54 protein-coding genes (2 of these 54 only partly in view) are annotated in these 55,059 nt (G+C 70.9%); 25 read left to right on the top strand and 29 right to left on the bottom strand.

Annotated elements, in window-relative coordinates; translation table 11 throughout:
- The 5 genes from AC2D8W_RS13525 to AC2D8W_RS13545 all read left to right on the top strand — a co-directional run.
- Positions 1-683 carry the 3' portion of a nidogen-like domain-containing protein gene (locus tag AC2D8W_RS13525; RefSeq protein ID WP_484671962.1) on the top strand. Its footprint begins 1,246 nt before the window's first position, so the window shows 683 of its 1,929 coding nt (coding positions 1,247-1,929); its start codon lies beyond the left edge, outside the window; it ends in the stop codon at positions 681-683.
- The gene (locus tag AC2D8W_RS13530; protein WP_484671963.1) at positions 659-3,421 is read left to right on the top strand and encodes a two-partner secretion domain-containing protein; all 2,763 of its coding nucleotides are present in this window, start codon (positions 659-661) and stop codon (positions 3,419-3,421) included. Before AC2D8W_RS13525 ends, AC2D8W_RS13530 begins: the two co-directional genes overlap by 25 nt.
- 86 nt (positions 3,422-3,507) lie before the next feature.
- Positions 3,508-4,215 carry a hypothetical protein gene (locus tag AC2D8W_RS13535; RefSeq protein WP_484671964.1) on the top strand — a complete coding sequence of 236 codons (708 nt, stop codon included), beginning with the start codon at positions 3,508-3,510 and terminating at the stop codon, positions 4,213-4,215.
- Positions 4,212-5,027 (top strand): enoyl-CoA hydratase, encoded by an 816-nt coding sequence (locus AC2D8W_RS13540; protein WP_484671965.1) that lies wholly within the window; start codon positions 4,212-4,214, stop codon positions 5,025-5,027. Before AC2D8W_RS13535 ends, AC2D8W_RS13540 begins: the two co-directional genes overlap by 4 nt.
- A gap of 1 nt (position 5,028) precedes the next feature.
- Complete coding sequence (locus AC2D8W_RS13545) at positions 5,029-5,367, top strand: hypothetical protein (RefSeq protein WP_484671966.1); 339 nt, start codon at positions 5,029-5,031, stop codon at positions 5,365-5,367.
- Positions 5,368-5,374: 7 nt separating this feature from the next.
- On the opposite strand, the gene AC2D8W_RS13550 is transcribed toward AC2D8W_RS13545, so the two are convergent.
- Both AC2D8W_RS13550 and AC2D8W_RS13555 read right to left on the bottom strand, forming a co-directional pair.
- Positions 5,375-7,033, bottom strand: coding sequence for a matrixin family metalloprotease (locus AC2D8W_RS13550; protein ID WP_484671967.1), 1,659 nt, complete (start codon positions 7,031-7,033; stop codon positions 5,375-5,377).
- 142 nt (positions 7,034-7,175) lie between these two features.
- Positions 7,176-7,556 (bottom strand): hypothetical protein, encoded by a 381-nt coding sequence (locus AC2D8W_RS13555; RefSeq protein ID WP_484671968.1) that lies wholly within the window; start codon positions 7,554-7,556, stop codon positions 7,176-7,178.
- A 196-nt stretch (positions 7,557-7,752) separates the two neighbouring features.
- Between AC2D8W_RS13555 and AC2D8W_RS13560 the strand changes: the two genes are divergently transcribed.
- From AC2D8W_RS13560 to AC2D8W_RS13580, 5 genes are read left to right on the top strand one after another with little or no spacing between them, the layout of a single operon-like run.
- Positions 7,753-8,784 carry a sensor histidine kinase gene (locus AC2D8W_RS13560; protein WP_484671969.1) on the top strand — a complete coding sequence of 344 codons (1,032 nt, stop codon included), beginning with the start codon at positions 7,753-7,755 and terminating at the stop codon, positions 8,782-8,784.
- Between the two features lie 55 nt (positions 8,785-8,839).
- A complete protein-coding gene (locus tag AC2D8W_RS13565) occupies positions 8,840-9,871 on the top strand; it encodes a 2OG-Fe(II) oxygenase (RefSeq protein WP_484671970.1) in 1,032 nt (343 codons plus the stop codon).
- Entirely contained in the window at positions 9,868-10,944 is a 1,077-nt protein-coding gene (locus AC2D8W_RS13570; RefSeq protein ID WP_484671971.1) for a 2OG-Fe(II) oxygenase, read from the top strand. The genes AC2D8W_RS13565 and AC2D8W_RS13570 overlap by 4 nt, the downstream gene beginning before the upstream one ends.
- A 58-nt stretch (positions 10,945-11,002) precedes the next feature.
- The gene (locus tag AC2D8W_RS13575; RefSeq protein WP_484671972.1) at positions 11,003-11,443 is read left to right on the top strand and encodes a DUF3617 domain-containing protein; all 441 of its coding nucleotides are present in this window, start codon (positions 11,003-11,005) and stop codon (positions 11,441-11,443) included.
- 56 nt (positions 11,444-11,499) lie between these two features.
- Positions 11,500-12,285, top strand: coding sequence for a tryptophan 2,3-dioxygenase (locus AC2D8W_RS13580; protein ID WP_484671973.1), 786 nt, complete (start codon positions 11,500-11,502; stop codon positions 12,283-12,285).
- Positions 12,286-12,294: 9 nt separating this feature from the next.
- Here AC2D8W_RS13580 and ssb read toward each other — a convergent pair whose 3' ends face one another.
- From ssb to flbT, 10 genes are all read right to left on the bottom strand, one after another.
- The gene (gene ssb, locus AC2D8W_RS13585) at positions 12,295-12,780 is read right to left on the bottom strand and encodes a single-stranded DNA-binding protein (protein WP_293481535.1); all 486 of its coding nucleotides are present in this window, start codon (positions 12,778-12,780) and stop codon (positions 12,295-12,297) included.
- A gap of 134 nt (positions 12,781-12,914) precedes the next feature.
- On the bottom strand, positions 12,915-13,295 hold the full coding sequence (locus tag AC2D8W_RS13590; RefSeq protein ID WP_293481536.1) for a hypothetical protein: 381 nt from the start codon (positions 13,293-13,295) through the stop codon (positions 12,915-12,917).
- Positions 13,296-13,313: 18 nt separating this feature from the next.
- Positions 13,314-14,024, bottom strand: a complete 711-nt coding sequence (locus AC2D8W_RS13595; RefSeq protein ID WP_484671974.1) for a hypothetical protein — start codon at positions 14,022-14,024, stop codon at positions 13,314-13,316.
- A 44-nt stretch (positions 14,025-14,068) separates the two neighbouring features.
- Positions 14,069-16,831, bottom strand: coding sequence for a hypothetical protein (locus AC2D8W_RS13600; protein WP_484671975.1), 2,763 nt, complete (start codon positions 16,829-16,831; stop codon positions 14,069-14,071).
- Positions 16,832-17,005: 174 nt separating this feature from the next.
- Positions 17,006-17,839, bottom strand: coding sequence for a flagellin (locus AC2D8W_RS13605; RefSeq protein WP_293481539.1), 834 nt, complete (start codon positions 17,837-17,839; stop codon positions 17,006-17,008).
- A gap of 171 nt (positions 17,840-18,010) precedes the next feature.
- Positions 18,011-18,316, bottom strand: a complete 306-nt coding sequence (locus AC2D8W_RS13610; protein ID WP_293481540.1) for a flagellar protein FlaG — start codon at positions 18,314-18,316, stop codon at positions 18,011-18,013.
- A gap of 122 nt (positions 18,317-18,438) precedes the next feature.
- Positions 18,439-19,257 carry a flagellin gene (locus tag AC2D8W_RS13615; protein WP_293481541.1) on the bottom strand — a complete coding sequence of 273 codons (819 nt, stop codon included), beginning with the start codon at positions 19,255-19,257 and terminating at the stop codon, positions 18,439-18,441.
- Between the two features lie 282 nt (positions 19,258-19,539).
- Complete coding sequence (locus AC2D8W_RS13620; protein WP_484671976.1) at positions 19,540-20,358, bottom strand: flagellin; 819 nt, start codon at positions 20,356-20,358, stop codon at positions 19,540-19,542.
- Between the two features lie 282 nt (positions 20,359-20,640).
- Positions 20,641-21,006, bottom strand: a complete 366-nt coding sequence (gene flaF / locus AC2D8W_RS13625; RefSeq protein WP_293481543.1) for a flagellar biosynthesis regulator FlaF — start codon at positions 21,004-21,006, stop codon at positions 20,641-20,643.
- Complete coding sequence (gene flbT, locus AC2D8W_RS13630; RefSeq protein WP_293481544.1) at positions 20,966-21,391, bottom strand: flagellar biosynthesis repressor FlbT; 426 nt, start codon at positions 21,389-21,391, stop codon at positions 20,966-20,968. The genes flaF and flbT overlap by 41 nt, the downstream gene beginning before the upstream one ends.
- A gap of 212 nt (positions 21,392-21,603) precedes the next feature.
- Between flbT and AC2D8W_RS13635 the strand changes: the two genes are divergently transcribed.
- Both AC2D8W_RS13635 and AC2D8W_RS13640 read left to right on the top strand, forming a co-directional pair.
- A complete protein-coding gene (locus AC2D8W_RS13635; RefSeq protein ID WP_484671977.1) occupies positions 21,604-23,388 on the top strand; it encodes a tetratricopeptide repeat protein in 1,785 nt (594 codons plus the stop codon).
- Between the two features lie 56 nt (positions 23,389-23,444).
- Positions 23,445-23,975, top strand: coding sequence for a hypothetical protein (locus tag AC2D8W_RS13640; RefSeq protein WP_484671978.1), 531 nt, complete (start codon positions 23,445-23,447; stop codon positions 23,973-23,975).
- A 27-nt stretch (positions 23,976-24,002) separates the two neighbouring features.
- On the opposite strand, the gene AC2D8W_RS13645 is transcribed toward AC2D8W_RS13640, so the two are convergent.
- A complete protein-coding gene (locus tag AC2D8W_RS13645) occupies positions 24,003-24,425 on the bottom strand; it encodes a GNAT family N-acetyltransferase (protein ID WP_484671979.1) in 423 nt (140 codons plus the stop codon).
- On the bottom strand, positions 24,422-25,120 hold the full coding sequence (locus tag AC2D8W_RS13650; protein ID WP_484671980.1) for a cytidylyltransferase domain-containing protein: 699 nt from the start codon (positions 25,118-25,120) through the stop codon (positions 24,422-24,424). The genes AC2D8W_RS13645 and AC2D8W_RS13650 overlap by 4 nt, the downstream gene beginning before the upstream one ends.
- Before the next feature lie 173 nt (positions 25,121-25,293).
- On the opposite strand from AC2D8W_RS13650, the gene AC2D8W_RS13655 reads away from it, so the two are divergent.
- Complete coding sequence (locus AC2D8W_RS13655) at positions 25,294-26,163, top strand: AAA family ATPase (RefSeq protein ID WP_484671981.1); 870 nt, start codon at positions 25,294-25,296, stop codon at positions 26,161-26,163.
- A 104-nt stretch (positions 26,164-26,267) separates the two neighbouring features.
- Positions 26,268-27,137: a hypothetical protein gene (locus tag AC2D8W_RS13660; protein WP_484671982.1), complete on the top strand. Its 870-nt coding sequence runs from the start codon at positions 26,268-26,270 to the stop codon at positions 27,135-27,137.
- A gap of 32 nt (positions 27,138-27,169) precedes the next feature.
- On the opposite strand, the gene AC2D8W_RS13665 is transcribed toward AC2D8W_RS13660, so the two are convergent.
- The gene (locus AC2D8W_RS13665) at positions 27,170-27,544 is read right to left on the bottom strand and encodes a hypothetical protein (RefSeq protein WP_293481551.1); all 375 of its coding nucleotides are present in this window, start codon (positions 27,542-27,544) and stop codon (positions 27,170-27,172) included.
- Positions 27,545-27,576: 32 nt separating this feature from the next.
- Positions 27,577-28,389, bottom strand: coding sequence for a universal stress protein (locus AC2D8W_RS13670; RefSeq protein WP_293481552.1), 813 nt, complete (start codon positions 28,387-28,389; stop codon positions 27,577-27,579).
- A 109-nt stretch (positions 28,390-28,498) separates the two neighbouring features.
- Here AC2D8W_RS13670 and AC2D8W_RS13675 point away from each other — a divergent pair, with 109 nt between their 5' ends.
- Together AC2D8W_RS13675 and AC2D8W_RS13680 are read left to right on the top strand one after the other, a co-directional pair.
- Positions 28,499-29,143: an HD family hydrolase gene (locus AC2D8W_RS13675; protein WP_293481553.1), complete on the top strand. Its 645-nt coding sequence runs from the start codon at positions 28,499-28,501 to the stop codon at positions 29,141-29,143.
- Entirely contained in the window at positions 29,140-30,090 is a 951-nt protein-coding gene (locus AC2D8W_RS13680; RefSeq protein ID WP_484671983.1) for an NUDIX hydrolase, read from the top strand. Before AC2D8W_RS13675 ends, AC2D8W_RS13680 begins: the two co-directional genes overlap by 4 nt.
- Here the strand turns inward: AC2D8W_RS13680 and AC2D8W_RS13685 are convergent.
- The 4 genes from AC2D8W_RS13685 to AC2D8W_RS13700 all read right to left on the bottom strand — a co-directional run bounded on the left by AC2D8W_RS13685 (position 30,065) and on the right by AC2D8W_RS13700 (position 32,912).
- A complete protein-coding gene (locus tag AC2D8W_RS13685) occupies positions 30,065-31,027 on the bottom strand; it encodes a sterol desaturase family protein (protein WP_484671984.1) in 963 nt (320 codons plus the stop codon). The genes AC2D8W_RS13680 and AC2D8W_RS13685 overlap by 26 nt on opposite strands.
- The gene (locus AC2D8W_RS13690; protein ID WP_484671985.1) at positions 31,024-31,425 is read right to left on the bottom strand and encodes a hypothetical protein; all 402 of its coding nucleotides are present in this window, start codon (positions 31,423-31,425) and stop codon (positions 31,024-31,026) included. The genes AC2D8W_RS13685 and AC2D8W_RS13690 overlap by 4 nt, the downstream gene beginning before the upstream one ends.
- 114 nt (positions 31,426-31,539) lie before the next feature.
- Complete coding sequence (locus tag AC2D8W_RS13695; RefSeq protein WP_484671986.1) at positions 31,540-32,076, bottom strand: porin family protein; 537 nt, start codon at positions 32,074-32,076, stop codon at positions 31,540-31,542.
- 290 nt (positions 32,077-32,366) lie between these two features.
- Positions 32,367-32,912, bottom strand: coding sequence for a porin family protein (locus tag AC2D8W_RS13700; protein WP_293481558.1), 546 nt, complete (start codon positions 32,910-32,912; stop codon positions 32,367-32,369).
- 198 nt (positions 32,913-33,110) lie between these two features.
- Here AC2D8W_RS13700 and AC2D8W_RS13705 point away from each other — a divergent pair, with 198 nt between their 5' ends.
- The 3 genes from AC2D8W_RS13705 to AC2D8W_RS13715 all read left to right on the top strand — a co-directional run bounded on the left by AC2D8W_RS13705 (position 33,111) and on the right by AC2D8W_RS13715 (position 37,046).
- The gene (locus AC2D8W_RS13705) at positions 33,111-34,226 is read left to right on the top strand and encodes a beta-ketoacyl-ACP synthase III (RefSeq protein ID WP_484671987.1); all 1,116 of its coding nucleotides are present in this window, start codon (positions 33,111-33,113) and stop codon (positions 34,224-34,226) included.
- Between the two features lie 105 nt (positions 34,227-34,331).
- Positions 34,332-36,389: an ATP-binding protein gene (locus AC2D8W_RS13710; RefSeq protein ID WP_484671988.1), complete on the top strand. Its 2,058-nt coding sequence runs from the start codon at positions 34,332-34,334 to the stop codon at positions 36,387-36,389.
- Positions 36,390-36,464: 75 nt separating this feature from the next.
- On the top strand, positions 36,465-37,046 hold the full coding sequence (locus AC2D8W_RS13715; RefSeq protein ID WP_484671989.1) for an exopolysaccharide biosynthesis protein: 582 nt from the start codon (positions 36,465-36,467) through the stop codon (positions 37,044-37,046).
- Positions 37,047-37,054: 8 nt separating this feature from the next.
- On the opposite strand, the gene ppdK is transcribed toward AC2D8W_RS13715, so the two are convergent.
- The 5 genes from ppdK to AC2D8W_RS13740 all read right to left on the bottom strand — a co-directional run bounded on the left by ppdK (position 37,055) and on the right by AC2D8W_RS13740 (position 43,927).
- Positions 37,055-39,748 carry a pyruvate, phosphate dikinase gene (ppdK, locus tag AC2D8W_RS13720; RefSeq protein ID WP_293485153.1) on the bottom strand — a complete coding sequence of 898 codons (2,694 nt, stop codon included), beginning with the start codon at positions 39,746-39,748 and terminating at the stop codon, positions 37,055-37,057.
- Positions 39,749-39,766: 18 nt separating this feature from the next.
- Entirely contained in the window at positions 39,767-41,776 is a 2,010-nt protein-coding gene (gene glyS, locus AC2D8W_RS13725; RefSeq protein WP_484671990.1) for a glycine--tRNA ligase subunit beta, read from the bottom strand.
- Positions 41,777-41,871: 95 nt separating this feature from the next.
- A complete protein-coding gene (locus tag AC2D8W_RS13730) occupies positions 41,872-42,756 on the bottom strand; it encodes a glycine--tRNA ligase subunit alpha (protein ID WP_484671991.1) in 885 nt (294 codons plus the stop codon).
- Between the two features lie 97 nt (positions 42,757-42,853).
- Positions 42,854-43,210, bottom strand: coding sequence for a hypothetical protein (locus AC2D8W_RS13735; protein ID WP_484671992.1), 357 nt, complete (start codon positions 43,208-43,210; stop codon positions 42,854-42,856).
- A gap of 111 nt (positions 43,211-43,321) precedes the next feature.
- Positions 43,322-43,927: a fasciclin domain-containing protein gene (locus tag AC2D8W_RS13740; protein ID WP_484671993.1), complete on the bottom strand. Its 606-nt coding sequence runs from the start codon at positions 43,925-43,927 to the stop codon at positions 43,322-43,324.
- A gap of 388 nt (positions 43,928-44,315) precedes the next feature.
- Here AC2D8W_RS13740 and AC2D8W_RS13745 point away from each other — a divergent pair, with 388 nt between their 5' ends.
- The 4 genes from AC2D8W_RS13745 to AC2D8W_RS13760 all read left to right on the top strand — a co-directional run bounded on the left by AC2D8W_RS13745 (position 44,316) and on the right by AC2D8W_RS13760 (position 47,115).
- Complete coding sequence (locus AC2D8W_RS13745; RefSeq protein ID WP_293485143.1) at positions 44,316-44,654, top strand: P-II family nitrogen regulator; 339 nt, start codon at positions 44,316-44,318, stop codon at positions 44,652-44,654.
- A 20-nt stretch (positions 44,655-44,674) separates the two neighbouring features.
- Entirely contained in the window at positions 44,675-46,231 is a 1,557-nt protein-coding gene (locus AC2D8W_RS13750) for an ammonium transporter (RefSeq protein ID WP_484671994.1), read from the top strand.
- A 173-nt stretch (positions 46,232-46,404) separates the two neighbouring features.
- Positions 46,405-46,593: a type II toxin-antitoxin system HicA family toxin gene (locus AC2D8W_RS13755; protein ID WP_293485139.1), complete on the top strand. Its 189-nt coding sequence runs from the start codon at positions 46,405-46,407 to the stop codon at positions 46,591-46,593.
- Between the two features lie 30 nt (positions 46,594-46,623).
- The gene (locus AC2D8W_RS13760; RefSeq protein WP_484671995.1) at positions 46,624-47,115 is read left to right on the top strand and encodes a type II toxin-antitoxin system HicB family antitoxin; all 492 of its coding nucleotides are present in this window, start codon (positions 46,624-46,626) and stop codon (positions 47,113-47,115) included.
- Positions 47,116-47,142: 27 nt separating this feature from the next.
- Here the strand turns inward: AC2D8W_RS13760 and AC2D8W_RS13765 are convergent, their stop codons facing one another.
- The 4 genes from AC2D8W_RS13765 to AC2D8W_RS13780 all read right to left on the bottom strand — a co-directional run bounded on the left by AC2D8W_RS13765 (position 47,143) and on the right by AC2D8W_RS13780 (position 52,934).
- A complete protein-coding gene (locus AC2D8W_RS13765) occupies positions 47,143-48,015 on the bottom strand; it encodes a 4-(cytidine 5'-diphospho)-2-C-methyl-D-erythritol kinase (RefSeq protein ID WP_484671996.1) in 873 nt (290 codons plus the stop codon).
- A 4-nt stretch (positions 48,016-48,019) separates the two neighbouring features.
- Positions 48,020-49,705 (bottom strand): tetratricopeptide repeat protein, encoded by a 1,686-nt coding sequence (locus AC2D8W_RS13770; RefSeq protein ID WP_293485133.1) that lies wholly within the window; start codon positions 49,703-49,705, stop codon positions 48,020-48,022.
- A gap of 80 nt (positions 49,706-49,785) precedes the next feature.
- On the bottom strand, positions 49,786-51,444 hold the full coding sequence (locus AC2D8W_RS13775; protein WP_484671997.1) for an electron transfer flavoprotein-ubiquinone oxidoreductase: 1,659 nt from the start codon (positions 51,442-51,444) through the stop codon (positions 49,786-49,788).
- Between the two features lie 95 nt (positions 51,445-51,539).
- Positions 51,540-52,934, bottom strand: a complete 1,395-nt coding sequence (locus AC2D8W_RS13780; RefSeq protein ID WP_484671998.1) for a M48 family metalloprotease — start codon at positions 52,932-52,934, stop codon at positions 51,540-51,542.
- Positions 52,935-53,024: 90 nt separating this feature from the next.
- On the opposite strand from AC2D8W_RS13780, the gene AC2D8W_RS13785 reads away from it, so the two are divergent.
- Positions 53,025-53,852, top strand: coding sequence for a uracil-DNA glycosylase (locus AC2D8W_RS13785; protein WP_484671999.1), 828 nt, complete (start codon positions 53,025-53,027; stop codon positions 53,850-53,852).
- Between the two features lie 252 nt (positions 53,853-54,104).
- Positions 54,105-55,059: the 5' portion of a lytic transglycosylase domain-containing protein gene (locus AC2D8W_RS13790; RefSeq protein ID WP_293485125.1), read on the top strand. 608 nt of this gene lie beyond the right edge of the window; only the first 955 of its 1,563 coding nucleotides appear in the window; the start codon lies at positions 54,105-54,107; its stop codon lies beyond the right edge, outside the window.

Raw genomic sequence — 55,059 nt, forward strand, 5'->3', positions numbered from 1 at the left:
ACACCGCCGACGTCCAGGATCTCGACGGCGGCCAGGCTCTGTCCGGAACGATCGAGTTCGCGGCGGGCCAGGATCGCGCGATCATCACGGTGAACACGCTGGGCGACGTCCGGCCCGAGCCCGACGAGACCTTCACGGTCCGCCTGGTCTCGGCGACCACGGGCGCGACCACCCTGCCCCTCAACGCGAGCGCCTCCGGCGTCATCCTGGACGACGACTCCCGCCAGAGCCTCCTGATCGCCACCCCGTCGGCGCTCGTGTTGCCCGAAGGCGACGCCGGAAGCGCGACGAGCTTCAGCATCACCGTCATGCGGGTGGGCGACGTGGCCGCCGCCGCCAGCGCGCCCTACGCGATCAGCTTCCCGACCTCGGGCGGCCTGGCCCCGAGCGAGATGCAGTCCGCCCTCACCGGCACGATCAGCTTCGCGGCCGGCGCCTCCCAGGCGACGCTGACGGTCGTGGTGACCGGCGATGTCGCGCCGGAGGGCAATGAGAGCTTCGTCGTCACCGTCGGCGGCGGCGCGCTCAACACCCTGAGCATCACGGGCGTCGTTCTCAACGACGACAAGGTGACGACCGCGGGCGCCGGTCCGTTGGAGGCCGCCGGGGCGCCGTTCGAACTGTCGACCTTCATGTCGCAACTGATGGGAGGCGGCCTGTGGTCCGACGCAGGCGCGGTCTAGCGCCGACGCCGCGCGCACGCCGGGTCGGATGGCTGGCCAGCTGCGCCGCCGTCCTCGTCTCGGCGTCGCCGGCGCACGCGCAACTCGTCCTCGACGCCGCCGCCACCCTGGTCTCGCAAGGCGGACAGAGCCCGGCCATCGTGCAGACGGCGCGCACGGCCGACATCACGCTGGGCGCCCCGCGCACGGTCCTCAACTGGTCGACGTTCAATCTCGCCTCGGACCAGGCGGTCGTCTACCGGTTCGGCGACCGCAGCTGGATCGTGCTGAACCGCGTCACCGGCCAGGCGGTGCTCGACGGCCAGATCGAGGCCTTCGTCGGCAGTGCGCGCGGCGCCGGCAACGTCTGGTTCTACGCGCCCGGCGGGGTCGTCATCGGCTCCAACGCGCGGGTGAACGTCGGAGGCCTGCTCGCCACGTCGGGCCAGGTCGCGACGGCGGGCTTCCTCGACCCCTCCAACTTCAACTTCGGGTTCACCGGCGGCGGCGCCGGGCGCGTCGACGTCCGGGCCGGGGCCGAAGTGAAGAGCGGCGGCGGCCCTGTCGCCCTGATCGCCGGCGCGGTGACCACGGCCAGCGGCGCCGCCGTCACCGGAACCGGCCGCTCGAGCGTCCTCTATGCTGCGGCCGGCGACTACACCGTTCGGTTCGCGCCGCAGCCCGGCGACCTCGACCTCGTCGACTTCGTGGTGCCGGCCGGCGGCGGCACGGCCTCCGCGACACCCCTGACGCTCGCCGGCCAGACGGCCGCGGGCAGCGTCTATCTGGCCGTCGTCAACCGCGCCGATGTGGCGAGTGCGGTGGTCAGCGCCCCGGGCCTGATCGCGGCCCAGTCGGCGAGCGCCGACCGTGGCGACGTGATCCTCGCCGCCGGCGCGGGGATCTCCAACCGCCAGCCCGGCGCCACGCGCGTCAACACCACGACCGAGACCACCGCCACGTTCGGCGTGGTGACGGCCACCCGCGACCTCCTGGGCGGGTTCGCTGCGCCGACGGCCGTGACCGCGACGCAACTCGCCGCAGGGCGCGACCTGGGCCTGGCGGCGGGCAGCGTCGACACCGGCGGGCTCGACGCCGGGCGGCTCCTGGCGGTCGACGCCTCGCGGGGCCTCACCGTGCGCGCCAGCGCCTCCGCCGGGGCCGCAGCCACGCTGCGCACGACCGGCGCGCTCAGCGTCGCGGGCGCCGTGAACGCGGTGGGCCGCCTCCAGATCGACGCCGGCTCGATCCAGGCCGCCCGGTTGAACTCCGGTCGCAGCGTGGTCGTGAACGCGTCCGGCGCGCCGGCGAACGGCGGCCCGGCGGTGAACGTGAACGCGGCCCTGGCGGCGGACGACATCCTCATCACCACGACCGGCGCCGCCGGCTCCATCGTGCTGGGCGAGGCCAGGCTCACCGGCGCGGGGACCGACGAGGGTCCGGCCGGCCGCAGCCTGATCCTGCGGACGGAGGGCGCCTCGGCCGACATCACCTTCGGCGCCGTGTCCGGCTCCCCGCTGGCCGGCGCTTCCAACGTGGCTTTCGCCGGCGGTCGCGACGTGACCGTCAGCGTCCCCGGCCTGCTGACGCTTGCACCCAGCTCGGCAGGCCGGACCTTCACCGTCCGCGCCTCGGACCTCGAGCTCACCGGAACGCTGACCGCGGCGAACCTGCGCATCGAGTCCCTGCAGGGCGCGATGACCCTGGGCGGAGCGGCGGGCGGCGCGGCCGGCGCGCCGGCCGCCGACATGCCGGGCCTTCGCCTGACCGACGCCGAATTCCAGCAGATCGCCGTCACCGGCGAGGCCAGCTTCTACGCCGGCTCGACGGCGTCGGATGCGCGCGGGGACCTGGTGGTCCAGGATCTGAACGTGACCCCGGGCCGTACGCCCCGCCTGCTCTTCGCCGCGGGCGGGCAGAACGACGTGGTCATCCCGGGCACGCTCGCGCCCGGCGTCACGGGCGGCGTCGTCAACATCGGCGAGGCCGCGGTCGATTCGCCGTGGCGGCCCGGCCGGATCCTGGTGACCGGCGCCGTTGGATTCTCTCGCGGCTCTCCCGACGCGGGCTACAGCGACGTGCGCGCCTTCGACGAGGTGAACTTCAACGCACGCAACGACGTGCTGATCGGCGCGCCGCGCTTCATCAGCCTCGTGGCCTCGGCCCCGCCGTCGTCGATCGACATCGTCCGCAACCTGCCGGTGGGCGTGGCGCCGACGCCCGAGGAGGAGAACCTGGTCTTCGTCACCGCGGCCGAGCTCTCGCTGCGCGCGGCCGACCGGATCGTGCAGCAGAACACGGGGACCATGCAGCGTCCCAACGGGATCCTGGTCACGACCCTGCTTCCCGGGTCGCTGAGCGCCGCCCGCGCCAGCGTCGTCGACCTCTCGGGCGCGTTCCGGGACGTGAACGGCGTGGTCCGCGGCGGCTCACTGAGCGTCGAAGGCGGCGGCTCGGGCATCATCCGCTTCAACGGCTGCGACGCCAGCCAGGGCGGTTGCGGGCCGCTCGCCGTGGCCGCCTTCACCAATCGCATCATCGACAGCTCGGGCCTGGGCGCGCTGAGGACCGGCTCTGGTCGCTCGACGGACGGGGTGGATCCGGCGACCGCAGGACTCGGCGGCGTGCCGCCCGAGCCGCCCGTGCTGGTGTTCACCGATCCCAACGCCGAGGCCGACGCCATCGCGACCGATCCGGTCACCCTGGGCGCCGGCAGCGCCGAGGTGTGGCGCCAGAAGCGTCAGCGGCCGGGCCGGTAGCGGCAGATTCCCGCCCCAGGCTGCCGCCGCGGGAGCCAAACCCGTGCTAGGCTGGGGCGATTTCAACGCTCGCGGGGAGGCGGGGCGTGCTGGGTATCGACATCTCGGCCTTGAGTCAGGCGGAGCTGCGGCAGCTTCTGGAGGTGGCGCGCGCTCGCGGGCAGCAGGCGCTCGTCGCACGGCTCACCGCCGAGATCGAGGCGTGGCCGGGCCGCATCGGCCGCCATGAATCGCCCTCGTCCTTCGCGCTCGGTCAGCCTGCCGTCGAGGCCAGGCGGTCCGCCAGGGTCCGCCCTCGGCGGCGACTGGCGGTCGCGGTCACGGCGGGGGTCGCCGGCGCTGCGACGGCCGCCCTGGTCCTCGGCCTGAGCGTCGATCCGGGTCAGCTGGTCACGCCCGTCCGCGACACGGCGCCGCCGCCGGCGCGGGTGGCCGTGGCGCTCGCGACATCCCCCCTCGCGGCGGATGATCCGCTCTCGGACCCGGCGCCGAAGCCGGCCGCCCGTGGCGCGGCGCCGCCACGCCGGCACAACCCCTGCTACGACGAGCCCACCGCTGCGGACCGGCTGGTCTGCGGCTATCCCAGTCTCGCGCAGCGGGAACAGGCTCTGAAGGCCGCGCTCCAGGCCGCGCTCACGGCGGGCGCCGACGCGCGCGCGCTGGAAGCCGAGCAGGCGGCGTGGAAGGGTGAGCGGGACGGCGTCTCCGACCGCGAGGCGCTCGCCGACCTGTACGACCGCCGCATCCGCCAGCTGGCCGACGCCGCCAGCCCACCGCCGCCGGAGTCCCCATGACCGACACGCCGATCCTGTACGAGGTGAGCGACCACATCGCGACGATCACCCTGAACCGCCCGGACCGGCTGAACGCCTGGACGGGTCCCATGGGGGCGGAGCTGCGGGCCGCCATGGCGAAGGCCGACGCCGATCCCGACGTGCGCGTGATCATCCTCACCGGCGCGGGCCGCGGCTTCTGCGCCGGGGCGGACATGGGCTATCTCGCCACCGTGACCGAGACCGGCGAGACCGGTGGCGGGCGGGGACCGGAGCCCTACGATCCGGCCTCCCGCAGCGACTTCCATCACCCCATGGCGTACTTCCCGAGCGTGAAGACGCCGATCATCGCGGCCGTCAACGGCCCGGCCGCCGGGATGGGCTTCGTGATCTCGCTCTACGCCGACCTGCGGTTCGCCGCCGACAGCGCCGCCTTCGTGACGGCCTTCGCGCGCCGGGGCCTGATCGCCGAGCACGGGATCAGCTGGACCCTTCCCCGCCTCGTGGGGCAGTCCCGGGCGATGGACCTGCTGCTCTCGTCCCGCAAGGTGGGCGCCGAGGAGGCGCTCCGCATCGGCCTCGTCGACCGCGTGTTCCCGACCAACGAGCTCATGGCCGAAACCCGCGCCTATGCGCGCATGCTGGCCGACGAGGTCTCGCCCCGCTCGCTGGGCGTGATCAAGCGGCAGCTGTGGGAGTCGGCCTTCCAGGACCTCGGCGAGGCGCTCGAGCTCGCGGACCGCGAGATGGCCCTCAGCCTGAAGAGCGACGACTTCAAGGAAGGCGTGGCGCACTTCGTCGAACAGCGCGCGCCGCGCTTCACGGGCGCCTGAGATGGCCGTCGCGGCGGTCGCCGCAATGCTGCTGGCGCTCGCCGCCGCGCCCGGGCGCGAGACGCCAGCGGGGACCACGGCGTTCAAGTGCCAGGACGGCAGCGACGTCACGGCCCGCTTCGCGGCCCGCGGCGAGCGGTTCGTGGCCATCGTCGACGCGGGCGACGGTCCGCACGTCCTGACCAGCCTCCCGGGCCTCGACAGCGGGCCGGTGAAGCTCACCTGGAGCGACGGCGTCCGGACCCTCACCTGGAGCCCGGGGGTGCAGATCATGTTCCTGGACCGGGCCGGCCACCGCATGTGCGGCCGGGCGCACGGCCACGGCGGTCACGGCCGCTGACGCCGGCTCAGGCCCCGAAGATCGATCCCGGCGGCAGGCTCGACATCGCGACCCCCACCAGGATCACCTGGCCGGAGCTCATCTGGATCACCGTGTCGCCCCCGACCTGCATGACCGTGAACTGCGTTCCGGCGTCCAGGAGGACCCGGTCCCCTTCGGCGACGCTGAAGTCGAGGACCCTGTCGATCCCGGCGTCCGCAGAGGAGTGGAACAGGTCGGCGCCGCTGCCGCCGGTCATGGTGTCGTCGCCCCGGTCGCCCGAGACGAAGTCCGCGCCCGCGCCCCCGGCCAGGGTGTCGTTCCCCTGCCCGCCGCGCACCGTGTCCGCCCCGTTCTCGCCGTGGCAGGTGTCGTCGCCCAGGTTGCCGTAGGTGAAGTCGTCGCCGTCGCCGCCGAACAGCAGGTCGTTGTCACGACCGCCGACGCAGAAGTCCGTGGCCCCGCCGGTGGAGACGGTGTCCGAGCCCATGTTGCCGTTGATGTCGTCGAAGTCGGCGCCCCCGACGAGGCTGTCGTCGCCCTCGTCGCCGCGGAGGTAGTTGCCCGCCGCGCCGGCGTTGCCGCCGGTGATCGTGTCGCCGCCCGCGCCGCCGGCCACGGAGTCCGAGCCGGCGCCGCCCGAGATGCTGTTGGCGGCCGTATTGCCGATCACGGTGTCCGAACCCGCGCCGGCCAGCACGTTCTCGATGGTGGTGTTGGGCGACGTCGCGAGGTTGTTGGACCAGGTGTAGGTGTCGGGCTTGTTCAGGAAGTCGGCGATGAAGCTCGCCGAGAAGCTCGGGAACGCCGCCGTGTAGAAGGCGATCTGCGCCGCCACGGGAAAGAGGGCGATGGAGGAATAGGTCCCCGGCGTCAGGTTGATGCTGGACGCGCGGGCGTGGGCGGCCAGGTCCAGGGTGTCCACGCCGCCGTTGTCCACCAGCGTCGCCATGAACGCGGTGTCCTGCGAGAAGGCGTAGGTGTCGCCGCCCGTCGCCACGTTGCTGGCCGCGCCGTAGAGGCCCTGGATGGCGATGACGTCCAGCAGCATGGGCGTCGAGGGCTGCACGAAGTCTCCGCTGGCGAACAGCGTGCCGCCGCGGACCTCGAAGGTCCTCAGGACCGAGTCCTCGAAGTTCGTGTACGACATCACCGTGTAGCGGGTCGTGTCGAACTCGACCGGCAGGCGCGGCCCGTCCTCGAAGGGGTGCTTCAGGCCGAGCGCGTGGCCGATCTCGTGCAGCAGGGTTGCGTAGAGGAACGTGCCCGGGTCGGCGGCGTCGCCCTTGTATTCATCGTCGAGCCAGATGTCCCCCTCGAACGCGGCGCTGCTGAACCCGGGCGTCGGCGGGCCGTAGGCGTAGGCCGCGGCATTGGCGCTGGCGTAGTCCGCGGCGTTGGTGAAGGCGATCCGGATGTCGCCCTGGGTGAAGCCGTTGTCGGGCACCTGGTTGATCGAAAGGTTGATCAGCCGGTCCCAGGCCTGGATCGCCATGACGAACGCGGACGCCTGGCTCGCTGAGAGCACGCCGTAGGCGGCGTTGAAGGGTTCGTCGCCGGGAGGATAGGACGTCGCGGACCAGACGGCCCCCGCCCCCGGGATCGAGAAGGTGATGGACGACGTCATCCAGCGCGAGCCGTCGCCCTCGTGAAGTCCCGCGAAGATCTCCGCCGTCGTGATCGGCATCGCCGCCCCCGAATAGCACCTCAGTCGGAGCTATTACGTGGTGGCGATGGTGAATTCTTCGTCTTCCCGCCCCTCGGATCGTGCAGGGGCGGCGGCCCGATGCTCGGAGGGCCGCCGCCCCACACCCGCGGGCGCCGGCGCTCTAGTAGCGCCAGCCCCAGCTGCGGCGGTTGTCGTACCGGTCGTACTGGTCGGGGCGGCCGTCACGGTCGCGGTCGCGGTTCCACTCGGCGCGATCCGGGATCCCGTCACGGTCGGAGTCGCGGCGGCCATAGCCGTAGCCGTAGCCGTTGTGGCGATAGCCGTGGCGGCGGTTGTCGTAGCGGTCGTACTGGTCGAGGCGGCCGTCGCGATCGCGATCGCGGTTCCATTCCCGCCGATCCGGAATGCCGTCACGGTCGGCGTCATGGTAGCGACCGCTGTAGTAGCCGTCGTAGCCATAGCCGTAGGGCTGGGCCGAGGCGGCGCCGGCCGCGAGCGTCGCGGCGGCGAGCGCGGCGCCGAGGATCAGGGTCTTCTTCATGGGGGCCTCCTTTGGCTTGTCCCCACCGTAGGCGCGCCTGGCTGAACGGGGTCCGGGACGCCGGTTCAGCGCCCGTTCACCACCCTGAACTGGGCCGTAGACGTGCCCAGCGCCATCGGCGCCCGGAACTCGCGGCCACGCCGGTGGTTCGTAGGGCCACCGAGTGAGCAATTGGCGGCAGAGGCGTCTCCGGCCCATGGAACACGACGATCCCGCGATCGACGGCGAAGCGGCTCGGCTGGTGATCGCGCACGCGCGCGACTACGCGATCATGACGCTCGACCTCGACGGCATCGTACGCTCCTGGAGCCCCGGCGCGGTCCAGGTCACCGGCATCACCCAGGACGCCGCCATCGGGACACACTTCGGGCGTCTGTTCCTCGAGTCGGACCGGGCCATCGGCGATGACCGCCGCGAACTGGAGCATGCCTGGGAACACGGGCGCGTGGAGGACAGCCGCTGGCACGTCCGGGGCGACGGCGCCCGGTTCTGGGCCAACGGCGTGACCATGGCCATCCGCGGCAGCGCGCCGCCGATGCTGATCAAGATCATCCGCGACGAGACCCAGAGCCGGCTCGCCGAAGAGCAGCGCGTGCTGCTGCTGAACGAGCTGAACCACCGGATCAACAACACGCTCGCCACGGTCCAGTCGCTGGTGGAACAGACCCTGCGCGCGGCCGACCTGGACCGCCAGCTTCGGGACGATCTCTCCGCCCGCCTCGAAGCGCTGAGCCAGGCGCACCGGGCGCTCATGGAGCACAACTGGGCCGGCGCCGATCTCACGGACCTCGTCGAGCGCGCGCTGGCGCCCTTCACCACTGGCGAGGACGCCCGGTTCTCGGTCGAGGGCCCACCGTTGCGCCTGAGCGTGCACCAGGCCGTGTCGCTCTCTCTGGTGCTGCACGAGCTCGCCACCAACGCCGTCAAGCACGGGTCGCTGTCGCGGCGCGGGGGACGTGTCTCGGTGCACTGGAACCAGGCGCTCGACGAGCAGGGCGGCCGGCGCATGAGCTTCCTGTGGGCCGAGAGCGGCGGGCCGGCCGTCCAGCCGCCCAGCCGTCGCGGCTTCGGCTCCCGCCTGCTCGAGCGCAGCTTCCCGCAGGGCAGCGGCGGGGAGGTCAAGGTCGAGTACGCCGAGGAAGGCGTCCGGTGCGCCGTCTCGCTGCGCCTCTCGAGCGAGGCCGAGATGCCGATGCTGGACCTGGCGGCCGCAGCGCAGGGCGCCTGACCTCGGACTGCACCGCGGCGGTGACAACGCGCGCCGCCACGCTATGGTCCGCGCCATGCTTGCGATCGGCCAGGCGGCTCCCTTCTTCATCGCGCCCACGGTCTCGTCGCCCGAGTTCGTGTTCGACACGGCCGGCGGCCGCTATGTGCTGATGCTGTTCCTGCCGACGGACGAACGGCTCCAGCCCGCGCTGAAGGCGCTCGCGACGCACCAGCATCTGTTCGACGACGCCAAGGCGGCGGCCTTCGTGGTGATGCAGGAGCCGGACCGGGTCCAGGGCGTGCGGGACCTGCGCGGCCTGCGCTGGATCTCGGACCGGACCGGCGCGATCACCCGGCACTATGGCCCCGCCCCCCACTGGCTGCTCCTGGACCCCACGCTTCGGACGTTAGCGACCTGGCCGATCGAGGCCGCCGACGAGGTGTTCGCCAGGGTCGCGGCGTTGCCGCCGGTCGAGGCGCACGCGGGGGTCCCGCTGCATGCCCCGGTGCTCATCGTGCCGCGGGTGTTCGAACCCGAGCTGTGCGAGGCCCTGATCGCGCGGCATCGGGAAAGCGGCGGCGAGGCCACAGGGGTGATGCGCGACGCGGGCGACCGCACGGTCGCGGTCATGGACGAACTCAAGCGGCGCCGCGACATCTGGATCGACGATCCCGATCTGAGGGCGGGCATCCAGGCGCGCCTGGAACGCCGCCTCTATCCGATGATCGCCATGGGGCTGGGCTTCAAGGTGACGCACATCGAGCGGTTCCTGGTCAGCTGCTACGACGCGGCCGACGGCGGCGTCTTCCACGCACACCGGGACAACACCACCCAGGGCACGGCGCACCGCAAGTTCGCCTGTTCCCTCAACCTGAACGACGATTTCGAGGGCGGCGACCTGCGGCTGCCCGAGTTCGGTCCGCAGACCTACCGCGCCCCGCCGGGCGGCGCGGTGGTCTTCTCGTGCGGCCTCATGCACGAGGCGACGGCGGTCCGCCGCGGCCGCCGCTACGCCTTCCTGCCCTTCTTCTTCGACGACGCCGGCGCACAGGTCCTGGCGGCCTACCAGGCGCGGGTCGCCGCCGCGGAGACCGTGTCCGCATGAGCGCCGCCTGGGCCCTTCCGCCGCTGTCCGAAGGCGAGTTCGCGCCGGACTTCGTCGCGCCCACGCGACAGAACCCGCGCTTCCATTTTCGGACCGTGGCCGGCCGCTACGTGGTGCTCGGCTTCCTGCCCCGCGATCCCGCCCGCCGGGCGCAGGCGGTGGCGGCCTGGGAGGCCGAACAGGCAAGGTTCGACGACCTGTTCCTGGCCGCATTCCTCGTGACGCCCGCGCCCCTGACGGACGACGCGCCGCAAGACCGCGTTCCCGGCCTGCGATGGTTCTACGACGCCGATGGGCAGGTCCACGAGCGCTATCAGGTCGCGCCCGAGGACGGTGGCTGGTTCCTCCTCGACCCGGCGCTGCGCATCCTGGCCTGGGCGCCGCTGGGCGAGCCGGGAGCCGTCTTCGGCCGGCTGGCCGCCCTGCCCCCGCTCGCGGCCCACGCCGGCGTGCCGCTCGTCGCGCCGGTGCTGATCGTCCCGCGCGTCTTCGAGCCCGATCTGTGCCGCCGGCTGATCGCCTACTACGAGGCGCGCGGCGGCCTGCCGTCGGGGGTCATGCGCGACATCGACGGCAAGACCGTGGGCGTGCTCGACCGCATGAAGAACCGGCGCGACGTGATGGTCGAGGATGCCGACCTCCGCCAGGAGTTGCTCCAGACCCTGAAGCGGAACCTCGTGCCCGCCATCCGCCGAGGCCTGCAGTTCACCGCCACGCGCCTCGAGCGCTACCTCGTCGCCTGCTACGACGCCGAAGAGGGCGGCTACTTCCGCCCGCACCGAGACAACGAGACGCTGGGCACCGCCCACCGCCGCTTCGCCTGCTCTATCAACCTCAACGCCGAGGCGTTCGACGGCGGCGACGTGCGCTTCCCCGAGTTCGGGCCCCGCACCTACCGGCCGCCGACGGGCGGGGCGGTCGTCTTCTGCTGCAGCCTGCTCCACGAGGCGACGCCCGTGACGCGCGGACGCCGCTACGCCTTCCTGCCCTTCCTCTACGACGAGGCGGGCCACGCGATCCGCGAGCGCAACTACAAGCTCATCGACAACAGCTCGGCGGCCGCCGCGAGCTAAGGCTCCGTTCACCGGCGCAAGCCACCTTGCCGCCGGAAACGGCTGATAGAGTCTTCCGATGCGCCTCCTGCCCGCCCTCTTCGTCCTCGCGATCGCCGCCCCCGCGGAGGCCGCGACGACCATCCTGCCCGGCTACTGGGAGTCGACCAATCGCCTGCTCTCGCCGATCCGGCAGACGAAGACCGAGAAGCGCTGCATCACGCCCGCCGACGTCGAGAAGTTCATGTCGGGCCCGTCGAACCGCCACTACGCCTGCACCTACCCCACCAAGGTGTTCGCGGGCGGCAAGATCCGCCTGAAGGGCGCCTGCGTCTCGAAGAAGGGTCGCAAGGTCGCGGTGCAGGGCGAGGGAACCTACACGCCGACGAGCTTCAACCTGACCGCCGAGATCGCCACCGAGTTCCTGGGGCTCGACATCTCCGGCAAGGCCTCCACCGAGGCCCGCCGCATCGGCGACGCCTGCCCGGCCCCGCCGTCCTCTACGCCCGCCGGCGAGTGAGCGCGGCGGACGCCGCCCGGCTTGACAGCCCGGCGCCGCGGGCGGTCCCTGCCCCGATGACCGTCACCTATTCGAGCTACCTCGGGCTGGACCGCCTCCTCTCGGCGCAGCATCCCGCCAGCGACCGCCACGACGAGCTGCTGTTCATCGTCATCCACCAGACGAAGGAACTCTGGCTCAAGGAGATCATCCACGAGGTGCGGCTGGCCAAGGCCCTGGTCCGCTCCGGCGAGGTGGAGCCGGCGTACAAGGCGCTCGCGCGCGTCTCCCGCATCCAGACGATCATGACGCTGTCCTGGGACGTCCTGGCGACCATGACGCCGGCCGACTACCTGAGCTTCCGCGACGGCCTGGGGGCGAGCTCGGGCTTTCAGTCCTGGCAGTTCCGCACCCTGGAATACCTCCTCGGCCTGAAGGACGCGGCCTTCATGGTGTTCCAGGACGAGGGCTCGGCGGCCCGGGACGAGCTCGAGGCGGCCCTGGCCGCGCCCAGCCTCTACGACGATGCGCTGGCCCGCGTGGCCGCCAGCGGGCTGCAGATCCCGCCGGAGGTCCTCCAGCGCGACGTCACGCAGCCCTACGCGCCGCACCCGGCGGTGGAGGACGCCTGGCTCGAGGTCTACCGCAACACCGCGCGCCACTGGGAGCTCTACCAGCTGGCCGAGAAGCTGGTCGACCTGGACGACGCGCTGCTCACCTGGCGGCACAAGCACGTGCTGACCGTCGAGCGGATCATCGGCGGCCGCCGCGGGACCGGAGGCACCGAGGGCGCGAGCTACCTCGCCCGCACCCTCCAGCGGCGGTGTTTCCCGGAGCTGTGGAGCGTCAGGAGCCGGCTCTAGACGCCTGGCCTAGAACGGAATCTCGTCGTCGAGGCTCGCGGAGAAGTCCTCGCTCGGGCGCGAGCCGCCGCCGTTGCGGGGGCCGGAGGAGAAGCCGCCGCTGGCGCCATAGCCGCCGCCGTCGTCGGCCCCCGCGCTCTCGCCGCGCCCGCCCAGCATGGTGAGCTCGCCGCGGAACTTCTGCAGCACGATCTCGGTGGAATAGCGCTCGGCGCCCGAGTTGTCCTGGTACTTGCGGGTCTGCAGCGCGCCCTCGATGTAGACCGTCGAGCCCTTGCGCAGGTAGTTCTCGCAGACCTTCACGATGTTCTCGTTGAAGATCACCACCCGATGCCACTCGGTCTTCTCCTTGCGCTCGCCGCTGGTGCGGTCGCGCCAGGTCTCGGAGGTGGCGACGCGGAGGTTGGCGACCCGGTCGCCGGAGTTAAGGCTGCGGATCTCGGGGTCGGCCCCGAGGTTGCCCACCAGAATGACCTTGTTGACGCTGCCCGCCATCGATCTGTCCTTGCTTTCCGTGTGCGCGGGCTCGTCGGCCCTGGCGGCACGCTAGCGCGCCGGATCGGCGACAGCAACCAAAAGGTTCCGCTTTTGTTCAGGTTCGGCCCGGACCGTCCACAGCTGAATCGCCGCTACTCCTGCGGCATCGCTCCGGGAACCGCCAGCCGCCCGTCGCCCGTCCGGACCAGCGCCACGTAGCGGGGGCCCTCCAGCGAGGTAGAGGTCATGACCCCTTCCTTCACCAGGAAGAGGAAGTTGGCTTGGTAGGCGCCGTAGATCTCCTGCTGGTTGCCGCCCATGCGGAGGAACTGGATGCGCATGGCCTCCAGGTTCGCCGCGCAGCGCTCCAGGCTGGGGGCGTCCACCAGCTTGTTGTACTTCAGCGACCCGTCCTTCTGCGGAACCACGTGGTAGCAGATGCCGGCGTCCCCCGGCGGCTTCGTCCGCTTGGCGCAGCCCGACACGGCGAGAGCCGCGGCGAGCAGGAGGATCGGGAGGGGATTTACAGACATAAGATCAGCCTACCAGGGTCAACGCACGACCGGAATGCTGCAGTCGGCATTCTGCGGCGCCAGCGTGTGGAACGTGCGGTTGTCGTCCGAGATCTCGACCCGCCCGGCGACGAGCCGCAGCGTCTGCGGACCGAAGCGGCCGTAGGTCGCCGCGCCCGGCCGCTCGCAGCGGCCCGCGAACAGAGCCTGGACGCAGGCGTCGAGGTCGGTGTCGCCCGCGACCTTGCGCCAGCGGCCGCCGCCATGGCGCCAGCAGGCGGTGGCGGAGGCCGCCGCCGAGGCGGCGTCGTCGGTGTCCTCGACCGGCTCGATGGGCGCCGCATCGGGCGCGATCTCGTCCTGCGGCGTGGGCGGCAACGGGGTCAGCACCTGGCCGGCCTGTTCGGCCGCGGCCAGCGCGCCGGTCTCGTCCAGGCCGACGTCGAGCGCATCGGTGGCGACGCCGTTGCGCTCGGCGCAGGCGCTCAGGCTCAGCTCGCCGACGAACTGGCCCTGGACGAAGCAGCGCAGCGGCTTGCCCGGATCGATCCGGCCGGCCTCCTCGCCGCCGCTGGAATCGATGACGAGGCCCCCTTCGGACGCCGGCGGCGGCGCCTCGGGACGGTCGCCGCGCACCAGCACCCACGCGATGGCGCCGCCTGCGAGCAGCGCGGCCACGCCGCCCAGGAGGACGAGCGGCGGGCCACGGCGGCGTGGCGCCGGCTCGGCGGGCTGCGGAGGCGTGTCCATGCGGTCTGGCTAGACCCGCAGAAGGACGCTTTCAAGGCGCCGCCTCAGCCGCCCAGGCGTGCGAGCGCGGCCTGGTAGTTGGCGATCTGGTTCGTGAGGTAGGCCGGGACCGGGCCCGAGGCGGCCGCGGCCGCCAGCGGATTGGGCGGCGACGCCGCGGCCTTCAGGTCGATGTAGACCTGACGCAGCTTGCCCATCGCAGCGCCGATCTCGGCCAGCGCGTGCTTGCGCTCGGTGTCGTTCTCCAGCGAGAGCGCGGAGTCGAAGCCCAGGCCGTAGATCACCGACTTGCCGTCCGCCGGCACGGTCTTGCCGTCGACCACCCGGGTCTTGCGCACCACGCCCTCGGGGATCCCGAGCAGTTCCAGCGCATCCTTGTCGGCCTTGCCCGCGGTGAACTCCAGCGTCACGCGATCGGTGCTGGGCTCTATCCGCAGGGTCCGCAGACCGTTGCTCGTGGCGATGCTCACCTTCGCCTGGAAGCCGCTGGCGCGCCGGATCTTCTGGGCCAGGGTGTCGAGCGTGTCCTTGTCTTCGATCGTCACCGTCCCGCGGATGCCGAGGCCGGTCTGGACGGTGAACTGGTCGCCGGCGCGCAGGCCGGAATGGGCGGTGATGCGGGCCGAGTCCGTCAGGTCCAGCTCGCCCTTCGGCAGGCCGATCCGATCCAGCACGCTGGCCCCGGTCGTGTCGACGGCGATGGCCGTGGGCGCGGCCCGGCCGTCCTTGCCCGTGAAGCGGCGGGCCCAGTCGATCGCGCCGGCGTTCACGTCCAGGCGGGCCAGGAAGCCGTCCTTCGTCCCCACCGGCGCGAGCCCGTTCGGGAGGTCCGTCCCGGCCGAGCCCCCGATCCACACCTGGCCGCCCGCGACGGCCAGCGAGGTCGCGCGGTCGTCCCCTGCCCCGCCGTAGTACGCCACCGCCCCCCCGCCGCCGAGGTTGGACGAGAGGCGCGCCGCGAAGGCGTCCTGGCCGCCGGCGTGCGCGCGGGTCACCGCAAGGCCGGACAGGCCCGGATTGCCGGTGGAACCGGCCACCACCACGTCGGAACCGTCGAGCGCCAGGCCGGTGATCTGGCCGCCCTGCAGGTCGCCGAGGTCCTGTGTGGAGGTGAGCACCGGCGCCGCGCCCGAGACGTCGTAGCGCCGCAGCACCGCGCGTCCGTCCTCGACGCTGGCGGTGATGACGCTGGTCCCGTCCACGACGAGCCCTGCCGGCCGGTCCACGCCGGTGGTCCCGAACGTGGTGGTGAAGAGCGTCTGCACCTTGCCGGCCGCGTCGGCCTTGAACGCCTGGAGGTAGGCGTCCGCCTCGCCGATCGTCGCCGCGCCTGGCAGGGTCGAGGTGGTCCGGCCCGAGACATAGACCGTGCCGTCCGCCCCGAACGCCACCTCGCTCGCCTCGTCGGCCTGCCGCGCCCCGCGGCGCTGCGTCCACAGTTCCTGGCCTTCGGCGTCGTAGAGGGTGACGAAGCTGTCGGTCACGCCGTCGAACGCGCCCGTGGAATTCAGCGGCCCGTCCGCGGCGCCGTTCAGCACGCCCTTGACCGAGCCCGCCACGGCGATCTTGCCGTCGGCGGCGATGGCGAGGCCGAGGCCCGTCGCCTCGTCCGCGGCGCCCAGCGTGCGGGCGAAGATCAGCTGGCCGGCGGCGTCATACTTCAGGAGCGCCACGTCCTGCTCGCCGCGCAGCGCCTGGCCCGCCGTCTTCTCGACGACGTCGGCCAGCATGTAGACCGAGCCGTCGGCCGCCACGCGGGTCTCCCGGACGGTCTTCACCTCCGGCCCGAGGGTCTGCCCGAAGATCCGGCCATCCACGAAGTTCGCCTCGCCCGGGCGCTGCAGCGGCGCCGGCACCGAGACCGTGTCGGTCTGGAATTTCAGGAACTGCGCGGCCTCGGTGGAATCCTTGGTGTCGGCCTTGCCGTCGGGGTCCGGGTTGCCCGCGTTCTGCGCCACGTAGACCGCGCCGGCGGTCGCGGAGGCCGAGAAGCTGATCGTCTCGCCCAGCGTGGCCTTGATCTTCAGGGCGTACTGATCGGGGATCGTGCCCACGGTCACGGTCTTGCCGCCGATGGTGGTGGTCTTGGGACCGCCCGGAATCCGCTGCGAGGCGAATCGGCTCTCGATTCCGGCCGCCTCGAGCTGCTGGTTGACGTAGGCGGCCACATTGCCGACCGAGCGGGTCGTCGCGCCCATGCCCGCCAGGTCGATCGGCACGTTGAAGGTCTGGCCCGAGCGCTTCACCGTCACGGTGAACTGCACGGCGCCCTGGAAGGCGTCGGCGGCGGTGTCGCTGGATCCGGACGCCAGCGGACGCGTGACGTACTCCGTCTTGGCCTTGGGCACGCCCAGCGCCGAAGCCGCCGAGGTGGAGACCTCGCCCTGGATCACCCGGACCTGGTCGAGCTGCAGGGTGTCGACGTAGCCGAGGATCTCCTTCAGGCCGCGGTCGAAGGCCTGGTTGATCCGCGTGCGGTCCGCCACCGCCAGGTTCTTCGCCGTCGACTGTTCGGCGACGCCCATCAGGGCGCCCAGGCCCTGGTACAGCGCGAACAGCTTGCGGTAGTCGGCGCTCGCGCCGGGCACGTCGAGGCGCGTCGCCCCTTCGCTGACGAAGCGGCGTCCGGAAAGCGCGGCCTTCACGGCCTCGTTGGTGATGGCGGAGGCGGCCGGCTGGTTCCAGGGGGCCGTCGGGATCGTCTTCTTCTTGGCGGCCGTCGCGCCCGCGCCGGCGCCCGCGGCGGTCTGACCGGCGCGTGACTGAAACAGGTTCAGCAGCAGGTTCGGGTCGAGCGGCGTCACCATCAGGAAATCACCTTGCCGGACCAGCCCTTACCGGCCGTTAACCGGCGCCGCCGGCGGCGGAATAATCGCGCGCAGGGCGACTCGGAAGGCAAGCGCACAACAGCCTGTAAAACATGGAAAAACCCCGGACGTCCCAGCGCCCGGGGTTCTTCGACGCCCCAACGAAACGGGACCTTAGCCGCCGCGGAACAGCTGCAGCACGATCTGCGGCGCGGAGTTGGCGATGGAGAGCGCCTGGGCGCCCAGCTGCTGCTGCACCTGCAGCGCCTGCAGGCGCGCGCTTTCCTTGGCGAGGTCGGCGTCGACGAGATTGCCCACCCCGGCTTCGAGCACGTCGGTGAGCTTGGAGACGAAGTCCAGGTGGGCGTCCACCTGCTTGGCCTGGGAGCCCAGGTTGCCCAGCGCCTGGTTCACGTTGCTGATCGAGGCGTTCAGGCGCGCCAGCACCGTGGTGGCGATCGTCACCGTCGTGATGTTCGCGTTGGCCGTGATCGTGATGTTGCTGCCGCCGAGCGCCAGGGTGCGCGTGGAGAGCGTGAGCCGCGAGGTCGCATCGGCGTTGGCCAGGAACTGGATGTTCCCGCCGGTGCCGCTGAAGAGATTCGCCCCGTCGAACTCCGAGTTCGTTACCACCTGGGTGATCTGGCGCAGGATCGCGCGGAAGTCCGAGTTGAGCGCCGTGCGCGAGTTAGTGTCGAGCGAGGTGTCCATCGCCGCGACGACCTTCTCCTTCAGCTGCACGAGCAGGTCCGAGACGGTGTCGCCGGCCGCCAGCGAGACCTCGGCGATCGAGTTCGCGCGCTCCAGGCTGATCCGCACCGCGCCCAGCGCCCCGATGTCCGCCCGCTGACCCTGGGCGATGGCCCAGATCGCGGCGTTGTCCTTGGCGTTGCCGATCTTCAGGCCGGTGTTCACCCGGTCCTGGACGCTGGCCAGCTGGTCGTTGGTCTTGTTGAGGTTCTGCAGGGCCGTCAGCGCAGCCTTGTTCGTGTTGACGCTGATTACCATCGCGCTCTCCTGGCGGGGCTCCCCGGCGCCGACTCGCGTCTTCGCCTCGCCTCGAAGCTAGGAAGGCGTGGTGTTCATATGGTTAACACGCATAAAGCATGGCGCCGCCGCCGGAGGGCTCCGGGGCGGTGGGGACAAGCGTCCTCGTGCGCGCGCGGGCGCGCCCGTCGATCAGGCCTCGGTGCTGATCACCGATCCGGCGGCGTACTGAGCCTCGTCCTTCAGCCTCAGGACCTCGGCCCGGGGCAGCTGCTGGACGACCTCGCCGGTCAGGCGGTTCACCGTCTTGTAGACGTACGACCCGCTGGCCTGGTCCATTTCAATCACCAGTCGCATTTCGACCGGAGCCGCGACGGGGACCGGAGCCGGGGCCTGGGCCTTCGCGCCGCGCTTGGCGGCGGGGGCGTCGGCTGGCTTGGCGGTCTGAACCCTCTTCGGCTCGGGCGCGGGCGACGTGGCCGCGACCTTGGTTTCCATGTCTCCTTTCGCTGAACGTCAGTGCAGCGCTCCACGTGAGGCGAACGGCGGACGGGCGAACCCGTCCGCCGGACGCGAGTTGCCGCCCGCGAGGCTGCGAGAGCCTCGCGGGCGCGCGGGCCTTAACGGAAGAGGCCCAGCAGGATCGAAGACGACTGGTTGGCGATCGACAGGGCCTGCACGCCAAGCTGCTGCTTGGTCTGGAGGGCCTGCAGTCGGGCGCTTTCCTTGGCCAGGTCGGCGTCGACGAGGTTGCCCACCCCGACGTCGATCGTGTCCTGAAGCTTCTTCACGAAGTTCAGGTGGCTGCCGAGCGCCTTGGAACCGGTGCCGAGCGACGAAAGCTTGCTCGACACTTCGGTGATCGCCGCGTTGACCGCCGCGATGGCGAGCGAGGCCGCCGCCGTGGTCCCCAGCGTGCTGGCGTTGATCGACAGCGCCGTCAGGGTCAGGGTCTGGGCCTGCACGGTGATCACGGACGTGGCGTCCGAGTTGGCGATCGCCTTCACCGTGGTGCCCGCCTGCTTGATCAGGTTGGCGCCGTTGAAGTCGGCGTTGACGACGGCCTTGGTGATCTGACCGAGCAGCGACTTGAACTCGTCGTTCAGCGCCGTGCGGCTGGCCGTGTCGAGGCCGGAGTCACGGGCGGCCAGGGCCTTTTCCTTGAGCTGCAGCAGCACGTCGGAAATGGTCTCGCCGGCCGAGATCGCGACCTCGACGGCGGACTGGTTCCGCTCGAGCGACGAAATGACCGAGTTCAGGGCGTTGGAAGTGGCGCGCTGGTTCTGGGCGATGGCGAAGATAGCGCCATTGTCCTTGGCCGAGGCGACCTTCTTGCCGGTGTTGATCCGGGACTGCACCGTCTGCAGTTCCGAGTTCGTGGCATTCAGGTTCTGGAGCGCGATGAGCGCGCCAAGGTTGGTGTTCACCGAATTGGGCATCGGTAGGTCCTTCGTTCAAAAGGTCCAGCCGTCGTTCTGATGGCCGGGGGCGTTTTGCCCGCCCCCCACGCAGCAAGCCGCGGGCCAGCCAAACCTTACCGAAGGTCCCGTTATGTCTCTGAATTTGCAGCATTAAGGAGGCATTATGGTTGCCTCGACCCGGCAATTATTGCCCACCGCCCGGAGGGCTGGGCACAAGTTGCCTACCGGGCCCGGCAAGAATCGCCGGCCGGGAAAGGAGCCCGCCGGACGGGCCGAAGCCCGCCCGACGGTTTCGCGCACTTAGCGGAACAGACCCAACAGGATCGTCGAGGACTGGTTGGCGATCGATAGCGCCTGGACCCCGAGCTGCTGCTTTGTCTGCAGCGCCTGGAGTTTTGCGCTCTCCTTCGCCAGGTCGGCGTCGACGAGGTTGCCCACCCCGACGTCGATCGTGTCCTGAAGCTTCTTGACGAAGTTCAGGTGGCTGTTGAGCGCCTTGGCGCCGGTGCCGAGCGACGACAGCTTGCTCGACACCTCGGTGATCGCCGCATTCACGGCCGCGATCGCCAGCGAGGCCGCCGCCGTGGTCCCGAGGGTGCTGGCGTTGATCGACAGCGCCGACAGGGTCAGGGTCTGGGCCTGGACCGTGATCACGGACGTCGCGTCCGCGTTGGCGATCGCCTTCACCGTGGTGCCCGCCTGCTTGATCAGGTTGGCGCCATTGAAGTCGGCGTTGACGACGGCCTTGGTGATCTGACCGAGCAGCGACTTGAACTCGTCGTTCAGCGCCGTGCGGCTGGCCGTGTCGAGGCCGGAGTCACGGGCGGCCAGAGCCTTTTCCTTGAGCTGCAGGAGCACGTCGGAAATGGTCTCGCCGGCCGAGATCGCGACTTCCACCGCCGACTGGTTCCGCTCCAGCGAGGAGATCACCGAGTTCAGGGCGTTCGAGGTCGCACGCTGGTTCTGGGCGATGGCGAAGATAGCGCCATTGTCCTTCGCCGAGGCGACCTTCTTGCCGGTGTTGATCCGTGTCTGGGTGGTGGCAAGCTCCGCGTTGGTGGCGTTGAGGTTCTGGAGCGCAACGAGCGCGCCAAGGTTCGTATTCACCGAATTGGGCATCGGTTGATCCTTCCATTCTGGAATGAAGTGAGCCGGGCCTTTTGCCGGCTTGGCGGATTTTCCGCCGGATCCCGCGTCGCAATCGGAATGCCAGCCCCGCGTGGGCGGCGCTCAGCTCATGCCGCTGAAAACACACGTTTTTCCGCGGAGTGCGGTTCGCTCAATCTGGGTAGGGCGCGGCGCGATCCTGCCGCCCGGCACATCCTGCCGACTAAACCCGGCGTCCTGCAGCGCGCGCGGACACGGGCGGCCCGGGACCTCTGCGCTTGCGGCGCACCGGGATCAGGCGGCGGCCTGAGCGCCGCCCGCGAGGCCCTGCATGATCAGGCGGTTGATCTCGATCAGGGGCTCGAACTCCTCCTGGCCGCGGATGACCAGGCTGGTGTGCTTGCCCACCCAGATGCTGAGCGAGACGATCGAGGCGCGCAGGGGTGCGGGCAGCGCGTTGTCGCTGCGCTGGCACTCGCCGGCCAGCGCCGTCCACATGCGCTTGTTCCAGTCGAGCGCGTCCATCCGCTTGCCGAACTCGGAGCGGTCCAGCTGGGCGGCGTCCATCAGGGCGCGGGTCACCTGCGCGAAGAGGCGGTACTCGAGGTCGCGCGGGCTCTCAGCCCGCGTCGCCGCCTGCTGATAAGCCTGAAGGGACATAGCCCAGCCTTTCGTTCTCGTACTCGATCAACTTCCTGCACAGCATCAGCGCCTTGTAGTACTCGCGCTCCATGCAGTGCTTGGAGATATCCACGCAGTCCGCCAGCACGTCCGGATTGGCGATGACCCCCATGAACTCGGTCATCCGCTGGACGAACTCGCCGTAGTATTTCTCGGCGTTCCCCTCATCGAGGTACATCATCATCACCGGGAAGTAGATTCGACGCGCGGGCGTCTGGACATCCTCCTCCTGCATGATGTCCTTCTCGCGAAGGACCGAGGCCTTGTTCTGCAGCACGAGGACCGCCCGGCGGTCGCCGTTCTGGACGACGGCGCCGTTCAGGACGAACCTCTCACCCGGCTTCAGCGATAGTTTGAGCGGCAAGTTCGTTCCTCGTCTGCGTTGGCGACCGCGGAGCGCGAATCTGACGAAAGCCATAATCGCGCGAGGCGCGGCCGAACGCACCCCACGCTTAGCGGGCCACCCGTTAACGGCCGATTGCCGCCGTCGCAGGCGCCGCCGTGTGCGCCAGGCTTAGCGGCAGGTTAACCATAAGGCGGCAGGACAGGAGCATCCCGCCTCGAGGAGTCGCGAGAATGGCCAAGACGGCGCTCGACAGCGCTTCCTATCCTGACGGCGCGCAGCTCGGCGCCCAACCCAGCGTCCCCGAGTCCATGGCCGAGATGGGCGAAGCCGGCGGCAAGGACTCCCTCGCACGGCTGAACAGCGCCGTCGGCGAACTGAGGGCGGTCGCGGCCGCGCCGGTGCTGCGCCGCGCGATCGACTTCCTGAACCGGGAGGACTTCGTCAACGGCGGCAAATGGGCCGTGAAGGCGCTGGAGATCGACGAGCGCAACGGCGTCGGCTGGTACCTCCTGGCCATCGCGCGCGAACGCGCGGGCGACTTCGGCAATTCGGTGCGCGCCTACGAGGCCGCCCTGGCCCTGCTGCCCGAGCACGCCGAGGTGGCCAACGACCTCGGCCGGCTGGCCTTCCGGATGGGCATGCACGAGCAGGCCGAGAAGCTGTTCCGCCACTACATCGACCACGCGCCCGAGCGCGCCGACGGCGTGAACAACCTGGCCAGCGTCATGCGCGAGCAGGGCCGCACCGAGGAGACGATCGAGCTCCTGCGCGCCGCCATCCAGCGCCATCCCGAGTCAGCGATGCTCTGGAACACCCTGGGCTCGGTGGTGATGGACCAGGGCGACCTGCACAACGCCGCCACCTTCTTCGGCGAGGCGGTGCGGCTGAACCCCAAGTTCGGCAAGGCGCGCTACAACCTCAGCCAGGTGAAGCACGGTCTGGGCGACAACGAAGGCGCCATGGCCGACTGCGACGCGGCCCTGCGGCGCACCAACACCGCCGAGGACAAGCAGATGATGGGCCTGGCGCGCGCCACCTATCAGCTCTGCCTGGGCCGGATCGGTTCGGGCTGGGACGACTACGAGGCCCGGCTCTCGGCGCAGTTCGCGGGGGTCACGCACTTCGCCATCGAGCGGCCCCGCTGGAAGCCCGGCGGCGACCTGCGGGGCAAGCGCTTCCTGGTCTGCACCGAACAGGGCCTGGGCGACGAGGTGATGTTCGCCAACGTCCTGCCCGACGTGCTCGACCAGCTGGGCCCCGACGGCAAGCTGATCCTGGCCGTCGAGCGGCGCCTGGTGACGCTGTTCCAGCGCAGCTTCCCCACGGCCGAGGTGAGCCGCCACATCACCAACGTCGTGGCCGCCTCGGTGGTCCGCCGCGTGCCCGAGATCGACCAGTCGCAGGTGGACCTCTGGACGCCCATCGCCAGCCTCATGCGCCAGTACCGGCGCAAGCTCGAGGCCTTCCCGCAGCACCAGGGCTACCTGCGCCCCGATCCCGAGCGGATCGCGCACTGGCGCGAGGTCCTGAAGACCGCGCCGGCCGGGCCCAAGGTCGGCCTCCTCTGGAAGAGCAACATCAGCAAGGGGCGGACGCGGTTCTTCTCGCCCTTCGACCAGTGGCGGCGCGTCCTGGCCACCCCCGGGGCCAGCTTCGTGAACCTGCAGTACGGCGACTGCTCCGAGGAACTGGAGCGGGCGAAGCGCGAGTTCGGGGTCACCATCTGGCAGCCGCCCGGCATCGACCTGAAGGAAGACCTGGACGACGTGGCGGCGCTCTGCTGCGCCATGGACGTCACCATCGGCTTCTCCAACGCCACGCTGAACATCGGCGCGGCCTGCGGGGCTCCGGCCTGGCTGCTGACGACGCCCGGAATCTGGACCCGGCTCGGAAGCGACGCCTACCCCTGGTACCCGCACGTCCGCACGTTCGCCCCGCCGGCCTTCGGCGAGTGGGACGCGCTGATGGAGGACGTGGCGGGCGCCCTTTCGGAATTCGTCGCCGAGCGGACCTAGCCGCGGAACGGCGGGGACGGCCGGGTGTTCACGCAGCACCCAGCCAGGAGCTCCCCATGCCCGGAACAGACTTCGAGAACGACGCCGACGGCTACGATCCGCAGGACCAGTCCGAGGCGTTCGACGAGACCAACTTCACCGACGGCGGCGACGTGGGCGAAGGCCGGAGCTACGCCGAGGCGGCCGAGCGCAGGACCTTCGAGGACCTGCCCGAGGTGGAGGACCTGACCGTGGCCGACGGCGACGAGGACGACGACGAGGCGCTGGCCCTCGACGCCGACGAGTTCGACCCCGACGCCATCGACGACGGCGACCTCGAGGAGGACGACGAGCTCGACTACAGGGCCGCGACCGCCGAGCGCGAGGACGACATCGACGGGCTGGGCCCCGAGGACGGCTTCGACGAAGACCGGATCGCCCGCTCCGAAATCGACGGCCTCTCCGAGGTCCGGGACGCCGACGAGGCCGAGGGCGGCGAGGACGACTTCACCGACCTGCAGGCGCGCAACCTCGGCGACGAGGACCTGAAGGAACTTGGCTATTCCGAGGATCGGGACGGCCAAACGGTGGCCAAGCCCGACCGGTGACGGCGGCGGCGACGCCGCGCCCCCAGGTCAGCCTCGCCGATACCGGCCCAGGCCCTGGCCGCCGCCGATGCGGCGGAAGCCGGCGCGTTCGAAGAGGCGGCGGCTGGCGGCGTTCTCGTCCTTGATCTCGGCGAAGACCGCGCCGTCGACCGACCCCAGCGCCTGCCCCAGCAGCGTCGTGCTCAGCCCCTGCCCCCGGAACGCCGGGTTCAGGTTGATGGAGACCTCGGTCTCGTCACGGTGGTCGAACCGCACCATCCCGACCTTCCCGTCGTCGGTCTCGCCGATCAGCAGGGTGATCGCGGGGTTCAGCAGCGCGCCCCGGAACCAGGCGGTGTGCGCGGCCAGGTCGACCTCGTCCGAGGTGCGCGACATCGCCCGCGTCACCGGATCGTTGCGCCAGCGCCAGAGGTCGACGCAGTCCGCCTCCGTGGCCCGCCGCAACCTCATGGCGGAATCGGCGCGCTGTTCTCGGCCAGCGCCACGACGTCGTCGCTGCTGAACGCCGGGTTGGACGGATAGAGCCGCTCGTAGACGCGCCGCACGAACGCCAGATCCTCGGGCAGGTCGACCGTCCAGCGCAGATGGGCCAGAGACGGCGACCGGGTCAGGGACGCCAGCCGGAACCGCTCGGGATGACGGTAGATGAAGGGCGTCACGTGCTCGCGCTCGTAGGCGTCGCGGGCCTCCCGCCCGGCCGCCAGCAGCACGTCGCGGCGCATCACCTCGGCGTCCAGCCCGTGCTGGAAGGTGCGGTCCGGGGTGACGTTGTTCGCATAGTCCGCGCCCTCGGCTTCGAAACGCTCGACCAGGGCGTCGATCACCCCGGGGTCGGCCAGCGGGCAGTCGGCGGTCAGGCGAAGGACCGTTCCGGCCTCGGGCCTGCCCTCGAGCAGCGCGCAGAAGCGGCCGAGCACGTCGTGCAGGTCGCCCCGGAAGACCGAGACCCCCGCGCCCTCCCCCCAGGCCGCGAGCGCATCGTCGCTGGGGTCGAGGCTGGTGGCCACCACCAGGTCGTCGAGACGGCGGCTGCGGCGCAGGCGCTCGATCTGCCGGGCGATCATGGGCTGGCCCAGCACCGGCGCCAGGACCTTGCCGGGCAGCCGGGTGGAGGACATGCGCGCCTGCAGGATCGCCAGGTTCACCGAAGGGCCTCGCCGCGAATCGAACGCCAGTGTGGCGCCATGCGCCGGCGCCGTCGCGAGAGGCGCCATCGCCGCAGACGTGCGATGGCGCTTGATCCTTGCGCCCCGACCTATAGGCTGCGCCCAGCCAAACAACTGTTCGAATGCGGGCTCGGCTCGCATGGGGAGCCCGAATGAGCCAACGTTTCGAAGGGACCGACAAATACGTCGCCACCGAGGATCTCAAGGTGGCGGTCAACGCCGCCATCGCCCTGGAGCGGCCGCTCCTCATCAAGGGCGAGCCCGGCACCGGCAAGACGGTCCTGGCCTATGAGATCGCCGAAGCCCTCGGGTCCGAGCTGATCACCTGGCACATCAAGTCGACCACCAAGGCGATCCAGGGCCTCTACGAGTACGACGCCGTGACCCGCCTGCGCGACAGCCAGCTGGGCGACGAGCGCGTGAAGGACGTCAAGAACTACATCAAGAAGGGCAAGCTCTGGGAGGCGTTCGAGGCGCCCAAGCGCCCCGTCCTGCTGATCGACGAGATCGACAAGGCCGACATCGAATTCCCGAACGACCTCCTGCAGGAGCTCGATCGGATGGAGTTCTACGTCTACGAGACCAACGAGACGATCAAGGCGGCCGTCCGCCCCATCGTGATCATCACCTCCAACAACGAGAAGGAGCTGCCCGACGCGTTCCTGCGCCGCTGCTTCTTCCACTACATCCGCTTCCCGGACTCCGAGACGATGCAGGAGATCGTCGACGTCCACTATCCGGGCATCAAGAGCAAGCTGGTCGCCGAGGCGCTGCGCATCTTCTACGACATGCGCAAGGTGCCGGGCCTGAAGAAGAAGCCCTCCACCTCCGAGCTGCTCGACTGGCTGAAGCTGCTGATGGTCGAGGACATCGACGGGGACGCGCTGGCCGAGAAGGATCCGACCAAGCTGATCCCGCCGCTGCACGGCGCCCTTCTGAAGAACGAGCAGGACGTGCACCTGTTCGAGCGCCTGGCCTTCCTCGCCCGGCGCGAAGGCGCGGCGCGGCCGGGCCAGCAGTAGCGGCTGCGCCCGGAGTAACATCCGGGCGTAACTTACCGCGAATTCACTCGCCTTTTCGAAGGGCTCCGCTCAGGTTCCACGCGAACGGACGGAGCCCTTTTCGCATGAAGCCGCTGCACCTCTTCGCCGCCTCGGCCCTGGCCCTGACCGCCGCCGCCTGCGGCCCCAAGACGCCGCCGGTCCGCGCCGCGCTGGACTGCCCCGCGACCGAGGGCGAACTGACGCGGACGTCCGCGACGCCGGACGGCAAGGCCTGCACCTACGTGGCCGCCGACGGCGGCGAGGTGACGCTGCAGCTCGTGTCGGTGCGAGGCACCGTGGACGACACGCTCCAGACCTTCGAGACGAACCTCCTCGCCCAGCGAAGCCCTGCGCCCGCCGAGGGCGGCGATGCGAAGGCCAAGGCCGCGGACGACGCCGGCGCGGCCGCGGCCGGCGCGGCCGCCAAGGCGGCCGAGGCCCAGGCCAGTCTCGACGCCGGCCAGACGGGCGTCCGGATCGAGGCGGGCGCCGACGGCAAGGGCGTGCATGTCAAGGTGGACGGCAACGACTCCAAGGCCGTGAACGTCGAGACCAAGGACGGCAAGACGGTCGTGACCGAGTCCGGCGACGGGACGACGCGGATCAACCTGCCCGGCATCCACATCGTCGCCAACGAGAACGACGACAGCGCCAAGGTCGAGGTGGGCCCGATCAAGATCGACGCCGGCGGCGACAGCGCGACGATCCGCATGCGCCGCGATGTCCGCCTGCGTGGCGAGGCGCTCAATCCCGACCAGCGGGGCTTCCGGGCCACCTTCATCTACACCGGCAAGGACCTCCCCTCCGGGTATCGCGCCGTCGGATACGAGGCCGGCGGGCCCAAGCAGGGGCCGTTCACCATCGCCGTGGTGAAGTCGAAGCTGGACCGCGGCGACGCGGAAGCCGTGTACGACGACGTCAAGAAGCTGGTGCGGCGGAACGGCGGCGTCTAGCCGCCGTCCCCGGCTGAACAGGGTCCGGGTCGTCAGCCCGCCGGCTGCACCTCCACGACCTTGTAGGTGAGCGGCCGGCCGTCCTCGTCGGTCACCGTGACGTACTCGCCCACCGCGAACCGGTGCTGGCCCAGGCGGTGGACCGGCTCGTCGTCGGCGGAGTCGTCCGCGTCGTAGTCGAAGAACCAGCGCTGGCCCTTGCGCGCCAGGCGGCCGTCCACCGGATCCTCGTCGGGCGCGAAGCGGCGGACCGTGCAGGCGTCGCGCGCCTTGGCGTAGGCGCCCTCGTCCAAGTGGCCGTCGGCGGTCAGAGGGGCGGTGAGCGAATACCCGCGGTGATCGTCGCCCCCGGCGAACTCTGTGCCGGGGTTGCGGGCAAGACGCATCACGATGCGCGACAGGGACATGTTCGGGCCTCCAGGAAGGTCACTCAGGCAAGCTAGTGGGAGAGAAACAGGGACGGACTATCGGAGTTCAGGAGCGTCCGGGTGGTTCCGCCGAAGATGAACTCCTGCAGGCGCGGGTGTCCGAAGGCGCCGGCCACGAGGATGTCCGCGCCCGCCGCCGAAGCCGCCCCGAGGATCGCCGGCGCGGCGTCCCCGCTGTCGGTCAGCACCTGCACTTCGGCCTCGACGCCCCGCGCGGCGTAGTATCCGCACAGGCGCACGGGATCGAACGTCCGCGAGCTGGCCTTCGGCGCGGCGATGATCACCACCCGGCGCGCCTTCTCGAGCAGGGGCGTCGCCAGGCGCGCCGCGCGCGAGGCTTCCTTGCCGCCGTCCCACGCCACCGCGACGGTCCCATCGATCTTGAGCTCGCCCTTGGCGATCACGACGGGGCGCTGCTCGTCGGCCACCATCTGCTGGAACGCCTCGGCGAGCGGGCCGCGGCCGCGCGACGGATCGGCGGTGAAGACCACCACGTCCGACAGCCGGCTCTCGGCGGAGAGCCCGGCCCAGACCGGCGTCTGCAGGGACACGAAGCGCGTCTTGGCGTAGCCGGCGCCCTCCGCCGCGCGCCGCGCGTTCGATTCCCCGGCCGCGGTGGCTTCCTTCAGGGACTCCAGCGCCGTCGTCTGCACGCCGCCCAGAAACCCCTCGCCCATCCAGGGCATGACGTCGGCCACGTCGGCCGGGGTGTAGACGCAGGCCAGTTCCGCGCCGAACGGCTCGGCGATCCGCCGGCCCGCCGCGACGGCGGCCGCGTCCCCCTGCCCTCCCGACAAGGGCGCCATGATGCGAGCCCAGCTCATCGGTGCATCCCTCTCAAGGTTCGGTACTTATCCTAACCCATGCCGACCCGATTGATCTTTGTCAGGTCCTGGGCCAGTCCTCAGCCTCGACTGTGAAAGGAATATCCGGGTGAGGAAAGGGCTGCGTCGCGGTAAGGCCGAGCCCAGGGCGTGGCAGCGGATGCTCTCGGGGCGCCGGCTGGACCTGCTCGACCCCTCCCCGCTCGACATCGAGATCGAGGATATCGCCCACGGACTCGCGCGCGTGGCGCGCTGGAACGGCCAGACCACGGGCGCGCACGCCTTCTCCGTGGCTCAGCACTCGGTCGTGGTCGAGGAGATCGTGGCCCACATCCAGCCCGACGTGGAGCCCCGCTGGCGGCTCGCGGCGCTGCTGCATGACGCCTCGGAATACGTGATCGGCGACATGATCAGTCCGTTCAAGGCAGCCCTCGGCGTGGACTACCGGCTCTTCGAGGAGCGTCTCGAGAACGCCATCCACGTCCGGTTCGGCCTGCCGGCCAAGACGCCGCCTGCGGTCAAGAAGCTGATCAAGCAGGCCGACCGCGCCTGCGCCTTTTTCGAGGCCACCCAGCTCGCCGGCTTCGCGCGGGCGGAGGCGCTCGACTTCTTCGGGGCCCCGCCGGCCGGCTACGACCTGCACATCGAACCCCAGGCGCCCGCCGAGGCCCAGGCCCACTACCTGCGCCGCTTCGAGGTGCTTTCCGAGGCGGCGGGCTACCGCAGCCACGACCAGGCGTTCGACACGGAATGACCAGCGCGGTCGTCATCGGGCTTTCGGCGGTGGTGCTCGCCATCAAGGACGGCGAGGCGGTGACGCTGACCGTGCGGCACAACGAACTCACCGGCCTGCCGTTCGGCCCGTTCGACCCCGACGCCGACCGGACCTTCGAGCTGGCCCTGCGGGCGTTCGTGACCGAGCAGACGCGGTTCGACCTCGGGTACGTCGAGCAGCTCTACACCTTCGGCGACAAGGGCCGTGACGCGCCGCTCGCCGACCTGGGCGACGGCGCGGGCGCGGCGCGGGTGATCTCGGTGGGCTATCTCGCCCTCGCGCCCGCCGCCGTGGACACCCACTTCGCCGGCAGCGAATGGCGCCCCTGGTCGCGCACCTTCCCCTGGGAGGACTGGCGCGCGGGCCGTCCCGCGGCCATGGACGCCGTGGAAGCCGCCCTCCGGGGGTGGGCCGACGGCGACGCGCAGAAGCTGGCCCGGGCGCGGCTGCTGTTCGCCCTCGACCAGGCCCCCTGGAACGAGGAGCGCGTCCTCGAACGCTACGAGCTGCTCTACGAGGCGGGCCTCGTGCAGGAGGCCGCCCGCGACCGTGGCGAGGCCGCGCCCGTCCGCCCCGATGCGCTCACCGCAGCCCTGGGCGATCCGATGATCTCGGACCACCGCCGGATCCTGGCCACGGCTCTGGGCCGCCTGCGGGGCAAGCTCAAGTACCGCCCGGTGGTTTTCGAACTGATGCCGGACGCCTTCACGCTCTCGGCGCTGCAGCGCACCGTCGAGGCGATCGCCGGCGTGCCGCTGCACAAGCAGAACTTCCGCCGCGCGCTGGAACGGGCCGAGCTGGTGGAGGGCCTGGGCCGCCTCGACGCCGAGACGGGCGGGCGGCCGGCGGAGCTGTTCCGCTTCCGGCGCGAGATCCTGGGCGCGCGGCCGGTGAGCGGCCTCAGCCTGCCGCTGCTGCGGGACTGACCGCCGGCTCCGCGGCGCCGGTCGAGGCCGCCTCGCCGCCCCCGGCCGCGCGCGCCTTGATCATCGCGCTCGTCTCGCGGCTGCCGTCATGGCTCCAGCCGGGCGGCCCGAAGATGTAGCCCAGCGCATGGCGGGGGTGCCGCACGACGTCCTGGGCCATGGCGATCCACTCGTGGAACGCCACGCGGACGATGTTGAAGGTCGCCAGGTTCTTCACCAGGCCGTAGCGGCACGGTTCGGCGTCCAGCTCGGGCTGGAAGGTGCCGAACAGGCGGTCCCAGACGATCAGGATGCCGGCGTAGTTCTTGTCCAGGTAGACCGCGTTGCGGGCGTGGTGCACCCGGTGGTGCGAGGGCGTGTTGAACACCGCCTCGAACCAGGCCGGCATCCGGCGGATCGCCTCGGTGTGGATCCAGTACTGGTACACCAGGCTGACGCCCTTCTGGATCGCCACCATGGCCGGCGGAAAGCCCAGCAACGACAGGACGAGGTAGACGCTCCAGCTGCCGTTCAGGGCGCCGGTCCAGGTCTGCCGCAGCGCCGTCGAGAGGTTGTAGTGCTGGCTGGAGTGGTGGTTGACGTGGCTGAGCCACCAGACGCGACGCTCGTGACTGAGCCGGTGGAACCAGTAGTAGGCCAGGTCCTCGGCCAGGAAGACGAGCACCCAGGCCCACCAGGCGGTCATCGGGATGTCGAAGATCCGCCAGTGCTGCCAGACCCAGACCACGGCCGTGAACGAGATCGCCCCGAACAGAAGGCCCGCGACGTTCGACCCCAGCCCCATGCCCAGGGACACGGCGGTGTCGCGGCCCTCGTAGCGGGCCTCGATCTTGCCCATGCGGGCCAGGATGATCTCGGCCAGCACGGTGACGATGAAGATCGGCGTGGCCAGCGCGACGGGGTTCAGCGCCGCGTGGATCGGATCGGGCAGGCTCACGCGGCGAGGTCTCCGTCGAAGCTCTTCGGCGGCCAGGACGGCAGGGTGATGACGGCCCGCGGCGCGGCGATGTCGCCCAGGTCGATGGAGAGGCGGCCGTTCCGGAACGTGGCGCTCACCGCCTGCGGCCAGGGGATCTGGCGCGCCGCGAAGCCGTCGCCCACCCGGCAGACCACCAGCGCGAGGCCGCCGGACTTCGCCAGGGCGCCGGCCCCGTCCGATGCGACCCAGACCGCCTCGACGGCGCGGCCCGGAAACTCCTCGGCGAGGATGGCCCGCGCGCGATGCTCGTCCAGGGGCGCGACCGGCCGGGCGATCTTGGCCCAAGCCGCGATCGCCACGAGGACGCCCACGGCGGCGGCCGAGGCGGCGAGCTGAACGAAGAAGCCCGCGTCCATGACGATTGTCCCTCCCACTCGTCGCCGCAAGCGTGGGCGGGACGGGAGGCCTGGTCAAGGAAAAGGCCGCGCGTGCAAGACGCGCGGCCCTCCTGCCGTGTCCGGCTGTTCCGGCTAGAACCGGCGGACGTACGACACGCCGAAGGTGTCGGAGTCGCCGCCGTCGTCGTACTCCGAGCGGAGGTACTCGACGCGGATCCCGTTCACGCCGTCGAAGTGGTGCTGCAGCCCCACGCCGAGGTTGACCGACTCGTCCGAGCCCGAGACGCCCACGCCCGCGGCCGAGGCGCCGATCTTGGTGGTGCCGTAGCCCACGCGCGCCAGCAGGTCCGTGTTCGCGCCGACCGGCAGGAACCCGACCACATAGGCCGCGAACTGGTGCTTCAGCTCGATCTTGGCGCGGGTGGCGCCGACGCGGAGCGAATCGTCGTCCACGCCGAAGGCCGCTTCGCCCTCGACGCCCAGGTAGGGCGAGAAGCGGTAGCCGACCTTGGCCTGGATGGCGCCGAGGTCGATTCCGCTCTGGCTGGAGTAGGCGCCGCCGATGTTGACGTAGGCGCCCGGAGCGCCGGCGGCGTCCTGAGCCTGGGCCATGGCAGGCGCGCACGCGAGCGCGGCGGCGACCGTGGCCGCAGCAATCATAAGCTTCATACTGGTAGTCTCTCCTGGCTGAACTGGAGCTCCCCCCTTGGCGGACGGCCGGTCAGCGGCGGCGAGTCCGTCACCGGTTTGTTCCGGTGAAGCTGTGCTCGCCTAGCATGTGGGATTCACAGACCACAACCCCCCTGTGGCCGCCAGGACACGCCCCAGGAAAACACCTGAATCCAAGGTCGTATGACAAAGATTTAATACGGAGAAGGCCACGCCCGGGGGCGTGGCCTTTCCTGTTTCGCAGGTCTTCGACGAGCAGTCGGGGGAAATCTCCGCCTGCCCTTCGCGGCTTAGAACTTGCGCGAGTAGCCGATGGTCCAGACGTCCGCGTCGCCGGGGCCGCCGTCGAACTCATAGCGCGTGTAGTCGACTCGCACGCCGTTCACGCCGTCGAAGTGGTGCTGGGCGCCCACGCCGAAGTTCCAGGACTCTTCCGAGCCCGAGGCCGACACGCCCGCGGCGCGCGCGCGGATCTTCGTCGTGCCGTAGCCCACGCGGGCCAGAATGTCGGTGTTCGGCATGATCGGCAGGAATCCGACCACATAGCCGGCGGCCTGGTGCTTCAGCTTCTGGTTCACGCGCACGCCGCCGATCGTGTCGGTGTCGCTTTCCAGGCCCGTGGCCAGTTCGCCTTCGACGCCGAGGTTCGGGTGGAAGCGGTAGCCCACGCGGCCCTGCACGGCCTTGATGTCGGCGCCGCCGGCGTCGGCGATGCCGAGGTTGAGGTTCACATAGGCGCCGACGTTGTCGCCCGCGGCGACCTGGGCTTGAGCGGCGGCGGGCATGACGGCGGCGATCGCGGCCAGCGAGGCCGCGGCGATGAGAGCAGTTTTCATTTTTGGGAATTGAACTCCGACTTGGGTCTGAACAGCCCGCCCAGGGGTGCGTAGATGGGGAGCCAAACGCGGCGGGCTACGGGCGGTTCTATGGCGAAGCTGGGTTTGGAAGCGGCATGTGGCTTGTGGGTCACAATGACCGGCTGACGCCTCCCGCGTCCGTGCTAAACGGGGCGCTCTTTCGGGGAGGTGTTCCAGATGACCCAGGCAGTGATCGCGGCGACGGGGCTGTACACGCCGCCCAACAGCCTTTCGAACGCCGAGCTGGTGGAGACCTTCAACGCCTACGTCGAGCGCTTCAACGCCGCCAACGCGGACGCCATCGCGGCCGGCGAGATCCAGGCGCTGACGCCCTCGTCGGCCGAGTTCATCGAGAAGGCTTCAGGCATCAAGTCGCGGTTCGTGGTCGACAAGACGGGCCTGGTCGATCCCGAGCGCATGACCCCCAACATCCCGGAGCGCCCGAACGAGGAGATCTCGGTGCTGGCCGAGATCGCCGTGGAAGCGGCGAAGGACGCGATCGCGGCCTGGGGCAAGGACGTCTCGCGGATCGACGCGGTCATCTGCGCCGCCTCCAACATGCAGCGCGCCTACCCCGCCATGGCGATCGAGGTGCAGCAGGCGCTGGGCGTCGAGGGCTTCGCGTTCGACATGAACGTCGCCTGCTCGTCCGCCACCTTCGGCATCAAGACCGCCGCCGATTTCGTGACCAGCGGCTCGGCGCGGGCGGTGCTGATGGTCAATCCCGAGATCTGCTCGGGCCACCTGAACTTCCGCGACCGCGACAGCCATTTCATCTTCGGGGACGTCGCGACCGCGGTGATCGTCGAGCGGGCCGAGGATGCTCAGGGCGGCTGGGACATCGTCGGCACGCGGCTGAAGACCCGGTTCTCCAACAACATTCGCAACAACTTCGGCTTCCTCAACCGCTGCGCGCCCGAGGGCGTCGGCGCCCCGGACAAGCTCTTCGTCCAGGAAGGCCGCAAGGTGTTCCGCGAGGTGGTGCCGATGGTCTCGGAGATGATCGTCGAGCACGCGGGCGATCTGGGCATCGACCCCCATGGCCTGAAGCGGATGTGGCTGCACCAGGCCAACATCAACATGAACGAGCTCATCGGGAAGCGCGTCCTCGGCCGCGATCCGACCGCGCAGGAGAACGTCATCATCCTCGACGAGTACGCCAACACCTCCTCGGCCGGCTCCATCATCGCGTTCCACAAGGCCAGCGACGACTTCACGCCCGGCGAGACGGGCCTGATCTGCTCGTTCGGCGCGGGCTACTCGGCGGGCACGGTGTTCGTCCGCAAGCGCTAGCCGGCCCCGCGCGGGCGCGCGCCGCGCGCGCCCCATGGAAAGCACCGGTGAGCCGTGGTGTACTGCGCCGGCTCAGGCCGGTCGGGCGGCCTCAGGGAGTTCCGCTTGCCGCGCTGGAGCAGGTCTTACGCGCTCTGGATCGCCGCGCTGGCGCCCCTGTTCGTGCTCATCGGCGTCCTGGTGTTCGCCGCCTTCGAAGGCGCGCGCCGGGACGTGGAGGTCGTCAGCGCACAACGCGCGGCGGAGGTGGCGAGCCTCGTCGACGCGAGCGCGGTCTCCGAACTCAAGCTGGCCCAGGTCCTCGCCTCGTCGGCGCCGCTGGCGCGGGAGGACATGGCCGAGGCCTACAGGCGCGCGGCGGAGGTGATGGCCCTCAGCGGCAACTGGCGCACCGTCGTGCTGTCCGACCCTGCCCGCGGGATCGAGGTCTTCGACCTGCGCCGACCGCTGGACGGCGGCCCGCGCCCGATGGCGGACTACATCGCGGCCGCCGCGCCCGGCCTCGCCGGCCCGACGATGTCGGATATCACCCGCGACCGGCTCGGCGTCTACGTCCTGCCTCTTCACGTGCCGGTCGTCACCGACCAGGGCCGCCGCTACCTCTTGACCGTCGAACTCGACACGGCCGCCATCCAGGCCCTCGTGACGACGCGGGCGCCGCCGGACAGCGTCGTCGCGGTGGTCGACCGGTCCGGCAATTTCATCGCCCGCAACGTCGCCTACGAAAGCCGGGTCGGGCGACCCGCGACGCGGTACGTGCGTGATGCGATCGCGGAGGGCCGCAGGGGTCTCTATCGCGGCGTCACCTACGAAGGGTTCAAGAACTACACGGCTTTCGACACGGGTCAGCGGACCGGCTGGTCGGCCCATGTGGCGGTGGCGTCCTACCTGGTCGACACGCCGCGACGGATGTCGCTGGCGATCCTGGGCGTCGTCGCCGTCGCCTGCCTGGGCGCGTCCGGAGGTCTGGCCCTCGTCGCGGTGCGCCGCATGAGGTCGCGCCGGCAGGAAGAGGCGCGGCTGCATCAGTCCCAGAAGATGGAGGCGGTGGGCCAGCTCACGGGCGGCATCGCGCACGACTTCAACAACCTGCTGACCGCGATCATCGGCGGCCTCGAACTCTCGCTGAAGCGCGCCGCGCCCGGCGATCCGAGCCGGCGCTATCTCGAGGGCGCGCTCGACGCCGCCGCCCGGGGCGCGAAACTGACCTCGAGGCTGCTGGCCTTCTCCCGCACCCAGCGGCTGGCCCGCGAGCGCGTGGACGTGCAGGCCGTCATGTGGGGCATGACCGACCTGTTGGAGCAGTCCCTGGGACCGCGCATCGCGATCTCGATCGACGTCGCCGAGGACGCGCGCTGGGTGGTCACCGACCAGAACCAGCTCGAACTGGCGCTGCTGAACCTCGCCGTCAACGCCCGCGACGCCATGCCCGAGGGCGGGCGCCTGGACCTGTCCACGCGGCGCGCGCCGGCGAAGGGGCGTTCGTCGCACGACCGCGTCGAGATCGTCGTCGCCGACACCGGCCAAGGCATGACACGCGAGGTCGCGGCGCGCGCCTTCGATCCCTTCTTCACCACCAAGGAGGTCAACCGCGGCACGGGGCTCGGGCTCGCCCAGGTCTACGCCATGGCGCGGCAGTCCGACGGCGAGGCGGTCATCGAGAGCGTCCCCGGCCAGGGGACGCGCGTGCGCCTCCGGCTGCCCGCGGCGCCCCCGCCCCTCGCCGGGCCGGACGACGTGGAGGCCCGCAAGGACGCCGTGTCGGCGAGCCTGCGACGTGACCGCCGGCTGATGGTCGTCGACGACGACGCGGGCGTCCGAAGCATCCTCGTCGACGAGCTGCGGCTCCTGGGCTTCCAGGTGACCGAGGCCGCGAGCGGCGCCGAGGCGCTCGCCATGCTCGAGCGCGAGGCGCCGGACCTGATGATAGTCGATTTCCTGATGCCCGGCCTCACGGGGGCCGACGTGGCCGTTCGGGCCCGCGAACTGCGCCCCGGCCAGAGGATCATGTTCGTGTCGGGACACATGGACAACGCCGCCCTGGATGCAGCCGCCCAGGCCGCCGTCGTCCTCCGCAAGCCGTTCGTCGTGGCTGAGCTCGCGGAGACGGTGGGCCGGGCGCTGGATGACGCCGAGGCGCCGCAGACCGCTCCGTCCGCCTAGGCTCGCGACCACGCCGCAAACCCGAGCCGCCCGTGCGCGTTGACGCTCCACGCAGGAGGTCGCATCGCGGCGAAGGTGCACGATCTCGAAGACGTCCTGGAGGCGCTGCACCGCTCCGCCAAGGGCGAGGGCGCGAAGGTCTCGGTCGACGAGATCCTGGCGACGTTCGGCCGCCGCTCGTTCGGTCCGCTGCTGCTCCTCTGCGGCCTCCTGGGCATGACGCCCGTCTCGGGCATCCCCAGCGTCCCCTCGATCCTCGCCGTCATCACGATCCTGATCGCGGGCCAGATGGTTTTCGGCCGCGAAGCGATCTGGATCCCGCGCTTCATCGCGAAGCTGTCGGTGGCCGCGGACAAGATCGAGAAGGCGGTGCGCGTCTCGCGCAAGCCCGCGCGCTGGGTGGACAAGGTGGTCCGGCCGCGGCTCCACGCCCTCACCTCGCCGCTGGCCGACCGGCTCGTCGCGGCCGCGTGCGTCCTGGTCGCCCTCGCCGTCCCGCCGCTGGAGCTCGTGCCCTTCGCGGCCTTCATCCCGTCGCTGGCGATCTTCACCTTCGGCCTCGGCCTGGTGGCCCGCGACGGCCTGGTCGTGCTGGTCGCCCTGCTGCTCAGCGCCGCGGCGCTGGGCCTCATCGGCTGGCGCCTGCTGGGCGGCTGAGGCGGCCGCTACCGGTCCTTCTCGCGCTCGCCGATGGCCGCCTGGGCGGCCGCGAGCCGGGCGATGGGGACGCGGTAGGGCGAGCAGCTGACGTAGTCGAGGCCGATCTTCTCGCAGAACTGGATCGAGGCGGGGTCGCCGCCGTGCTCGCCGCAGATGCCCAGCTTGACGCCCGGCCGCGCGGCGCGGCCCCGTTCGGCCGCAATGGCGATGAGGTCCCCGACGCCCTCCTGGTCGAGGCTGACGAAGGGGTCCTTCTCGAAGATTCCCTTCTCGATGTAGGCGTTCAGGAAGCGGCCGGAGTCGTCGCGGCTGATGCCGAACGTCGTCTGGGTCAGGTCGTTGGTGCCGAACGAGAAGAACTCGGCGTTCTGCGCCAGATCGCCGGCGCGAAGGGCGGCGCGCGGCAGCTCGACCATGGCGCCGACCACGTACTCGATCTCGCGGCCCTGCTCGGCGATCACCGCCTTGGCGACGCGGTCGGTGAGCTGGCGCAGGAAGCGCATCTCCTCGCCCTTGGCCACCAGCGGGTGCATGATCTCGGGGATCGGCGCGGGCCGGCCCTCGGCGGCCACCTCGCAGGCGGCCTCCATGATCGCGCGCACCTGCATCTCGTAGATCTCGGGGTACGAGACGCCCAGGCGGCAGCCGCGGTGGCCCAGCATCGGGTTCACCTCATGCAGCTCCTGCGCCCGGCGCAGCAGCTTGGCCGGATCGAGCCCGGTGGCCTCGGCCACGGCCTGCACGTCCTCCTCGTTGTGCGGCAGGAACTCGTGCAGCGGCGGGTCCAGCAGGCGGATGGTGACCGGCAGGCCCTCCATGATCTTGAACAGCTCGACGAAGTCCTTGCGCTGCATGGGCAGGATCTTGTCCAGCGCCTGCTTCCGGCCGGCCGCGTCGTCGGCCAGGATCATCTCGCGCACGGCGGCGACGCGCGCCGGGTCGAAGAACATGTGCTCGGTGCGGCAGAGGCCGATGCCCTCGGCGCCGAACTGCCGGGCCGTGCGGGCGTCCAGGCCGGTCTCGGCGTTGGCGCGGACCTTCAGGCGGCGCACCTCGTCGGCCCAGCCCATCAGCGTGCCGAAGTCGCCCGAGAGCTCGGGCTCGATCATCTTCACCGCGCCCAGCAGCACTTCGCCGGTGGAGCCGTCGATGGTGATGACGTCGTAGGCGCGCACGGTCTTGCCGCGGGCGTGGAACTCCCCGGCCCGGCCGTCGATGTGGATCTCACCGGCGCCCGAGACGCAGGGACGGCCCATGCCCCGGGCCACCACGGCCGCGTGGCTGGTCATGCCGCCGCGGGCGGTGACGATGCCCCTGGCCGCGTCCATGCCGCGGATGTCCTCGGGCGAGGTCTCCTCGCGCACCAGGATGACCGCCTCGCCCAGGCCGCCCAGCTTCTCGGCCTCCTCGGCCGTGAAGACCACCTTGCCCGTGGCCGCGCCGGGGCTGGCCGGCAGGCCCGTGGCCACCACGTCGCGCGGGCTCGACGGGTCGATCGTGGGGTGCAGGAGCTGGTCGAGGCTGCCGGGCTCGACACGCATCACGGCCTCGGTCTTGTCGATCAGGCCCTCGCTGGCCATGTCCACGGCCACCTTCAGGGCGGCCTTGGCGGTCCGCTTCCCGTTGCGCGTCTGCAGCATGTAGAGCCGGCCCTGTTCGACCGTGAACTCGATGTCCTGCATGTCGCGGTAGTGGCGCTCGAGCTTGCCCACCACGTCGCGGAACTGGGCGAACACCTCGGGCATCGCCTCTTCCATCGACGGGTTCTTCTCGCCCATCTCCTCGCGGGCCACCTTGGTCAGCGGCTGCGGGGTGCGGATCCCGGCGACCACGTCCTCGCCCTGGGCGTTGATCAGGAACTCGCCGTAGAGCCGGTTCTCGCCGGTGGACGGGTTGCGGGTGAAGGCGACGCCGGTGGCCGACCCCTCCCCCATGTTGCCGAACACCATCGACTGGATGTTCACCGCCGTGCCCCAGCTTTCCGGGATGTCGTGCATGCGGCGGTAGAACTTGGCGCGGTCGTTCATCCAGCTCGCGAACACGGCGCCGATCGCGCCCCAGAGCTGCTCGACCGGGTCCTGCGGGAAGGGCTCGCCGCGCTCGTCCTCGACGGCGCGCTTGTAGTCGGCGACGACCTCCTCCCAGTCCTCGGCGGACAGGCCCGTGTCCACGTGGATGTCCAGGCGGTCCTTATGGTCGTCGAGGATCTCCTCGAACATGTGATGGTCGAGGTCGAGCACCACGTTCGAGTACATCTGGATGAAGCGGCGATAGGAATCGAAGGCGAAGCGCCGGTCGCCGGACAGCTTCGCCAGGCCCTCGACCGTCTCGTCGTTGAGGCCGAGGTTCAGCACCGTGTCCATCATGCCGGGCATCGAGGCGCGGGCGCCCGAGCGCACCGAGACCAGCAGCGGGTTCTTCGGATCGCCGAAGGCCTTGCCGGTGATCTTCTCCACCTGCCGCAGCCCCTCGGCCACCTGGTCCTTCAGGCCGGGCGGATAGGTCTTGTCGTCGTCGTAGTACCGGTTGCAGGCCTCGGTCGTGATGGTGAAGCCGGGGGGCACCGGCAGGCCCAGGGCGCTCATCTCGGCCAGGTTCGCGCCCTTGCCGCCCAGCAGGTTCTTCATCGAGGCGTCGCCGTCCGCCGACCCGCCGCCGAAGGCATAGACCCACCGCGTCTTCACCGTCGCATCGGCCATAGCGTCACCCGTCCTCGTCTAGCCCGTGATCTGCGAGAAGTCCGCCACCTGTCCCATGGCGTCCTTGACCTTCGCCAAGAGGCGAAGGCGGTTTTCCCGTTCCGCAGGATCGTCGGAATTCACTAACACCTCGTCGAAGAACGCGTCGACCGGCCCGCGCAGCCCGGCCAGCAGGCGCATCGCGGCCTCGAAGTCCTCCGCGGCGAGCGCCGCCGACAGGCGCGCCTCGAGGGCGGCGACGGCATCCACCAGCGCCAGCTCCTCGGGCGGCGCGCCCTGGATGCGGCGCGCGTCGCCGGTGGGCAGCGGCCCCTTCTTCTCTTCGGCGCGCAGGATGTTCACCGCGCGCTTGTAGCCGGCGAGCAGGTTCCTGCCGTCCTCGGTGGCGAGGAACGCGCCCAGCGCCTGCACCCGCGCCACGATGCGCACGAGATCGTCGTCGCCCAGCGCGAAGACGGCGTCCACGAGGTCGTGCCGCTGTCCCTCGTCCCGCAGCTGCACCTTCAGGCGCTCGGCGAAGAAGGCCAGCAGGTCGGCCGAGCAGAGCGACCGCAGCGGCAGCCGGATCCGGTTGGCGAGCACGATGCGGATGACGCCCAGCGCGGCGCGGCGCAGCGCGAACGGGTCGCGCGAGCCCGTGGGCTTCTCGCCGATGCCGAAGAAGCTGACCAGCGTGTCCAGCTTGTCCGCGAGCGCGACCGTGGCGGCCACGGAGGCCGCCGGGACGTCGTCGCTGGGGCCCTGCGGCTTGTAGTGCGCACGGACCGCCTCGACGACGTCGGGATCGAGCCCTTCGCCTTGCGCGTAGTACCCGCCCATCACGCCCTGCAGCTCGGGGAACTCGCCCACGACGCCGCTCACCAGGTCCGCCTTGCTGAGTCTCGCCGCCTGCACGGCCTTCGACCGGACCGCGTCGCCGGCGCCCACGAACGGCGCCAGCGTCTCGGCCAGGGCCACGATCCGCTGCACCCGGTCGTACATCGAGCCGAGCTTGGCGTGGAAGGTGACGCCCTTCAGCTTCTCCAGCCGGTCCTCGAGCCTGACCTTAAGGTCCTCGTTCCAGAAGAACCGGGCGTCCGACAGGCGGGCGGCCAGCACCTTGGCGTTGCCGCGGGCGATGATCTCGCCGCCGTCCTTGGCCGCGATGTTGGCCACCGCCAGGAAGTGCGGCGCGAGCTTGCCCGTCGCCGGATTGCGGACGGCGAAGTAGCGCTGGTGCACCCGCATGGACGTGCGGATCACCTCTGGCGGCAGGTCCAGGAACGCGGGGTCCATGTCGCCCAGCACCGGGACCGGCCACTCCACCAGGCCCGCGACCTCGTCCAGCAGCCCGGCGTCCTCCACCAGCTCCAGGTTCCGCGCGGCGCACAGGGTCTTGGCGTCGGCCAGGATGCGCTGCTTGCGCTCCTCCGGGTCGAGGACGACGAAGTGCTTCTCCAGCTTCTCGGCGTAGGCGTCGAAGTCGCGGGCCGTGAACGGCTGGCCCGAGCCCATGAAGCGGTGGCCCTCCGTGGTGTCGCCGCTCGCGATCCCCTCGATGTCGAAGGACGCCACCTGCCCGTCGAACACGCACAGGATCCGCCGCAGCGGACGCACCCAGCGCAGGCGCGACACGCCCGACACCATCGACTTCGGCCACGGGAACTCGCGCACCACGGCCGGGATGATCTCGGCCAGGATCTCGGCGGTCGGCCGGCCCTTCCGGCTGAGCGTGGCGAACCAGACGCCGTCCTTTTCGACGAGATCGGACTTCGAAAGCCCCGTCTTGCGCAGGAAGCCCTCGAGCGCCTGCTCGGGCGCGCTGGTGCGCGGGCCCTTCAGCTCCTCCGAGCGGTCCTTCTGCGCCTCGGGCAATCCCTCGGCCACCAGCGTCAGGCGCCGCGATCCGGCGAACGTCTTCAGGGCCTCGGGCAACAGGCCTTCGGCGGCGAGTTTCTCGCGCACGAGGCGCTCCAGGTCGCGCGCCGCGCCCGCCTGCATGCGCGCGGGAATCTCTTCGGAGAGCAGTTCGAGAAGCAGCTGGGGCATCGGTTACGTCCTTTCCCGCAAAGCGGGAGAGGGGGACCGCCCGCCGACCCCGGCCTTGCGCCGGGGGAGGAGCGGGGGGTGGATCGGAATGGCCATCACGCGTTCCCGCCCTGGCTCTCGACCCAGGCTTCCGCGCACATCTTGCAGAGGTCGCGGATGCGGCCGATGTAGCTCTGCCGCTCGGCCACCGCTATCGCGCCGCGGGCGTCCATGATGTTGAAGAGGTGGCTGGCTTTCAGAACGTGGTCATAGGCCGGCAGGGCGAGGGGCTGGCCCTGCCGCCCGCGGCTGGCCAGGATGCGCGGAACCTCGCGCTCCATGTCCTCGAACTGGCGCTTGCAGGTCTCGACGTCGGCGGCTTCCAGCTCGAAGGCCGAGAACTGCTGCTCGTTGGCCAGGTAGATGTCGCCGTAGGTGAACTCGTCGTTGAAGGCGAGGTCGTAGACGTTTTCCTTGTCCTGCAGATAGAGCGACAGCCGCTCCAGGCCGATGGTCAGCTCGCCGGCCACCGGGAACACGTCGAGCCCGCCCACCTGCTGGAAGTAGGTGTACTGGGTGATCTCCATGCCGTCGCACCAGACCTCCCAACCCAGGCCCCAGGCGCCCACGGTGGGGTTCTCCCAGTCGTCCTCGACGAAGCGGATGTCGTGGAGCATCGGGTCGATTCCGATCGCCTCCAGGCAGCCGAGGTAGAGCTCCTGCAGGTTCTCGGGGTTCGGCTTCAGGATCACCTGGTACTGGTGGTGCTGGTGCAGGCGGTTGGGGTTCTCGCCGTAGCGACCGTCGGCGGGCCGCCGCGACGGCTGCACATAGGCCACCTTCCAGGGCTTCGGCCCCAGCGTGCGCAGCACGGTCATGGGCGACAGCGTGCCGGCCCCGACCTCGACGTCGTAGGGCTGCAGGATCGCGCAGCCCTGACGGCTCCAATAGTCATGGAGCTTCAGGATCAGGCCCTGAAACGAAAGCGGCTTGTCGGGCATTGGGGAAAGCTTGTTCGCAGGCGCAAAAAAAGTCGGCGGACCATAGGGCCCGCCGACCTTGGCTTCAACCCGCGCAAGCGGGCTCAGTTCGCAGGGCTCAGTTGCCCCGCGGCGCGGTCATCTTGCCGGCCCGCGACATGGGCGCGCCGTACTTCGCACGGTTCTCCCGGGTGTCCGGCACGGGCCCGTTCGTGACCGTCATGTTCGTGAAGGTCGCGGACGTATCGGTGGCAGTGGTGGTGGCGGCCGACGCGGTGGGCGCGACCGAGGTCGTCACGTCGCTGCTCGGCGCAGCCGTCGCGTCGGTCTGCGCCGTGGCGTCGTCTGTGGTCGAAGGGGTCGCCTCGGCGGTCGCCGGCTCCGGGCTGGTCGGCGTCTGGCTCTGCTGGGCGGAAGCGGCGCCGGCGGCAAGAGTCAGGGCCGCGGCGGCAGTGGCGAAATAAGCGAGCTTCATCGTCAGAACTCCAGGTTTGTGGCGCGATATCTGCGCCCCTACCTCGATGTGCCGACGCTCTACGGCTCAGGCGGGGGTTGGTTCCCGCCCGAGCCGCAGGTTTTCCGCGATCTACTGGCCCGGGGCCGCGGCCGGGGCGGCGGCGGTCGGCGTTTCCGCGGTCCCGCCCTGCCCCGCGACCAGGACCTTGTCGACCACGTGCAGCAGGCCGCTGCCCGTCTTCACGTCGGCCTGCACGATCGTGGCCCCGTCGACCTTGAGGGCGCCGGCCTCGTCGCTGCCGTCGAGCAGGATGGTGTCACCCGCCCCCGACGGGATCGGCCCCTTGGCGCCCTTGATCTTGTCCGAGCCCACCGGCGCGTTGACGATGTGGTGCAGGATGAAGCGCTGCATCGCCGCCTTGTCCGACTGCAGCTTGGCGAGGTCGGCCGCGGGCAGCGCCTGGAACGCCGCGTCGGTCGGCGCGAACACCGTCAGGTTGCCGTTCGTCTTCAGCAGGCCGGCGAGGTTCGTGTCGGTCAGCCCCTTGGTGAAGATCGTGAACTGGCCGTTGAGCTTCAGGGTGTCCACGAGGTCGCCGTTCACCGCCACGGGCTTGGCCGGCGTGGCGGACGGCGCCGCCGCGGCGGGCGCCGCGGCTTCCGGGGTCTGGGCCTGGGCGGCGAGCGGTGTCACGGCCAGGGCGGCGACGGCGGCGGCGAGGAACACGCGGGTCATACTGGATTCCTTCGAGGCTGCGGCGGCCTCTTCGGCGAGGCCGCGGATGGCTGCGCGGGTAGGTCGTCGGTGACTTCAGTCCCGCGGTCCTGGCGAGACTAGGCAAGGAAAGCGCCGGATTTACGACGAGTTCCGGGCAGGTCAAGCGCCGCGGAGCCGCTCCCGTGGGGTCAGGATGCGCATTTTCGCGGCGCCTCGCCTGGGCGGCGCCCGGAAATTGGGCGCACCTCGGCTTCTTGCGGAACCGCCGCAGTGCCCGCGCTCGGGCTCGCTGCCCCCCGACATAGCGTCTGCCCGACCGCTGCGAGGGGAAAGAAACAGCGCGGCGGTCTTCGAACGATCGATAGGGGCGGGCCCGCCTGGAGGGCCGGACGCGGAGTGCGAGCGGATGAAACTCATCATGGCGATCGTCAAACCGTTCAAGCTGGACGACGTGCGCGAAGCGCTCGTCGCGGCCGGCGTGGAGGGTCTGACGGTCTCGGAGGTCAAGGGATACGGCCGTCAGAAGGGCCAGACCGAGATCTATCGGGGGGCGGAGTACCAGATCAACTTCCTGCCCAAGGTGAAGCTGGAGTGCGTCGTCGACGACGCACAGGCGGGCAAGGCGGTGGAGGCCATCAAGGCCGCAGCCGCCACCGGCAAGATCGGTGACGGCAAGGTCTTCGTGCTCGACGTCCAGGAAGCCGTGCGCATCCGGACGGGCGAGACCGGCGCGGCTGCGCTCTAGGGGAACAAGGGGATATGCTGATGAAATTCTTCGGAAAAACGCGGCTGGCAGGGCTCGCCCTCGCCGCCGCGATGGCAGGCGCCCCGTTGGCCGCGCCTGCCCTGGCGCAGGAAGCGCCGGCCCCCGCCGCCGCCGCGCCCGCCGCGGAAGCTGCGCCGGCCCCCGCCGCCGAGGCCGCGGCGCCGGCCGCGGAAGCCGCCGCTCCGGCGGCCGCTGAGGCGGCTCCGGCCGCCGAGGCCGCTCCCGCGCCGACGCCCGACAAGGGCGACACCACCTGGATGCTCGTCTCGACCGTCCTGGTGCTGCTGATGATCCTGCCGGGCCTCGCCCTCTTCTACGGCGGCCTCTGCCGGCAGAAGAACATGCTGTCCATGCTGATGCAGGTCTCGATCGTGACCGTGATCGGCATGATGGCCTGGGCCTTCTGGGGCTACAGCCTGGCCTTCACCGACGGCGGCGGGCTCAACAAGTTCGTGGGCGGCTTCTCGAAGCTGTTCCTGAACGGCGCCGTCTACAACGCCGACGCGGCCTTCACGAACGTCGAGACCTTCTCGAAGGACGTGGTGATCCCCGAGGTGGTGTTCGTCTGCTTCCAGATGACCTTCGCCTGCATCACCGCCGCCCTCGTGCTGGGCGGCGTGGCCGAGCGGATGAAGTTCGGCGCCGTGGTGGTCTTCGCCCTCCTGTGGCCGCTGCTCTCGTACTACCCGATGGCGCACATGACCTGGTGGTGGGCCGGCGCGACCTCGGCCTTCGGCAAGACCGCCGAGGAGCTGGTCGCCGGCGCGGGCCAGATCTGGGCCTTCGGCGCCCTCGACTTCGCGGGCGGCACCGTGGTGCACATCAACGCGGGCATCGCAGCCCTCGTCGGCGCCCTGATCCTCGGGCCGCGCAAGGGCTACCGCTCGGAGCCGATGCCCCCGCACTCGCTGACCCTGACCCTGGTGGGCGCGGGCCTCCTGTGGGTGGGCTGGTTCGGCTTCAACGCCGGCTCCAACCTGGAAGCCAACGGCTACGCCGGTCTGGCGATGATCAACACCCTCCTGGCCACCGCCGCGGCGGGCTTCTCCTGGGCCATGGTGGAGTGGTTCACCCGCAAGAAGGCCTCGATGCTGGGCCTGGCCTCGGGCCTCATCGCGGGCCTCGTGGCGGTCACCCCGGCGGCGGGCTTCGCCGGCCCCGTGGGCTCGATCATCCTGGGCCTCGTGGTCTCGCCGATCTGCGTGATCTTCTGCTCGGTGGTGAAGAACGCGCTGAAGTACGACGACAGCCTGGACGCCTTCGGCATCCACGCGATCGGCGGCATCGTCGGCGCCATCGCCACCGGCATCCTGGTCAACCCGGCCATGGGCGGCGCCGGGGTGGTGGACTTCACCAACGGCAGCGTCGGCTACGACGCCGGCGTGCAGATCATGGCCCAGGTCAAGGCCGTGGCCCTGGCCGTCGTCTGGTCGGCCGTCGCCAGCTCGATCGTCTTCTTCCTGATCAAGTTCACGCTCGGGCTGCGGTCTTCGCCCGAAGCGGAGGAGGAAGGCCTCGACATCGTCGAGCACGGCGAGCGCGCCTACCACAGCTAGGTCGCGGACAGTGATCGCGGCGCCGGCTGACCCGGCGCCGCAACGGGAACGGGGGCTCTTCGGGGCCCCCGTTTTCGTTCGGGCAAGGGACACGCAGGAGAGCCGACACTCATGTGTGTTTGAAACACACAAGTCTCGTTGTCGGACTTGTGATTGTGTTCTAGAACACACACATGAACAGCCGAGAGGTTATCCGGGCCATAGAGGCGGACGGGTGGTACGAGGTGCGCCAGCGCGGCTCGCACAAGCAGTTCCGCCACCCGACCAAGTCCGGCCTCGTGACCATCTCGGTTCATGGCGGAGACCTACCTATTGGGACCCTTCGCAGTATCGAACGACAGAGTGGCGTAAGCCTCCGCTGACGCAGAGGCGGTCCGAGCATGGAGGGTCGGATGGCGAAGGTGACTTACATCGCGTTCTTGGAGGCGACAGACGACGGCTACGGCGTGTCGTTCCCCGATCTGGAGGGGTGCATCAGTTGGGGTGCGGATCAGACCCAGGCCCTAGAGAATGCCCGCGAGGCACTGTCTTTACACTTGGAGGGGATGGCTGAGGAAGGACTGGAGATTCCGTCACCCTCAGATCTCAAAGCTGTCGCGCGAAGACTTGCGGAAGCCTACGTCGAGCGGCGCGAGCCTACGGTGTACGTGGGCGTGGAGGTTAAAGCTCCCGACGCAGCCGAGCGGGTGAACGTGTACCTGAACAAGGGGCTGCTTGATCGAATGGACCGGCATGCCAGAAGGCGTGGTGTGAACCGCTCTGAGTTCATTGCGCTCGCCGCGCGCCACTACATGGGCGAACCCAGCAAGGGTGGCGCCAGCCACTTCCCGGGCGACGCGGACACGGAGGGTTGGGTCGAGCATCCGCCTATCCTTCAAGAATAGGTACGGTTCTTGCCGCCCAGGCGAGGGCTACCAGGGCCCGCCGAGCCGGCAGCGCTTCACCCACCAGTCGGGAGCCAGGGCCTCGATGCGTTCGGCCAGCGTCTCGGCCGCGATGTCGTCGGCGCAGAGCGCGAAGCACGTCCCGCCCGAGCCCGACACGCGCGCCAGCAACGCCTCCGGCTCGTCCCGCAGGGTGTCCAGGACCGCCCCCACCTCCGGCGCGACGGCCACGGCCGGCCCCTCCAGGTCGTTGCGCTGCGTCGCCAGCCAGGCCGCCAGCTCGGCGGCGTCCTCGAAGGCGTCGGGCATCGGCGGTCGCGTCACGTCGCCGAATGCGCCGCCCGCGTCGAGAGCGCGGTAGACGGCGGGCGTCAAGACCGGGACCCGGGGATTGACCAGCACGGCGTTCAGCACCGGAAGCCCGGGCGCGGCGGCGAGCCGCTCGCCCCGGCCTTCGGCGATCACCGGCCGCGCCCAGAGGCAGGCGGGACCGTCGGCGCCCAGGGCGGCCGCCACCCGCTCGAGCCGTGCGTCGTCGAAGCCCGGCGCGTAGACGTCCCGGATCAGGCGCAGCGCGGCCCCCGCATCCGACGATCCGCCGCCCAGGCCGCTGGCCACCGGGAGGTTCTTCTCCAGGGTGAAGGTGAGTTCGCCCATCTCACGGCCCAGCTCGGCCACGAAGGCGCGCACGGCGCGGAACACCAGGTTGTCCCGCTCGGGCCCTACGCCCTTCGCGAAGGGGCCGCGGACGATCAGGGCGCCCTCGCCCGGCCGCGCGCCGACCACGTCGCCGAAGTCCGCGAACACCATCAGGCTGCAGAGCGGGTGGTAGCCGTCCGCCGCAGGCGCGCCCACGTGAAGGAACAGATTGACCTTGGCGGGCGCGAGCGCCTCGGGCACGGCCCTACTGGCCCGCCACCAGCCGTGGCGGCCCCAGGCCCTCGGCCAGCTTCTTCTCGGCGTCCGCCTTGATCTTGTCGTCGGGCTTCAGGGTCAGGACGCGCCGCCACTGGAAGCCCGCCTCGTCCTTGCGCCCCACCATCCAGTAGGCGTCGCCCAGGTGGTTGTTGATCTCGGGATCGCCGGCCTCGATCTCCACGGCCTGTTCCAGCAGTTCGACGGCCTTCTTGTAGTTGCCGAGCCGGTAGTGGGCCCAGCCCAGGGAGTCGATGATCGCGCCCGAGCGCGGGTTCGCCGCCACGGCCTTCTCGACCATGCCCATGGCTTCCTGGAGCCGCTCGCCGCGGTCGATCCAGGCGTAGCCCAGGTAGTTCAGCAGCTCGGCCTCGTCCGGCCGCATCTTGAGCGCCTGCTGCAGGTCGGCCTCGGCCTCCTTCCAGCGGCCCGAGCGCTCCAGCGCCTGGCCGCGGGCGTAGTAGAGGGTCCACTCAGGGTCCTTCGACTCGGCGATGAGCCCGTTCAGGATGCCGATCGCCTCGTCGTACTTCTCGTTGGCCCGCAGGAGGTCGGACAGGGTCAGCCGGCCCTCGCGGTCGCCGGTGGCGGCCGAGGCGCGGGCCATGCGCAAGGCGCCTTCCTTGTCGCCCGCGGCCTGGTAGCTCCAGGCGAGCTTGGCCTGCGCCGCCGCGAACTCCGGCGCCCCCGGCTTCGGCTTCAGGTAGGCGGTCCGCGCGCCCTCGACATCGCCCGCCTGCTGCATGAGGTCGCCCAGCATCAGCCAGGCGTCGTTGCGGCTGGGGTCGAGCGCCAGCGACAGGCGGATGTAGGCCAGCGCCGTGGCCTCCTGCCGCGCGCTGATCATGGTGGCGGCGGGCGCGAGCAGCGCGAAGGCGGCGCCTTCACGGATGCTTGGGGCCGCCGGCGCGCCCTTGCCCGACGCGGCCCTCGCACGCGCGGCCTTCAGCGCCAGGCTCATCGGATTCCGGCGCAGGGCCCCATCGTAGTAGGCCAGCGCCTCGGGCCGGCGGCCGCGGCGCTCCAGGAACGCGCCGTACGCCAGCACGGAGATCTCGCTGGGGCTGTCGCCCTTGGTCACGGCCTTGAAGTTGGTCTCGGCCTCGTCGTAGCGGCGGGCGCGTTCGAAGAGGTGGGCCTGGCCGATCTGGCCGAAGTAGTCGACCGCCCCGTCGCCCCGCAGCTGGGGCCGCACGAACGAGCCTTCCACGTCGCCGGCGGCGGCCGACACCCAGGGACCCAGCAGCGCGGCGGCGCCCCGGTGGGGGAAGCCGATGCCGTCGCTCGCCAGCTCGGCCCTGGCGACCTTGCCCTTGCCGTCCGCCAGCGCGGCCACGACCTTGACGAGACGGCCCAGCCGCTTGCCCGGCTCGCCGGCGTCGGGGCCCACTGGGGCCATGAGCGCCGCCTTCTGGACGTCGCCGGCCATCAGCGCGGCGGTGAACGCCCGCTCGGCGACCGTGGCGTTGTCGCCGCTCTCGCCGCGGGCCAGCTCCAGGAAGCGGGCGGCCTCGGCGCTGCGCCCTTCGGCGAGCGCGGCGTTGCCGGCCAGGAACATGCCATAGGCGCTGTCGGCGGCGGCCGGCGCGGCCGGCTCCAGGTCAGCGGACGGGACGGTGGCGCAGGCGCACAGCAGGGCCGCGGGCGCGCAGACGGCGAGGAGGAAGCGACGCATCAGACGCTAGTCATGGGCGCGCGGAGGCGGCTCCGCAAGCGCCCAGAGGTCACAGGGCGGCCACATGGCCGCCCGCCGGCCTACATGTTAGGGTAGTTCGGCCCGTCCCCGCCCTGCGGCGTCGTCCAGTCGATGTTCTGCGACGGATCCTTGATATCGCAGGTCTTGCAGTGGACGCAGTTCTGGAAGTTGATCTGGAACTTCGGGTTGTTCCCGGCCTCGTCGTAGAGCACCTCGTAGACGCCCGCCGGGCAGTAGAGGCGCGCGGGCTCGCCGTACTTCGGCAGGTTCACGTCGATCGGGACCGACGGGTCGCGGAGCCGCAGGTGGGCCGGCTGGCTCTCGTCGTGGTTCGTCGCCGACAGGAACACGCTCGACAGCTTGTCGAACGAGAGCACGCCGTCCGGCTTCGGATAGACGATCGGCTTGTAGTCCGACGCCTTGCCCGTGGACTCCGCGTCGCTCTTGTCGTGCCTGAGGGTGCCGAACAGGGACAGGCCGCCCAGCAGGTGGGTGGTCCACATGTCGAAGCCCGCGAAGGCCGTCCCCAGCATCGTGCCGAACTTCGACAGCATCGGCTTGGCGTTGCGGACGACGTTCAGCTCCTTCTTCACCCACGAGGCGTCGAAGGCCTGCTTGTACTCGACCAGCTCGTCGCCCGCCCGGCCGGCGGCGATGGCGGCGGCGGCGGCCTCGGCGGCCATGATGCCGCTCTTGATCGCGTTGTGACTGCCCTTGATCCGCGGCACGTTCACGAAGCCGGCGCTGTCTCCAAGCAGCACGCCGCCCGGGAAGTACAGCTGGGGGATCGACTGGAGGCCGCCCTCGGAAATGGCGCGGGCGCCGTAGGCGATGCGCTTGCCGCCTTCCAGATGCTTGGCCACATCCGGGTGGTGCTTCCAGCGCTGGAACTCGTCGAACGGCGACAGCCAGGGGTTCTTGTAGTTCAGGTGCACCACGAAGCCCGTGGCCACGTAGTTGTCCCCGAAGTGGTACATGAAGCTGCCGCCGCCGGTCTTGTCGTCCAGCGGCCAGCCCAGGGTGTGGATCGCCAGGCCGGGCTGGAACACCGCGTCGGGAACTTGCCACAGCTCCTTGATGCCGATGCCGTACTTCTCGGGGTTGGCGTTCTTGCCGAGGCCGTACCTGGCCTTCAGCACCTTGGCCAGCGACCCGCGCACGCCCTCGCCGATGAAGACGTACTTGCCGCGCAGCTCCATGCCGGGCTCGTAGCTGGGCCCGGGCTGCCCGTCCTTGCCCAGGCCGAACTCGCCGGCGACCACGCCCACCACCCGATCGCCCTCGAACACGGGCGCCGAGGCCGCCATGCCCGGATAGATCTCGACGCCCAGCTCCTCGGCCTGCCCCGCCAGCCAGCGGCAGACGTTGCCCAGCGAGGCGATGTAGTTGCCGTGGTTGTTCATGAAGGGCGGCATGGCCCAAACCGGCAGATCCAGGCTGCCCTGCGGGCCCAGGACCACGAACTTGTCCGCCGTGACGGCGGTCTCGAGCGGCGCGCCCTTCGCCTTCCAGTCGGGGATCAGCTCGCTCAGGCCCTTGGGATCGATCACCGCGCCCGAGAGGATGTGGGCGCCCACCTCGGCGCCCTTCTCGATCACGGCCACGGTCAGCTCGGCGTTGAGCTGCTTCAGGCGGATCGCGGCGGCCAGGCCCGAGGGGCCGGCGCCGACGACGACGACGTCGTACTCCATCGCTTCCCGTTGGATGGCTTCGCTCATCGTCGTCCTCTCAAGCTCGCGTCACGGCCCCCGTCCGACGCCGTGGGGGTCTTATCAGGACGTCACGCCGCGCCGGTCAAGCGGGAAGGCGCGCGCTAGCGCGGCCCGTCGACCACCAGCTTGACCTGGCGGCCCGGGCGTACCGCCTCTCCGGGCGCGAGGCCGTTCAGCATCCGGAACAGCTCCAGGCGGTCGGTGTCCGCCGCCATGCGGGCCGCCAGCGATTCCGTCGTGTCCCCGGCGCGCACCGTCACCACCGCGATCCGCCGGCCCGCCGCCGCCCCCGCCTCCCGCTCGCTGAGCCGCCGGAACGAGCCGAACATGGGGCGGAAGCTGTCCAGCCGGCCGGCCGGCGCCATGGCGACGAAGTGGTAGGTCTCGTCGCCGCCCAGGTTGTAGGCCACCGCGATCAGGTCCACCGGCCGGCCGCCCGAGAACGCGCGCGCCTGCACCTGCGCCGCCTCGACCCCGTTGATGGTGACGCGCTCCGGCAGGCCCATCTCGTGGCGGCCCTGGCGGATCACCGCCCGCAGCACGTTCTCCGCATAGCCGGCGAGCTGGCGCGAGGTGGCCGTCCCGCCCGAAAACTCGGCGAGCAGCCCCTCGGGGCCCGTGACGCGCACCGCCTCGGGCGCGTTCGCCACGGCGAAGCCGCGCGGCGCGTCGAACCGGATCCGCAGCCCGGGGTGAATGTACGCGCCGCCGCGCACCAGGCCCTGCACGGGGTCGGCGTCGTAGGACATGCCCTCGATGGCCAGCAGGAACGGCGTCTCCTCCAGGCGCAGCCCGTCCCGGGGAATGCCCGCCGCCGCCGCCTGGACGCGGGCGATCCGGTCGCCCGTCAGCGGATGCGTGCGCGCCCAGACCGGGACTTCGCCGCCCGCGCCCCTCGCCCGCGCCGAGTACGCGTCCTCGCGCTGCAGATCGGCGAGCACGCCGGTCAGGCCGTCCGGGGCGTAGCCGGCCTGCGGCAGGTAGCGCAGCGCCAGGGAGTCGGCCTCGTATTCCTGGTTGCGCGAGTAGCTGAGCGCGCCCAGCTTCGCCACGCCGCTGGCCACCCGGCCGGCGAGGTTCGACTTGGTCGCCGCCCCGATGAGCGAGGCGGCCAGGCCCGACAGCGCCTCGGCGTTGCGCTGCCGCTGCGCATGCTGCGCGGTCACGTGGCCCAGTTCGTGACCCAGCACCGCCGCCAGTTCGGCCTCGGAGTTCATGATCGAGAGGAGGCCGCGCGTCACATAGACGTAACAGCCGGGCGGCGCCGTGAAGGCGTTCACCACCTCGCTGTCGAGGAGCGTGAAGGAACACCGCTGCCGGATCCCGGCCGCCGCCGCCATCCGCTGGCCCACGCGCGAGACGTACTGGGCCTGCGGGCCCGTGTAGACGCCGCCGAGCTGCGCCACGAGTTCGGTGTGCTCCCGGGCTGGCTGCGCCGCCGCAGGCAGCCCCGCCAGCGCCACGGCCGCGGCCATGATCGCCACGCGTCTCCTCATGCGCCCCTCCCCCCGCGGAATAGCGGGCTGACAAGCCCGGTGCTTCGCGCCAAGAGTGGACCAGCCTCACGCCGGAGTGAACCCACGCCCATGCCGGCCGCCGCCGACGCCACGCCCGCGCAGCTCGCCGAGAGCCTGCTCGCCTTCTGGGCCGACGCGGGCGTCGACGCGATGATGCTGGACGAGCCCTTCGACCGCATCGAGGCCGGCCGCGTCGCGCCGCCGCCCCGACCCGCGCCGGCGCTGGCCCTGGCGCCCCAGCCCGGCCCCCGCGCCGCGCTCCAGGCCGACATCTCGGGCGCGATCGCCCAGGCCCAGGCCGCCGCCGCGGCCGCGGGCGACATCGGCCAGCTCGTCGCCGCGATCGCCGCGTTCGAGGGCTGCTCTTTGCGAACCGAAGGCGCGGCCACCCAGGCCGTGGTCTACCGCGGGACCCCGGGCGCGCCGCTGATGGTGATCGGCGAAGGTCCGGGCGCGGAGGAGGACGCGCGGGGCGAACCCTTCGTGGGACGCGCGGGGCGTCTTCTGGACAAGATGCTGGCCGCCGCGGGGCTCGAGGGGCGGGTCCTCATCACCAACACCGTGTTCTGGCGGCCGCCGGGCAACCGCACCCCGACCCCCGCCGAACAGGCCGTCTGCGCCCCTTTCCTGGAGCGGCTGATCGCGCTGGCGCAGCCCCGGATGCTGCTGCTCGTGGGCGGCGCCTCGGCCAAGTCGCTCCTGAAGCGCGAGGAGGGCATCCTGGCCCTTCGCGGACGCTGGTTCGAGTGGACGTCCACGGACGGCGCCACCGCCCTGCCCGCGCTGCCGACGCTGCACCCCGCCTTCCTGCTGCGCCAGCCGGGCGCGAAGAAGCGCGCGTGGCAGGACCTGCTGACCCTGAGCGAGCGCCTGGACCGGCCGGCCCGCGAGGGCTGATCCCGGATCGTCGGCAGCCAAGACCTTCTAAAGACTGTGGATAACGCCCCGAAGACGCCGTCGGCGAGCAAAGTCTGCGGCAATCGCGAGCTTGATCCTCCGGCAGGCTCGCCTTAGCCTTTGCCGCTGGGACAGTGGAAAAATAAGGGGTTCGCGCTCAACCTCGCGTTAGTCGTGGTGCGCGGATAAGGCGGCATGACGCTAAAACAGCGCCTGCGCGTCGGGGTATTGTCCCTCGTCGCCGGAGTCTCGATGGCCAGCGTAGCGGCCGCCGAATCGCCGAAGGCCCTCTCCGAGTCCGACGCCCGCGCCTATGCCGCCGCCTTCGAGGCCGTGGACCAGGGCGACTTCGTCGGCGCCGAGCTGACGGCCGCCGAGATCAAGGACAAATCGCTCGCGGGCTACATTTCGTTCCGCGCGCTCATGCATCCCACGGCTCACAAGGCCTCGTTCGAGGAGCTGTCGGGCTGGCTGGCGCGCTTCCGCGACCTCCCGCTCGCCGACCGGGTCTTCTCGCTGGCGGCGAAGCGCAAGCCGGCCGAGGCCCCGAACCCGCCGACGCCCGAGGTCGCGCTGATCGACACCGCCCGCAGCGAGATCACGCGCCCGGCGCGCGAGGCCTTCTATTCCGGCGACGCCCGCACGGCCTTCCAGCTCGCGGTCAGCGTCGGCGAGCGCTGGATCGCCGGCCTTTCGGCCTGGCGCCTCGGCGACTACGCCCAGGCGCAGGACTACTTCGTCCAGGTCGCCCGCGACGAGGCCGAGGATCCCTGGCAGCGCTCCGCCGCCGCCTTCTGGGCCGCCCGGTCCGCGCAGGCGCAGGGCGATGTCCGCGCCGCCCACGGCTTCCTGCGGATGGCCGCCCAGGCGCCGCAGACCTTCTACGGCATGATCGCCGAGCGCCAGGTCCGCAGCCTTCAGGCCGAGGCGCCCACCGGCCAGCTCATGCTCGCCAGCTACCGCAGCGCGCCCAGCGAGCCCCTCGCGGGCGCCCGGCTCAGCCGCTTCCTCGAGGCCAATCCGCGCGCGCACCGCGCCGCCGCCCTGGCCCAGCTCGGCCGCGCCGAGGAGGCCCGCCAGGAGCTGCGCGCCGGCCTCGCCCTCGCCCGCACGACCGACGAGCGCAACACCTGGTCGTCGCTGCTGGCCCAGCTGGCGCCGCCCGGGTCCGGATCGCAGAAGCCGCAGTACCTGAACCTCTACGACT

This window comes from Phenylobacterium sp. T106 (genome assembly GCF_057219735.1).

Coding starts and splice junctions, on each gene's coding strand:
- AC2D8W_RS13540 (WP_484671965.1), top strand. CDS start 4,212: ATGACCGACACGCCGATCCTGTACGAGGTGAGCGACCACATCGCGACG.
- AC2D8W_RS13545 (WP_484671966.1), top strand. CDS start 5,029: ATGGCCGTCGCGGCGGTCGCCGCAATGCTGCTGGCGCTCGCCGCCGCG.
- AC2D8W_RS13550 (WP_484671967.1), bottom strand. CDS start 7,033: ATGCCGATCACGACGGCGGAGATCTTCGCGGGACTTCACGAGGGCGAC.
- AC2D8W_RS13555 (WP_484671968.1), bottom strand. CDS start 7,556: ATGAAGAAGACCCTGATCCTCGGCGCCGCGCTCGCCGCCGCGACGCTC.
- AC2D8W_RS13560 (WP_484671969.1), top strand. CDS start 7,753: ATGGAACACGACGATCCCGCGATCGACGGCGAAGCGGCTCGGCTGGTG.
- AC2D8W_RS13565 (WP_484671970.1), top strand. CDS start 8,840: ATGCTTGCGATCGGCCAGGCGGCTCCCTTCTTCATCGCGCCCACGGTC.
- AC2D8W_RS13570 (WP_484671971.1), top strand. CDS start 9,868: ATGAGCGCCGCCTGGGCCCTTCCGCCGCTGTCCGAAGGCGAGTTCGCG.
- AC2D8W_RS13575 (WP_484671972.1), top strand. CDS start 11,003: ATGCGCCTCCTGCCCGCCCTCTTCGTCCTCGCGATCGCCGCCCCCGCG.
- AC2D8W_RS13580 (WP_484671973.1), top strand. CDS start 11,500: ATGACCGTCACCTATTCGAGCTACCTCGGGCTGGACCGCCTCCTCTCG.
- ssb (WP_293481535.1), bottom strand. CDS start 12,780: ATGGCGGGCAGCGTCAACAAGGTCATTCTGGTGGGCAACCTCGGGGCC.
- AC2D8W_RS13590 (WP_293481536.1), bottom strand. CDS start 13,295: ATGTCTGTAAATCCCCTCCCGATCCTCCTGCTCGCCGCGGCTCTCGCC.
- AC2D8W_RS13595 (WP_484671974.1), bottom strand. CDS start 14,024: ATGGACACGCCTCCGCAGCCCGCCGAGCCGGCGCCACGCCGCCGTGGC.
- AC2D8W_RS13600 (WP_484671975.1), bottom strand. CDS start 16,831: ATGGTGACGCCGCTCGACCCGAACCTGCTGCTGAACCTGTTTCAGTCA.
- AC2D8W_RS13605 (WP_293481539.1), bottom strand. CDS start 17,839: ATGGTAATCAGCGTCAACACGAACAAGGCTGCGCTGACGGCCCTGCAG.
- AC2D8W_RS13610 (WP_293481540.1), bottom strand. CDS start 18,316: ATGGAAACCAAGGTCGCGGCCACGTCGCCCGCGCCCGAGCCGAAGAGG.
- AC2D8W_RS13615 (WP_293481541.1), bottom strand. CDS start 19,257: ATGCCCAATTCGGTGAACACCAACCTTGGCGCGCTCATCGCGCTCCAG.
- AC2D8W_RS13620 (WP_484671976.1), bottom strand. CDS start 20,358: ATGCCCAATTCGGTGAATACGAACCTTGGCGCGCTCGTTGCGCTCCAG.
- flaF (WP_293481543.1), bottom strand. CDS start 21,006: ATGTCCCTTCAGGCTTATCAGCAGGCGGCGACGCGGGCTGAGAGCCCG.
- AC2D8W_RS13635 (WP_484671977.1), top strand. CDS start 21,604: ATGGCCAAGACGGCGCTCGACAGCGCTTCCTATCCTGACGGCGCGCAG.
- AC2D8W_RS13640 (WP_484671978.1), top strand. CDS start 23,445: ATGCCCGGAACAGACTTCGAGAACGACGCCGACGGCTACGATCCGCAG.
- AC2D8W_RS13645 (WP_484671979.1), bottom strand. CDS start 24,425: ATGAGGTTGCGGCGGGCCACGGAGGCGGACTGCGTCGACCTCTGGCGC.
- AC2D8W_RS13655 (WP_484671981.1), top strand. CDS start 25,294: ATGAGCCAACGTTTCGAAGGGACCGACAAATACGTCGCCACCGAGGAT.
- AC2D8W_RS13660 (WP_484671982.1), top strand. CDS start 26,268: ATGAAGCCGCTGCACCTCTTCGCCGCCTCGGCCCTGGCCCTGACCGCC.
- AC2D8W_RS13665 (WP_293481551.1), bottom strand. CDS start 27,544: ATGTCCCTGTCGCGCATCGTGATGCGTCTTGCCCGCAACCCCGGCACA.
- AC2D8W_RS13670 (WP_293481552.1), bottom strand. CDS start 28,389: ATGAGCTGGGCTCGCATCATGGCGCCCTTGTCGGGAGGGCAGGGGGAC.
- AC2D8W_RS13680 (WP_484671983.1), top strand. CDS start 29,140: ATGACCAGCGCGGTCGTCATCGGGCTTTCGGCGGTGGTGCTCGCCATC.
- AC2D8W_RS13690 (WP_484671985.1), bottom strand. CDS start 31,425: ATGGACGCGGGCTTCTTCGTTCAGCTCGCCGCCTCGGCCGCCGCCGTG.
- AC2D8W_RS13695 (WP_484671986.1), bottom strand. CDS start 32,076: ATGAAGCTTATGATTGCTGCGGCCACGGTCGCCGCCGCGCTCGCGTGC.
- AC2D8W_RS13700 (WP_293481558.1), bottom strand. CDS start 32,912: ATGAAAACTGCTCTCATCGCCGCGGCCTCGCTGGCCGCGATCGCCGCC.
- AC2D8W_RS13705 (WP_484671987.1), top strand. CDS start 33,111: ATGACCCAGGCAGTGATCGCGGCGACGGGGCTGTACACGCCGCCCAAC.
- ppdK (WP_293485153.1), bottom strand. CDS start 39,748: ATGGCCGATGCGACGGTGAAGACGCGGTGGGTCTATGCCTTCGGCGGC.
- glyS (WP_484671990.1), bottom strand. CDS start 41,776: ATGCCCCAGCTGCTTCTCGAACTGCTCTCCGAAGAGATTCCCGCGCGC.
- AC2D8W_RS13730 (WP_484671991.1), bottom strand. CDS start 42,756: ATGCCCGACAAGCCGCTTTCGTTTCAGGGCCTGATCCTGAAGCTCCAT.
- AC2D8W_RS13735 (WP_484671992.1), bottom strand. CDS start 43,210: ATGAAGCTCGCTTATTTCGCCACTGCCGCCGCGGCCCTGACTCTTGCC.
- AC2D8W_RS13740 (WP_484671993.1), bottom strand. CDS start 43,927: ATGACCCGCGTGTTCCTCGCCGCCGCCGTCGCCGCCCTGGCCGTGACA.
- AC2D8W_RS13745 (WP_293485143.1), top strand. CDS start 44,316: ATGAAACTCATCATGGCGATCGTCAAACCGTTCAAGCTGGACGACGTG.
- AC2D8W_RS13750 (WP_484671994.1), top strand. CDS start 44,675: ATGAAATTCTTCGGAAAAACGCGGCTGGCAGGGCTCGCCCTCGCCGCC.
- AC2D8W_RS13755 (WP_293485139.1), top strand. CDS start 46,405: ATGAACAGCCGAGAGGTTATCCGGGCCATAGAGGCGGACGGGTGGTAC.
- AC2D8W_RS13760 (WP_484671995.1), top strand. CDS start 46,624: ATGGCGAAGGTGACTTACATCGCGTTCTTGGAGGCGACAGACGACGGC.
- AC2D8W_RS13770 (WP_293485133.1), bottom strand. CDS start 49,705: ATGCGTCGCTTCCTCCTCGCCGTCTGCGCGCCCGCGGCCCTGCTGTGC.
- AC2D8W_RS13775 (WP_484671997.1), bottom strand. CDS start 51,444: ATGAGCGAAGCCATCCAACGGGAAGCGATGGAGTACGACGTCGTCGTC.
- AC2D8W_RS13780 (WP_484671998.1), bottom strand. CDS start 52,934: ATGAGGAGACGCGTGGCGATCATGGCCGCGGCCGTGGCGCTGGCGGGG.
- AC2D8W_RS13785 (WP_484671999.1), top strand. CDS start 53,025: ATGCCGGCCGCCGCCGACGCCACGCCCGCGCAGCTCGCCGAGAGCCTG.